Raw genomic sequence first — 57671 nt, 5'->3', positions numbered from 1 at the left:
ATCAATATAATTAAATAACTCTTGGGACAACTGTTTACGTTGTTGCAATCTGCTTAACGATCTCTTTTGAACTTCCTCTGTACAATGCAAACCATTTGCAAATGCAGAATACTTAATGATCCCATGCGCCATTAGATAAGCATTACCTACCGCCCCTTGAGCTTTAAGCCATTCACCAATAGACATAGCATTAGATTCATCGCTCATTTCCATGTTATTCAAATCATCTACAAATAACTCCTCTACGACCTGTGAGGAAACAAAATCAAAATTACGACTGGTATTATCAATAACACTTGATACATAACTCTTTGTGTCACTCAAGAGCTCAGAGAAGGCAATTGCAAACTGTTTGATTGCTTCCAAGTCGTTACACAGTGCTATGCGCTCCTTTTCCGTTGCCAGTACTGACAATGCTTTTTCTGGAGAACAACATAACGGGGTGAATTCGGCTAACCAGTAGTCCATCACATGAAGGATCTCTTTTGGCTTTTGAGTTAATGCATAAACCGTTTGAGTCGCCAGCTTAGACTCACACACTTTTCTATAATGATCATGAAACTCAGACAATCGAGCCATGATTGATGTCAGTGCTTGGTTCTTTCTCTGTTGTGTATTCTGTTTCAATAATGCGCTGACTTCTTTGCGTTTCTCATTACGTAAATAGCGAACGGCTAATAGTTGCTCTGCCTTTTGTCGTCTTTGCTCAGCCATTGAGATAACCCCTGTAGCTGAATCAATGAATGACAGTGACTTGGTTGATAACCCAAACAATCGACACTCATGAAATAATTGAGTACGAGCAAGGGAGAATTGAACATAGCGTTCAAACTTAGACGAAATAACTAACCCTGTACCGAGCAATAATTTATGACACGGCTCTACGCCTGAGTAACAGCGAGCTTGCAGTTTGTTATCACGCGCAGTACGAACAAAACGATCATGCTCGATAACAAGCGAATCAAATCCCTTTTCAAGCCACGTTGAAAAACAGGCCTCATCAAAATAATATGGGGTATATTCTGTTAAGTTGACGTCGTTGTAGTGGTAGTTGGCCAAATCAAATTGAAAAGCCAGTTTTTGAGAGAGATCAGGTAACCAGTATTTAATAGCCGATTGGTGCTGCTCATGAAGAGCTGGTGATACCGTTGGATTGTAATCTTTCAGTGAAGCCCTACCAATCTTCACTCCCTGTTTAGAGAAATCACGTTTACGTCGTGAAAAGCGTAAACCCGTTGATGGACGTTTTCGAGCACTATCCGATACCCCTACAATCGAGCTTTCAAACGATTTACAGAAATTCATTTCCATTGTCGTCGTCAATGACAATGGTTCCATACCCAAACTATGAGATTGAAGTACATCAAGATCATAGATTGCTTCATCCAACCGTAAAGATGCACTTAGTAGCTCACGCCCAGCACGAACGATTTGAGCATAAATCTCAGGGTAGGCCGATAACTCGATAGTACGATTTAACTGCATGCATTGAGTTTTAATGACTTCATCTTTTGTTAATGGGTCAAAGGTGTACTTAAGCTTAATACGTCGTGTATACAGTGGCAGATTCGTTAAACGGGTGATGTGAAACCCATTACTATCAACCATGAACGATTTATTATTTTGAAGCCAATACGACTCCATATTAATCGGTAGCAGATTAATTAAATCAGTCTCAGTGACCTTTCTATTTAAAGACGATTGCAATCCTTTGAGTGTGTCTTGTGGTGGGGTAAATAATTGATAAGCTCGTGCATCAGGAATATCTCGATTAAGAACGTCTTTATGGTCCCACGCTTTTAACCCTTGCTGTGCTCTAAGCTCATTAAGTTCATCGTTTGTCTTTGGAAAAGGAATGCGTTTCCCTTTTCGCACATTGGATAATATTTTCACTGGACGATAAGGAGAGGTATTGACGCCATGAAGGGTCCATAAGAACGATAAAAGGACCGCATGTTTTTCAGAAAAAAGATCATATAGCGGTGATTTTAGCATTCGAGCAATATAAGCATCTCGATACTGTTTTCTAACTTTAAAGCTCATCGAGGTATCATTCATGATGTCTTTCACCCCAATGTCATTATCAATGTCACCTCTTTCGTAACAGGCTTTAAAATCCAAATGAGCGTGTTTATAGTCCTCAGTCATTTGAGCACCAAAATACACCAGTTTTTCTAGCACATTGGCTTTTAATACGTTTGGTTGAAGATACACATTATTGGTAACACTGCACATAGCGCGAGGATGAAAAGCACGATACTGAACATCAACCGAAGTTCGAATGAAATAATCACGTAATCGTGTAAATGAATCACCAAAACGGCCCCATCGTGGCAGCTCTCGCATTGAGAGTCCTGAATGGTCTTTTGATACCATACCGCACACTGCACACCCGTACCTTGCGATTCCTCCGCAATTTTGGCCACCTTTATTCGTTTCATCATCTATTACAATCTCACAGGTATCACTCCCCCCTTCTCCATAGATGGCCAGCAACAATCCAAAATTATCAATATAAGCTGGGATGCGTTGATTCGGTAATGTCGGGGAGCACGATTCAACTCCAGCATGATTTAAATAGTTAATGACATCAGGCGTAGACCAATCAGCAATTGGTGCAAAGTTGTAAACCTTACCAAATGCTTTCGTCCCTTCACTATCAATGATTGATAGTAATTTTTCCGATTTAAGATCGCTTACCCCTTGATTCTGCATATTTAGCTTGCGTCTCACCGATTCAAAACTTCGAGACCCAGTAACAGAAGCCCATGTAGATTGTTGATATTTAAGGGGTAAAGATTCTTTGATTGCTTTTAGGCTACGACGCATCGTGTCAATTTTCCATATCACACTACAATCACCGCTTCTTCCCGACATCGATGATGAAAACAGTTTTTGCACTCCAGCAAACAGGACCATTAGTTGTTGATGGATTGGTGGTGAAACGATTTTGATTATTAAATTAATGCCAAAAGATTCACAGGTTGATTTGATGTGATCATATGACACTGGCACATAGCATTGAATGTTTTCAGGCTCTAGTAATGTATCAACCGTGAGGATAACTAAAGGGCGTTCTGGTTCAATCTCACCACGCTCAATGCAGCGACGCATCGCCTCTACTCCAGCATTAGTTACCGTTGATGAATCCTTTGCATGACTAGATGAAAACTGAAGACATAACCCTGCACGTAATAATGCACTAATCTCTTCTATTAACGCCTCTGATAAGTGGTAAGCATCTAATGCTAAAGAAGACGTCAGAGAGTTAAGATTGAAGATGTTTACTGAACCAATAGCGTTATCCATGTCCATTTCCCTATTTTTCTAAAAAACACATTTCAACAGTGTAATAACAATAAATTTGATTGATTGAATTCTTGTTTGCGGTATTATGATTACTCAAATGTCAGTTGAACGCAAGAAGGAATTCCACTATGGACACAGCACAACAGTTATCTTTTTCACAACACAAAATTGTCGCCAATGACGACTTAGCTTTTTTTGCTATACAAGGAAAGGAAGGCATTGGGACCACTTATCTAACTAAGCTTTCATATCAACAATGTTGTGACTTTCTACAAATTGAAAGCGAAGAGATTGAAGAGCTAGAACGCTTACAACGCAGTGCTGACTCAAGTCGAGTGAATGGCATTCGTGATTATTTAGTAAATAGAGATAACACGGTATTTCCATCGCTGTGCCTCATTGTTGGAGCTCCAGCAGAAGTAAAACAAATTGATGGTATGTCGAGCGCTAATGGGACAAGTCTAGTTAGTATAAACATACCAAAAGATAGTGACCGTCTGCTTATTGATGGCCAAGGTAGACGTAAAGGTATTGAACTTGCTCTGGCAATAAAATCTCATCTTAGTGGTCACCATATTGATGTGAAAATTGTGTTTATGCCAACGATACTTATTAAAGAAAGTGAGAAGTTAGTAAAACAGATCTTTACTGACTATCATTACGCCCTAAAAAAACCAACCCCATCCCAAAGTATCTATTTTGATTCAGAGCAAACCATTAATAACTTTGCCAAAGAGCTCATTAAAATCACTGACGCCCGAGGGGTTCCATTTTCTAAAGCCGTCGCTACCCAGCGCCTTAAGTGTGGACAGATTTACACATTAGCAAATGTGGTGGATTTCATTTGTATCTTTATGGGTGTAACCAAAACCGAAGTAAATAAAATTTTAAGTAACAACGAAAAATACGATTTCTACTTACTCCAGCTCTCTCGTTATATCGAGCTATTGTATCAACACTTACCTTTCGAGCAATTTCAGAACATGCAGCAAAAAGAGTGGAAACGCCACACTTCCGAGCATGTGGCATGCTGCGCCATCGGTTTGAAAGCCCTTGGTTATATTGGGAATTCATTACTTGAAGATGCAGCCTTTACAACAGACTCAGAACTGGCCGAGTTTAATGAAGACGCATTAAAGGGATTGTCGAAATTACCCCTCGATGAGCGTAACAATCCGCTTTGGGTTCGTAGTGAGATTTATCAATCTATCGAAGGGAAAATTAAAATCATAAAAAGCTCAGAGCGACGTCTTGCACGAGTGATCTGTTCAGAGCTTCGTATTCAACCAAGCAAAACAACCATCAGATAATTAAGAGGAAGGATCCATGAGTATTATCTTAGAAACGTTAGGGATAACCGCAACAGACATCAAACGTGTGGAGCAACAGCAACAAGAGCATGAAAAGGATATCTCAGCCCTAACGAAGAAGTGGTCAAGCTGGCTCAAGGAATATGAGCAACAAGCTAAAAACCAACGCATCACGATTATGCTAAGAAAGAACTTGCTAACCACTAGTACAAAAACAATATCAGCAACCCAAAAAGCGTTGAATAAAACAGTCGCATGGTCAAGCAGTCGATACAACGAAAATAAAAAAGCTGACGTTGTGAAATCTATTTTAAAAGATATCGCAGCAATAGACCCAGATACAATAAAGATTGGCCCACAATTCACGACAGGTTGTTTTAGTGAGGGGGCTCACTCGTATGGGGAAAATTCATTTAACGCTAAGTTTTCTAGTGAAAGCAGCTACCGATTATATTGCGTGTATGGCTCACCATACTTACTAATTGAAGGAATGGGTATTGTACTATTTGAGGGCTTTAACTACCCTCCTCATCCCTTTCTGTTCCCATACGATGCAGAAATAGAAACAAAGTATCAAGAGTACGAAAATGAAATGAGCCACCTGACATCATCCATTTTTTAAAGGTATCCCTATGATGCAAACATTATCGCTAAAAGAACACCGTTGCCCATATGCGATGTCAATAACAAGGCGAGCGATTGAACTGGCTATGAGTTCTGGATTTACAGGCCTTATTGAAATCGAAACCATTGAACACGCAATGGAAAACCATATACAACAGTTTATTAATTCATATGAGCTACCGATAAAAATCAATGAATGTTATAACGTACCGCTAACTAAGGATAAAATAGACCAATGGTGTGAAGAAGATGATGCCATTACCGAGGATTTCATTGGTCTTGATAAGATTCATGTCATTCAATTAGACATTAAAACAAATTCCATTTTTCAAAAAAATAAAGCCGAGACCCAAAATGAATATTCCGACTGATTATCAATTTTCATTTAATACCAATAATGCAGAAAAGAAAATTAAGAAAATGTTTGGTCCCTTCCCTTCGACCGCTCAGTACGCGATCAAACACAAAGAAGAAAAGCACACTTCTGAATCATGGGGGGAATGGACCCTAAAAAGCTTTCCAGACAATAAACATACTGGTTATTTTTCAACAAGCAGTGGGCTTGGTGTTGGTGTGGCATTGCTCAAGAATGGGATCCCTGTAATGTCTCAAACACCATTAGAATTAGAATCACATCTTGTAGCCCAGCACTCAGCAAAAGGCAGGGTGGTCGTAGCAGGTCTGGGGCTTGCCATGATCACGTTGAGTCTTTTAAAGAAAAAAGAGATCACAAGTCTAACGGTTCTAGAAATTGATAATGAAATAATCTCCATGTTTCCTTCCATTTTAACGGGGGAAAGCAACAAATTATGGACCGATAACATAAAGACAGGTCGATTAAAAATCATCCAGACCGATTGTAAATCACCTTTTAATGACGACGTACTAAAACAGATTGGTAAAGTGGATTATTTATGGGCGGATATTTGGAATGAATTGTGCTCAACGGAAGCACTCAGTATTACCCAAAACCTTTCTAATCAATTAAAACCTACTCAGTGCGATTTCTGGGGGGCGGAAATAGAGATAGCACTAAAGACACTCAAGCAAGGTAAGTATATGTGCTTAAAGACCTTTAAAGAGGTGGCTCATGGTTTTAAGTTACCATTAAGCATATTAAGTATGGACGGTAAAAAATTGAAGATGTATGCCGAGCTATCACTTGTCGCAGCAAAAAACACCTACCAACAAGAAAAATTAGCAAATACGAAAAAACAGCCATTCAACACTATTTTATAAGTTTTAAAAATAATACCTCCCAACAAATACTAGGAATTTTGTTGGGGGGTATTTTTTTCTATCACAACAAATATCAATTTACCTTTCGACTATCCGATCTCTTGTTCGTGGGCGTCGAAGGAAATGGCGCTTGAGGTAATTTTTTTAAAAAACGAGCAAGCGGAGAATTCACATCACTCGTCACTGGTCTTCGTTGATTTTCTGAACTCATAAATTAAGATCTTCACCCATTAATTCATAACTAATTGTTGATAATGCAGTTAACTGATTAAAATTGCGCTCTAACCAATGATGCTCTAAATACAATTCAATGCCACGGCATAACCCGTACTCTTCATCACTGCCACTATCATTCACAAAGGTTCGCTCAGAAAAGTCAGTGACTAACTCTTGCTCAATAGAGCTTAACGCACTAATTGAACGAGTATAAACCTCTCCCCACTGTTCTTGTTTTAATAATAGGTCGTAGTTCACAATAATTAATAAATTGGTTCTAAGGTAACGGTACATTTTCTGCCAGATATCACCATGAGCCTCAACCACTTCAAATGCTTTAGTGGTGGATTCAATGTAATACACGACGGCATGGGCAACTTCATGAGCAACCAAGCATGCTAGCAATTCGATATATGGGCGCTTAACTAAACATGGAACTTTATCTTCCATTAATTCAGATTCAGAGTAATCAAATCCTTCATTTGTATTCCCATTAGAGAAAAGACCACCAAGAGATAATTGAACATAAGGCTGGCCATTTTTAATCCCACCAGAACTGCACTCTAAACCATCCTTCCAAGTAACGTCTTTTTCGTAGTTCTCTGCAATATCATCAGGAACAAAAAATGGAGAGGCACTATCTATCGATAATCGAAATGCCAAAGCACACAGTGCTGAGCAATCCATTTCTGTTTGCTTACGAAAATGATCTGTTGGTTGATAATTATCCATTAAGACAAATACTCCTTCTCTAAAAGTTTGATTAACTCCTCAATATCCTTTTTGCTTGGTCGGGTGATCTTAGCGCTCAACGCTCCAGACTTTGACACAGTCAAAGAACCAGTTCGCTCCCCACTACCAAACGGAGTGTTAACTTTGAATTTATCTTCTTTTGGTTTTGCATCTTTAATGTCGTTAACTACCGACGTAAACGCATCTAAAAACACACTGTTACGCTGTAACGAATCATCAGAGCTAAAAGTTAATGAACCAACCATCACTTTCAATGCATCAAGCAATACTTTTTCATCTTTGATCTGAGAAAGTAATTTATCTAACTTGGTTAATGTCGTTCTACCAATATCAGGCGGTGATGGGAATAAATCAATAATTTCTCGATTAACCTGACAAGCTTTCAGGCCTGTACTAACTAAAGCAGCATTCACCTTAATTCGTTTTGAAAACTGAGCCTGACTTTCACCTTCTTTAATTTGGTCACGCCACATTAATCCACGTTCGTACAAAGAAGGTTCACGATATTCATTGGCTTCAGAACTTAGTTCAGAAATAAAACTTGAATCAAATCGTTGCTCAGAAACTAAAATTCGAAATGGCTTCTCAGCAAAGATACAACCCTTTCTACGACTAGAACCATCAATAACATAAATGATACCACCATCAAGATAACCGAGAGCTGGAGTGATCATCCCTCTGTTTCGAATAGAATCCGCTAACTTATGTAAAGAATAAGGCGTTAACCATTCTTGAATTCGACCATTCTCTGCCGCTACCTGAGTTCGAACCTCAATATCTTGAGGCTCAATTTCCATGTATCTAAAATGAATCTCTTCACCCTTATAGATAATGGATAAACTGGTCGTGCTATCTGACACGACTTTAGCTAACTCGGTATCAAGCGTTAACGGCTCCAGATCTTCCAAATTATCATGTTTAGACATTTCATCTAAATTTAGTGTCCGAGAATGCGCGACTCCGATTGAAGATGGAACTTGGGCTTTTTGAGAAAAGTTTGATACATCATCTTTATCACCAGTACGTCTAACCATTTTATATACCTTACAATTCGTCTAATATTTCTTGAACTTCTACACCAGCTTCATTACGTTGGTTACGCCAAGCCGCTTTCATGTCACGTTCGATACTTGCTGCAATTTCAATGACATTGCTTTGCGCATTTGATAGCGCTGACTTTGAACCAAACTGACTGCGGTTACTGTCTTTAATTTGCTTACTGTATTCTGACGGTGATAAATCAAATAGCGTTTTAAAATGGTCAGAGCATCGCTTCACGGCTTCTGAGTGCTTAAATTGAGGATATAGGTCATCAGATAAGAAGAACTTAATTTCATCAATAAATTGTTTTTCTGCTTTTGATGAGCTCTCTTTAGTATTCGATAAAACCAACCGAACAAAATCATAACCATGATGGCCATTATTAAACATAGTTCTATAGTAGCTAGGAAGTTGCTTTGTGTACTTAAAAGTACTGTCACGGTCATTCTGAGAGGCCATCAACGGGATAATACTGCTGGTCGCAACATACTGAGCTGCAAAAGCCGCTTCATTAAGTTGTGGTGGCGTATCAATCAAAATAACATCGAAGTCATCTTGAATCGCATTAATGATAGGAAGCAGTGCCTCATGTGATTTATAGCCACTGTCTTGCATCGAGCGAGATTTTGATAGGTAATCAAATTTCGTATCTGTTTCACGAGCTGGACACATCCATAAGTTAGGGATGTTCGTTTCTAAAAATGAATCACGACAAACCGAATCAAAAGTTTCCCCTTCATCCAATTCAAAATCGTTCTCTAGTAAATCACCAATACTTAGTGCCTCTTCATTTTGAGACTTAAAATAAGGCAACAATAAATCAGTTAATGACCCTTGAGGATCCAAGTCTATTACCGCTATGCGATAACTCGTGCGTAAACTGGTCGCTAATGCCGCTGCAATATTAACAACAAACGTTGTCTTACCTGCCCCACCCTTCAAGTTGTTAATCACAAAAATCTGAAGCTTTTCACACTCAAGACGCACTTTAGGATGAAACGTATTTGCGATAGCTTGAGCTATTTGATTACGCTCTAATTGAGATACACGCCAAACCGTTCGATTACCATCTTTGTATACGCCACCAATTTCATGCCGTGCCATCTGCTCAGCTAAATCACGAATATCACGACCATTAAAAAGATCGTCCAATATTTCCGATTTAGAGAATACACGCATGCGCTTGCCATTTGGACACATCAAAGGATCCTGAGCATCAACCTCAGAACTTGTCACAATCTGCTCTATACGTTTTTTCTCAAAAATAATCTTTTGAAACGACAGATTAACACTTTGTAATTTTTTATATGTATCGTTTGGAGACATCATTTTTACTGAAGTCATAAAAGTTCTTAACGGGTTACTCATGCTCGGACATCCTTTTAATGCACCATTCGTATAAAACAAGTGTAACACCACAAAATAACCGTAACAACAAAAATAGACGTAACAAACAAAAATAGAATTAATAAATATAAAACAATCACTTATATGGAAATATGCGATTAACATCAAAAACAGTGTTTAAATTTAAATCAAATTAACCTTGCTTGTTATTCAATTTGCGGCATATTGAATGTGTCAATTAAACAAATCGAGGTTATTATGATTAATCAAACTATTGCTAGCTCCTTACTTGATACCGATATTCCCATGAATGTTCTTATGGCTAATCCATCAGGCTTTATGGCAAAACTTAATGATGTTGATTATTTTGCAATTAATGCACATAGCAAGCATGGCATTGAACCAGCACTCAAAAGCGGTATTGATTACCATTACTACACAGCAGATAAAGATAAGAATGAAAAAGAAGCCAGTGACGCTATGAATGATGGTCGTCTTCTTCATCTGCTTACTCTAGAACGCGCTCAGTTTGAAAAGATGTATACCCTTCAAACTGATTTCGATAAGACTAATGAAGGTAATGCACTGTACTTTGAAAACACAGAAGCACTAAAAGCCTTTGTGGTCGCTCATAACAAAAAACATTCTGAATGGGCAGAAGCCGTTGAAAGCGCGGTTGTCACCTTTAATAAGGCGAGTAACAGCTCAACAAAAGAAGTCACCAATTACGCAAATTTGCCACTTGAGTACCAAACAGCCGAGGTATCAAAAAATCGCATTAAAACATTAATCGCGTCATATGAAGAATCGGTATTCACACTAATTGAAATGGGTCTATCCGATGAAGAATTAGAAGGGGTGGTAAAAAATGCGTATAGCAATATCACAGAAATGACGAATTGGGATACACCTGATTTTTCTAAAAAATGGGAGAAAGCCACAACCTCGCGATTAAAAGCACGAGAAATAAACCAGCTTATCAATATTAAGTTGGTAGCTTTTGAAGCCTTAAGTGATGACGATAAAATTAATACCATTCCTTTGTTCGTTAAAGAAGCCTCATTAAACAAAGGCTCTGTCACAAAGGCGCTTAAACACTATCAATCGCACCAAAAGAATCAAATCACGTTAATTGAAAAAAACTTAACGCCTAATGAAAAAGTAAACGCATTATTAGCTCAAGGTTGTAATGAAGAATTAAACGCCATTGAATATTACTATCGTGAAAAGTTAGTAAACGTGGGTAACAAGCACCCAGAAAAAGGTACTTGGGACGCCAGAGATGTGCTTGAGTTAATTAGCTCATGTTACGACTCCCCTGCTCTATTTAAACCGACTCTTGTTGAATCTGAGCGAGCACAAGCAGAGCGTGATAATAAACAACTAATCACACCTGAAATTCTTGACCATGCAAACAAGATCGTAAATGCCATTTATGAATGCCCTGAAGCAAAAAAATGGCTACAGCTTGAAGGCAACGAATTTGAAGTTGGCATGTTTTGGAATGATGAGAAAACAGGAGACTTATGCAAAGGTAAGGTTGATGTATTAAATCGTCTTTATAACATTATGATGGATTTGAAATTTGTACGTACCGTTGATTACGACCGTTTGGACCGTGATAGTGGTGCATTGAATTATCACTTCCAAGATGCCATGTACCGCACAGGCTTCGACCTCATTGAAGCAAAAGAGCATGAGAACGATAAAGACGAAGAGCACAAGCTTAATAAATTCATTTTTATTGTTGTAGAAAAAGATGCACCAAAATTAGGCGCAGCAACAACAAAACCTATTCGTGTTCGTGTGGTGGAATACACCGACCCTTGCGATATAGAGCGAGCTAAAGAGCTAATCGATTGTGCAATTTGGCGCATTAATAAATGGGCAACGCTTGGTTATTACGAAGGCTTTAACGGTCTTGATTCAATCCAAATTCCTGTCTATCAACGTAAACAAGAAAACAATTTATTAGATTTAATTAATGCTGAAAAACAAGGTTGGGACGAAATTCAACAACAAAAAGCAAACGAACAAACAGCCGAAGCAACTAAAGAACAAAGCACGGGTACTGAACAAGAAGAACCATGCGTATCAGCACCAATTTATGACTTACCTGAAATTGGCGGCCTATGGGGTCTGCAAGGAGCACGATAATGAACAATACATCTTGGAAAGACAAAGATTATTTAGACCAAATTGAACGCTTTGCAAAATTGCTTTCTAAGTCTAAAGCTATTCACATTACATTTAGAAATGATGTAGAAACATGCCTTATGCTTTGCTTGATGGCCGATGGTTGGAGTATTCACCCTCACATTGTTGCTGCTAATAGTTTTTACGATAACTTTGGGCGCTTGAGTCATACAGGTAAATTATTGAAGTTGATCTTAAATGAAAGTCCTCTTGTTGAGAAAGTAGATGTTTCATATGAAGGTGATTGGGCCGCAATTAGCAACAAGTTTAAAATGGTTGATAACGTCGCAGTACCCTCGTGGGAGCCATCTATTGAGGTGACTTTATCATGCACCATTACAGTAAAACTAACGAATGGTGAAACACACATTGAGCGTACCACTCTTGGTGATCTTGATTCGAACTTTAGAAATTTAAATCAAGCATGGGCAATGAGAACGTACAATCAAATTTATAATCATACACTTCGTCAAATTACAAATGGCAAGCTAAGTCATATTATTTTAGACATGGATTCAACTGAAGCTTTCGAAGAACAAACAGCCGCAGAAAAACTTGCTAGTGACAATTCAATTGTAATTAGAGCGAGCAAAGAAGAAAGCAACATGGATGATAGCGTTAGCCCTGAAGTAGAGCAAAATATCGAAGTTGAAACTGATGCTGAGATTTCAACGCCTGTTAACTCTGACGCATTTATTCTCTTACAAAAAGAGCAAGTAGCACTATTAAGCGTTATCAACACTAATGATGTTCAACAAAGTGACGTTCAAGCACAAATAGCTCAATGGGTTAGCAATGTTCAAAAAGAACAAGCCGCATTAAGTGATTCAGAACAAATGGAATTATCAAACCTTTACGATTCATTGGTTAAAAAATTCAAAGCACAAGCAATAGCAGCATAGCGTTTACGGGGTAAACGTGTAAAAAGCTCACCACCGTTTACGGGGTAAATGTGTAAAAACACGATGACCGTTTACGGGGTAAACGTGTAAAAAAATAGGCAGGGATATATCATGTACAGCAATTATAATTTTAAAGGTTTATCGCTAAGTGAGGAGCAATCTAATTGCTTAGAGCTCTTTAGTAACATGGATTATAATGAAACACTTGGCATTCAAGCAGGGGCAGGGGCAAGTAAAACATTTACCTCAACTGCAATTGCTTCGTTAGTTATGCCAAATTGTCGTGGTTTATATCTAGCTTACAACTCGGCCATTGTTGAAGAAGTAAGAAAACAATTCCCTCGCTATGTGGATGTAACAACCACTCATGGGATTGCATATAAGTATGTAGGCAAGCACTATAAAGATAGATTGGTTGGTCGCTTAACAATTAAGGTTTATTTAAAAGTAGCTAAGCCTGTAAACGCTCAAGGCCTTATTACCCCACAAGCTTTTGCAGCCTCGGTAATGAAAACGATTAATACTTATTGTTTATCTCAGGATATGAGTATTTCAGAAAAACACGTAATCTTACCAAAATCAAATGATCGTAAAGAAGACGCTACCGCCTTTCTTTCTGAAAAGGTGTCTATTGCAGCTAACGAGCTTTGGAAAGAACTGATTAACCCAAATGGAACGCTACCTATTACTCATGACGTCTATTTAAAATTATTCGTTTTGAAAATGGCACAGAACAAACTAAGTCTACCTTATGAATATGTCATGCTAGATGAAGCTCAAGATACCGCCCCTATTGCACAGCAGCTTATGCACCTATTATTGAATAGTAAGAAAGTAGCCGTCGGTGATAAGTTTCAATCTATCTATGAATGGCGTGGGGCTGATAATGCGATGGCTCATCTGAACTTTTCTAAAGAAGGGCAATTAACGACGTGTTACCGCTTTGGTCAATCCATTGCTGATTTAGCAAATAATGTACTTAATCATCACTTAAATGCAGGCGTAGCATTTAAAGGTAACCCAAACAAAGAAAGCCACATTATTACAGAAACAATACATAGCAAAGCTACGCCTAATAGACTTGTGCTATGCCGAACCAATGCAATGCTTTTCTCTGAAATGATGAAATCATTAAAACGAGGCGAGAAGCCATACTTACTAAAAGATCCAAATGCCCTATTCACCACCTTGAAAGGGATTGAGCAATTAAAAGCTGGACGCACTCCAACAGAAAGTGCAGAGCTAACTAACTTTAGTTCTTGGGCAGAATTAAAAGAACACGCAAACAGTCAAATTGGAAGTGATTACTTACCACTAATTAAAGCAATTGATGAATATGGTATTTCATCATTAACAAAATCTGTAGAATCAGTAACTAATCAAGTAAAAGGGCAAGCAGATATAGTATTATCAACCGCTCATGCCAGTAAGGGGGCGGAAGCCAATCATGTAGTGCTAGCATCCGATTTTGACTATTACATGAATGGCAGTGACGTAGAAGACAGTGAGGTTAACTTACTCTATGTTGCTCTGACGCGAGCAAAAGAAACACTTGATATAGCACAATGTAGCGCTTTAAAACGTCTAATGACAAATAAGGCACAACCAAAAATAGTTAATAACATTAACGCTGAACAAGTCATGCCACAGACGACAAAACGTAATCCAGCATTAGAACGATTAAATTTATTATTAAGTTAGGGAACACATTTTATGAGCCAAGACAAAAATCAAAAATTATGGCCATTAACGTACACATTAGATAGCCAACAAAAAATCGAACATAACGGTGAACACCTAACGTTAGCGCAACTGTACTTAAAAGTAATCACAGAGCTCAGTAACACGAAAGAACACAATAAATATACGCTTGGTATTGATGATGAAATGATCCACGAATTATGGCGATTACCAGCTCTTCCAAGATTAACGTCCGATAATAAGATCACTTATTTAATGGCTAACTGCATTGATTACTCTTTCCCTGTTTTATTGGAAATACTAAAAAATGTAATTTTATTAGAAAGTGAAAGTGAACAACGTAAAGCAATCGTCGAGGCCATTGACGCAAATCTGTCATGGCCATTAAAGAAAAAATCTAAAATAAAAAAAGATGATGTCGAGCAAAGTACTATTGGTGACATATTATTTAAAGTCTTTAACCAAGGTCTCGAACAACTTGAACGTGAAAATCTAAAAGAGTGGCCATCATTCTCAAAATATAATCTCATTGATAGTTTGAGAAAAAAGAAACTTTTTTATATTGATGAAAACAAAGGTAGCTTAGAACTTACAATTAACGTGGGAGCAGATAGGCAACAACTAACAAGAATGATGTTGCAAGAAAACCCAACCGTTGAAATAAAAGAGAAGAAATCAAAACATATTGCTCTTGGTTCGTTAAAAGACAAGATCCTATTTATTGATGTTGCATGGACCTTAATAGAGCTTATTGAATCAAACGAAGCGTTATGTCTGCATTATTATGAAATGCCACTAGTAGAATTAGTGCAAGTGAATAAAAATGATAATAGCGACGAACACTCAACGCTTATTGAAAAAAGAAATCAGATGCGAGCAAAGTTACAGGCCGCATTTAATTACGACATGTTAGAGAGTTAATTATGTCTACCTTTGGAGAAATAACGGAGCTATACACAAAAACGGCTGTTTTGCAGCTACAACGAGTACCAATTACTAAAGGGGATGTGGTCACCCATAATCTCCAAGTAACAATAGCGCCATTACTCTCATACGATAACAATAATTCCAAAAAAGCAGACTTTGCCCAAAAGGTGGTAATGCAACTTTCTGAAGCTGGAATATCTAATCTTGCGATTGGCTTACTTGGATTTAAAAAAGCTGTCAGCATCGAAGGGTCAAGACATGGTGATAGTGCTAAAGTTCTTTATTTAAATGTGAATGAGAATGCAACTACCAATATTAATATAAGTAGCTCATCAAAAGGGCAGGGTAGCAATTCAAGACAAACGCAAAGTATCACCTTTCAAAATACTGAGCGTTATCCTCTGGTAAGAATTGCCGTTTCGCAACTAGCAAAAAATAACTTAGACCATGAACAATCATATGCAGATACATTGAACCTTTTAAAAGCTTGTATTATGCGCCCATAGAGATAAAGGAGATAAAAGTGATGACTAAATTAATTAAAGCGACATCCCTTACAATTGTGTTTTCATTGCTTTTATCTTATTTCTTTTATGATGAAATAAATTCACTACTAACCTATACATATACTGAAGAAATAACATTAGCCCATTCTGAAACCGTCTCGATTGGTATTCTGGATATCTTAAGTACGTATCTATCTAATGGTGTTTTTTATTCAACATTTGCATTCCTAACATCGCTTAATTCTTGGTTGCCTATGTTGCTTGGTGGGGTGGCAGTTACGACGTTCGCCCTATCTCGAAAACATAAAGAGTCTCTAACAAACACAACAAAATTATGGATTGTAGTTATTGCAACTTACGCGATGACTCAAATTATCACTCATAATTTTGATTTGAATTACTTAGCATACCAATGGGGCTTTACTGTATCGAACGGGGCAAGTGTTCCAACGAGCCCTTACTCTCTAACAACAACAGGGAGCATGATTGAATATCATTATTGGTTATCGATTAAAACCTTCTTTCAGGATTTTAAGTGGGGAGCTCTAGAAATAATTATTGGTGGGTTAGTGATCCTTTGGGCTACCATCAAAGCTTCTAGCCTTGCCTATGACGCAACAAAAAACCAAACCACATTGATAGATTTGTTACTTGTACCACTGGCCGCATTGTTGTCTCTATTTGCGGTTCTATTTTTACCATACCGTTTAAGTGGCTCTAGCGACGATGAAAATAACATTCAAGAGAAGCAGCTCAATGATTTATTTCTACGTATTGGTTTTTCAGAAAAACGTGCGCATAAATTAACTCATAAAATGACGGGTAGTGACTCCATGATATCGACCCTTAAGGATAATCAAGCGTCACTCATTCATACTATTATGAAAATCGTTAAATCAAAGTAAGCTGATTGAAAGTGGTTAGCATTGCGGTATAATGAAAGTATCATTTAACATGGACCTATATCATGAATATACTTGTCTCAGATGCGTCACGCTTTGGTATAAAAGGTGGGAAAAAAGAATCTGAATTATCTCTATTAAATTTGTATCTTATTACAAATGGAGAAAAGCCAAATAGCACATCACAAGCGGTTCTTGTCTCCGAGCTTAATTTAACAAAAGCACAAAACATTGCAGAATCATCCGTTGTTATCAAACATGTGAACTTAAACAAAAAGGCTGGAGCTGCCAAAACGTCAATATGGCGCATTGATCCAGCCTTATCTAGAACAACAAAAACAGTTCAATGGGTTGAGTGTCACGATATCTATGATGATTACTACGTTGCAGATACCTTGCAGTTAAAAGAGGAAATGACAAATACTTTTTGGGGGAACACGCTTCAGAAGGGGCTTACTACCTGTTTAATTCTAGGTGTAAATCCATATAACTATCGCTCTGTTATGCTTCCTATTCAAACTAATGAGAAAAAGCCAGCAGTAGAAACAACGGCTTGTAAGCTCGCGTTTTGGAAACAAATAATTAAAGATGGTGGCCCTCAAAATATTACAATCTCGACGGCTGAAAATCCTAATGAAAATCTAGATAATAAATTTGCTGAAGTGGGAAGCGGTCATATTGATGAATATGGTTATGTATTGGAAGAGCAACCAATAACCTCAACGACAGCCACTCTAATCACAAAGCAAAAAGACAGCTTTATTGTTCGATATAAAGGTGAGAGAAGACATTGTATTCAAGAGAAAGCAAGAGGGAAGATCCCATTTGCTTTCAATCTAAAACACCCTTTGTTACGAGTAAAAGTGCCATCTGGTTATAAATATATTTTATATCGTAATCTAAGTGATAACCGTGGGTTGTTTGAATGCTTAGTTGATAATAATCCTTCACTTTTCCAAGACGAAATAAAAACCATTGATAGCGCTATTGTGGAGGGGGGATTAACGCTACAAAACATCATCGGTAAAAATGGAATTATCTACTCTCATCCAGAATTAGTGAAAGAAATTAAGTCTCTTGAAATTGAAGTTCTAACATTAAATTCTACATGGGAAGCAATCGATCTAAGTATATTTCCAAAAGAAATTGAGAAACTGGTTCCCGAGGATATTTTAGAAAAACCCCTGCATAACTTTAAGTACAATTTTTCTATTCGTACTTTTGGTTTGCATCATTTTTCACGCTACCTACAGCACCCGTTAGATAAAAAGCATCTTCCAGTAAGGGAAGCACCTGAGCATTATTATTGGATGAAATGGTGTTTAAGTAATGACATCACATTTGAAAAATACGAATAGGTTTATAAAGGGCTGATATGTCTAATCACACAGAGTTTAAGTTTCTAGGTTCTACATTAAGTGGAGAGGGACTATATGACTATTTATTAAGTCTGCTGGATACAATTGAAGCTGAAGTATTGGATGTGTCAGCTCTTATTAGACAAGGGGAGATTGTTCACGCTGAAGTGGCCTGTTTGCCTGTTGCAGAAGTAACAGAGGATGGTATAGATACCATTCATCATGAAATAGAAACCATATACCCAACTCGTTTATATGGTAACGATGCGATTGAGGCTTATTTACGTAATATTCAATATCAATATAAGCATTCAGACTTATCTCCTAAAGGGGCTCGACGTTGTGTGGGTATTATCCATGTAAGAGGAAGTGCTGATTATGAAGAGCAATTAAAAGATAAGATCCATTTCATTAATCAGTTAAAGCTTGAAATTAAAACATACTTAAGTGCTTGCTGCCCAACATCAAGACATCGACAAAAGTTTTATCAACACACAAGAGTAGGGGTTCTACCTAAGACAGTAACACGCAAACTGCATTTAGCTAAGCCAGATGTGGCCTACGTTAGCTTTAGCTGGTTAAACAAAGGGTATTTACAAGAGAAGATAAACTATAAACGAGCCTTGGATATTTTACACAAAGCAAATGCAAGTATTGCCGAAAACAGAACAGATCTTGATGTCACTGATTTAAACTCAAGAGATGAAGTGAAGTTATCACCATTTGAGCATAAAGAAATCACTTGGATCCGACCAAGTAAATTAAATCCAAGATTTAAATGTTCGTATTATATTGATGAGGGGACGTATCAAGATGAACCAATCAGAGCAACAAGCCCACTCTTAATTGTTCAACGAACCCCACTTAAAAGATACAAAAAACTTGATGACTTTAGAGGGGTCCATACTTTAGCTAAAGTAGAAGGGCTTAAACGAGTTAAACGAACGCCAATTATAGAATATTTGGGGATGTATTCTCAGGTAATTCTTCCTGAATAAATAACCCTTGAGAAAGCTTACTAATAAAAACATCTGATAGCTGAAATGTTTTACCTTCAATAAGAGTTATCAATTCTGGCTTAAGTGAGCTTCTTCGCGATAACTCTTTAAGGATCATATGAGAAGACAGATCTATTTGAGTATTTCCTGTAGCAGCTAATGATTTATATATAATACTATAATGGTTACGCTGTAACGTTTGACCTTGTACTTTAAATGTAGATAAGCTTTCTAATTCACCCGTAATAAAATCTTCTACCGATGGAATAGGAAGACCTATTGCATGAGCAATATATTTACAAAACTTAGTCTTCTGCTCTGTGGTGGTATAATGGCTAATAAAAATATCTTCGTTATCAACATTTAGCTTAAAGTGATATTTAAAGCGCTCTACGTTTAATTTAGCGCCTACAGCCTTACTCAATGTACGGTTCACTTTAAGTAAAGGCGATACAGCTTGTGCAAGAGGGTTTGCTATCGTTGGTGTTTTTTGGTTTACACTTTTAATACCACAACAAGCCAAAGCCTCATCTAAATTAATGCTGATTTGAATTTCATTACATTCAAAATCAATCACACCATGATAACCCCATAAATTGAATTTAAAAAAGCCATCGTCCTCAAGAGATGCTGATAAATGAGGATCATTTAAAGCATTCACTTTTATTATTTGAGTCTTTAGTGTTTCTTTAAATTGGCTCATTTCGCTGGTTCGCATAAGAGCTGATTTTAAATTAGCTAAAGTCTCAATGTAACTATTTTGATCGCGCAACTTTATTCTAAAACGCAGAAATAGCATAAAGATTAATGGCTGCACTGTTAATAGATTTGGAGGGAATGCAAAACTTGATTCATCCGATATCAATGAATTAAATAATTCATCTGGCCATTCGATAAGATATAACATTGCACTATCACCAAAGCTAACCTGATTATTTTCAGAAATTTCAGGAGCAATAGGAGTGAAAGGGGAGCACTGTTTAAATATTTTCAATTCGCGAGATAAATAACCTGACAACTGAACGCCAGTTAATTCTAATTCTTGTAGTCCAATAACATCAAATGTTGTATCACGGATACTATTAAGTTGATCACGAACAGCTTGTCTTAATTGACCAGAAAAATCACGTAGATGTCTTTTTCGAATAGCTAATACATCATCAACATAAATAGGGGTTAAGTTTTCTGGTATCCTACCTGTTCTTGAATAATACTCTTGTTGTTTTGTATGATAAGCAAGCGTTAATGATAGCAATGAATACACTGTCATTAATTCATCATCGGTACATACATGGGAGTGAGATCTGGCTTGTGCTACTAACTTATGAGAATTGCCTTTTTCATCATTAACATAAAATTCAGTGGCCCATTGAGAAGTATGTATCCCAACGGGTGCAACAAGTTGATCAAAAGGAAATGAAGAACGTTGACGCACGATTGGAATGTGAGCTGCTTCTGGTCGCTCTCGAAAACCTTGGTTATCGTATTCACGTTGAACTAACATTGCATTATGACGACGGTGAGCATAGTTGGTTGTTCGTTCTGTTGAACGTTGAGTTAATTCTAATTGTAATTTAGGATTGAGCATTAATTGAATGCATTTAACTCTACCAATTAATTTGTTTGAGTCATCAAATTTGAATGGTACGTGCTGAAGTATCCCAAAACTCTCAAGGGATCTAATACGTTTGTTTAACGTTGGTTTATTGATTTCTAAAATGCTACAAAGTGAATCTACGTCATAAGTAGATTCAGAATCTTTAACTTCCGAAACTGAAATGATAGCACTTAAGGTTTCTTGCTGGGCTTTTGATAAACAAGAAAAGCAATCGAAGTCAGAAACTTTTAAAGAGAAATCTTCTGGAAAAAAGATAAACGATCCCTTTTTTGCTGTTCGATTATAAAAAGTTAATGATTCCTGATTCATTTCTAGTTTCTCAACGTGTTTTTCGGAAAAATAAGGTTACGTGCTTAAATTACCAAGAAAAGAGAAAACATGCAATTTAATCATGATCTTTTTTGGCCCCAAAGGATCTTGTTTTTAAAGATCAAAAAAATCCTACTGTTCTCTTTTTTTTATCAATTTATCTAATTCTATTTTTATATCATTCTAAGAGTTATCTAGTTATATATTCTAATTAGATCTCTTATATGCAGAGATAGAGCTTATTAAGTTGCTGAATAATATTACTTTTTCTTCTCGGTTACTTTCTTTAAAAACAAAAGTAACATCTTGTTATAAAGACATTCCCATCCTCTATTATTCAATTGTTACATCCTGATTTAGCATAAGTAACATCTTGTAACTTGTGAAAATAACATGCCTCGATCATATAAAACCATCTGTTAAACTCGAAAACGAACTCCAATGATCTCATTAGTTACTTCCATTACTTTAGAAAGTAACATCCATTAATAGCACAGGTTACTAACAGCTTATTAAGGTATTGGTAATTTTAATTGTGGATAACCTAATATCGTGTTTTATGTTTTTCTTTTTAAGAAATATTAAAGAGGTTTGAGTTCTATGAATGACACTAAATAGCCAATCTTCCTTCATTTTTAATGAGGGAATTTAAGTAAATGCACATTATTTGAGTGAAATTTTGAGATATCACGTATAAAACGCTAACAAGGTGAGTTAAGGAAAAAGATTTAAAATTCTAACCTGTCATTTCAATGTTCGGATAATTTAAAGTGACGATAGTTACTTTCGATACTACAGCCTATAAGGGCTCAAAAGATTTTTCGGAAAAATTCGAGATGGAAAAGTTACTTTCAATGAAGGCGATATTTAAACATAAAACATCGCTATTGGTGTTTTTTTTAAAGCTTGAACGGGCTTGAAATATATATTTATTTGTAGTAATGAAATTTGTTGTTTTTTGGCTATAAGTTAACCAATTAACCACTTATTAGAGAGCCGAATTAGTGAAAGTAACATCCAGTAGAAGGGGTTTGGTTTTAGAAAGTAACATCCAGTAGAAGCGGTTTGGTTTTGGAAAGTAACATCCAGTAGAAAGCGGTTTGGTTTTAGAAAGTAACATCCAGTAGAAGGGGTTTGGTTTTAGAAAGTAACATCCAGTAGAAGCGGTTTGGTTTTGGAAAGTAACATCCAGTAGAAGTGGTTTGGTTTTAGAAAGTAACATCCAGTAGAAGCGGTTTGGTTTTGGAAAGTAACATCCAGTAGAAGCGGTTTGGTTTTAGAAAGTAACATCCAGTAGAAGTGGTTTGGTTTTAGAAAGTAACATCCAGTAGAAGCGGTTTGGTTTTGGAAAGTAACATCCAGTAGAAGCGGTTTGGTTTTGGAAAGTAACATCCAGTAGAAGCGGTTTGGTTTTAGAAAGTAACATCCAGTAGAAGCGGTTTGGCCTTAGAAAGTAACATCCAGTAGAAGCGGTTTGGCCTTAGAAAGTAACATCCAGTAAAAATGATTTGGCTTTAAAGAGTAACGTTCAGAGCGATCATTAAAAAAATGAATCCCAATTATCTTTAAGCATTAGGTAAAGGTAGAAGAGGATGGTTGTGAATAAATGAATGATTATGGCCAATTGCTATAAAGCAATTGGGTTTTTCGGAAAAATATTAACCCTTAAGTTACTTCCATTAAATGACTAATTATTAAACATGTGACAGTGTCACTATATACAACACCAACTATCCATATAATCTAGGGTACAACATAGCAAAGGGGTATAAAGCCGTAGTCACTCGCTGAAATCCCGCCTATTTCTTGCTGACCTTGCGCTTGCGCGAAAAAAAAGAAAAAGAAAAAAAGAAGAAAGAAAAAAAAGAAAAGTATCAACAAGGTTAATCCTTTTTAGGTATGCGTGGGTTGAGTCGCAATATTTATAAATACAATGTTATGTTGTACCCTAGATTGATTAGGTATTTATTGTCGTATATAGAGGGGTTTGATAATCTAATGTTAGTATTTTATAAAAAAAACACTACCATATTGATTGCTTTGCGGTATAATGACAGGGTCAGTTAAACAAACGCATAGGAAGGATTACCATGCAACTACGTACTAAAACATTGTTCGCTCTTACTCTTGCTCATTCACTTAGCGTGAATGCTGCGGGTTCAACAAGCACTTTCGAATTGAGCTTGTTCTATCCTCAACCTTATGAATACGATAACAGTATCAACTTATCATCTGAAGTCGTTGGCTTTTATCGCTCGATTGAAGTGGCAAACGATCTGTTTGACCGTAAAGGCGTTAACCTTGAGTTAAAGCCAACTCATGTAGCCAGTGTAAGTTCATGGACAGGTACAGAGAATGTTCAAACTGGTCGCTCAGATATGGATACCGGTGCAACCGCAGTTGAAACCAATGTCGGTGATATGGCAATTGGTTTGTTCCTTCCAAATGGTGGCACTATTGGCTATGGCGATCATAGAAAAAACAGCCACTACACATGGTATCCAAACAATATCGCAAAGATTGGTTTAGCCACAAACATGACATTAGGAAAAGGGGGTGATAATAGTTATCCGTTCGTTCTTAGTCATGAAGTGCTTCACTCAGTTGGTGCAATGCACGATCAAGCTGCTGCTGTTCGTTTTAATGATGATGCCAGTGGCCGAGAAGATGGCTATGCCAGAACGTGTGATAATGGGTACGGTTCATTAATGACTTCTGTTATTTCAACAATTCCATTTGCACAAATGACTATTTCAGGGGCAAGCGATTGTAATACAACACCAAGTGCAAACATGGTCGGATTTACCAATCAATACGCACCGCTTGCGGCTGAATTTGAAGTAGGCTCTCGCAATAACCAAACTATCCGTTTAACGGTTACTGAAAACATCAATGACCAAACGTTTGATTTTGTAGCGCAACGAAACGACACTTCAGCAACCGAAGCCATGACTCTTTATATTGCAGGGGGAGCGGCTTATAATGGTCAAAACGCATTAGCACCGCAAAGTATCGAATTTACATCAGGCCAAGCAAGTTCAGAAATCATTAAAATTGATTTCAATACTGTCTATGGTGTATTTGAACAAGCGCACAGTGAAATCAATAATACTTATGCGGTTGTCGTTGGCCAAAATGAAGTTCAGAATAAATTGATCGATATCACTGCCATTAATACTTTATGGGAGCCAGTAATTACACCAAATCCCGACCCAGAAACAGGCATTCCAAATCCTGATAACGGTGGCGGTGATTCAGGAGGTAGTGTCTCATTCTTTAGCTTATTAATGCTGTCTTGTTTGTATGTTGTAAGAAGAAAAATCAGCAAATAAACGTAAATAACTACATAAATCAAAAGGTGGAGCCAATAGCTCCACTTTTTTTGGATTTTAATTTTAATCATAATGCGATTACATTTGTTTTGTGGTATTTTACAAAAAAACAGAATTGTGCGATTATTAGCCTATATCATTATGTCGCATTGTCTGTTTCTATTTCACTTATTTCTATATAAAGGGATTTCTTATGAAACGTACAACTTTAGCCTATGCGATAGCTACCTCCTTACTCAGTCTCGTCGTAATCGCTGGAACAAGTAGTCAAAACAACTCTATTGATGAGGTCGTTCGTATTCCTGTTAATGCAATTGATCACGATGGCATGGAATCGAAACGTGATGATATTACCGTTGTAATTCGAGAGATCGGTGATAATGATGATTCCGTAGGTACTCGTGATAAAACAGGCGGTATTGATAGTGATTTTGCAGCCGCTCCCGATCCCAATGACGGTCCAAGCAATAACCTTCCTCCAATTGATTGTACCCATCCTTCCTATGTGAGTCTGTGTAACGATCTAAAAGAAGAACTTGGTAACAAAGAACCTGAAAAGCCTGTAGGTCCACCAACAAATGTATGGGTTAGTGTTTATGCTGGTTCTAACTCTACCTCTGCATCTTATAAACTTGCAGGGCAACCAAAACGAATTCGATTTAATGGATCTGGTTCAGGAGAAGCGTGGTTTGGTGCACATATTAATCGAACAGTAAGTGCCTCTGCTGGTGGTGGGAAAACTGATGGCTGTGGCGGTAAACGTTACACTACACAATGCACATGGAGTTTTAATACAACCACCGCGAGGGGTTGCTATAAGACTGTCACGGGTTACGATGGTTATAGATTAATTGGGGGAAATGGTAGTAGTTGCACTCAAAGAACAGTTAAGAACGCTGCAAGCATGAAATTTAGTCGTATTGAAGTCATGTATTAATTTTTAGAACAATGGGACTCAATTAACAATAAATATAAAATATTAAGTGACTTTTGTTTCTATAATAAATCCATTAGACAATGTTAAACACTAAATGGATTTATAATGAAAGAATTTAAGAAAACGTTACTAAATGAACGCTCCTTAATATCATTTGCTACTTCAATGTTAACGATTGAAGAAACAACTCTTATTATTGAGCGTTTATCTTTATTAAATCAGCAACGAAAAACAGATGAAGAACAAAAGCAAAAAGCCCAAGTGATAAAAGAAAAGAAAATAAGTTCATTTATAAAACAAATAGAAGATGAAGGGTTATCATTACTGGATCTTCAATTACACATAGGCCAACGGTCACGATTGCGTTAACGGCATTTCACTCGATGGTAATGACACCTTTTTTATTGCATCTATTAATAGGTTATCGTCTTTTTGGATATAACGCTGCGTTGTTTTTGAATCTGCATGGCCTAAAATATCTTGAATAACCGAAATTCGAACCCCTGCATGATATAATATGGTTGCTGTAGTACGTCGAAGATCATGTGGGCTAATCATGAATTTAGAACCCAATTGCAAGCATCGATTTTGCACAACACGATAGACGCTGGATCTTGCTTGGATTGGTTCATCAATAAAAGTATCCCCTCTGCGCATTTTTACAAATAATGTCTCCGAAGTGATATTTAACTGCTCTCTAACCAATTCCCATTCTTTTACAAATCTTAATGTATCCGCATTCACTGGTACACGACGTTCAACGTGTCCTTTACCATAAAAGCGGATCCAATCTTGATTGTCTTTATACTCAAACGCAGTAATAGATAAGGTCATCAACTCGGTACAACGCAAGCCGCAACCGACAAGTAAAGCAAACATGGCATTGTTTCTCTTATCTCGAAGAGTCGGTCCGTTCGTGATGAAAAGCTCAGACATTTCAAAAGCCTTTAGTGGTCGAGCTTTACTTACTGAGCGGCCTTTTCTTGGCTGAATTTGGGTGATACGAAAAAGGACATCAGTCGGCAAACGGCCCATACCATTTGCAAAGGTTGCAGAGCGCTTAATTGCAGTTAAATACGTATTTAAACGAGTGTCTTTTATTCCGTTTTCTTCCAATTGATTAAGCACCATTGCAATATGGTAATCAGTCAATTTTTCCCACGGAATAAGCTTATGATGTGAAATGTTTAATACCTTAGCAAACCCATTAAGAGTGTATTCCATCGTCTTACGGGAGCTTTCAGCTCGTAACGTGTAGATATAACGCAGGGTAGGGGGAGTATCAACCTCTTGAAGATTGATTAATGATTGGCTTAAAATATTGTTGCTATTTATTTGCATTAAAACCACCACACCCTTTAATGCGTTTTTCTAAAAAACACATTCAACTAAAAACACTGTTAAAATATACAGTGTAAATATAGCAAATAGTCATGCTGGTTGCACGTTTAAATCAGTTAATCATTTGAGATTGCTTGCATAGATAATTAAATTGAATCTTATCGTTCGGATTAAGAGCCAACAGCTCCCCCTTGATTAAACGAGATAATAATGCACAAAATCGGTGAACTTGTTGCCCATTAGATTGCATATAATAAAATACAAACTCATCGTCACTCTGAGAAAGATACTCATAACTGGTATTCAGATGATGTAATAATGATTTTTCAAAAATATAGAAGTATTCATAACAACGATTCCTCTCTAAATCACAATCACGTCCCTCTTGATTCACAAATAGAATCAACGCTTCAATGTCTTGTCGGTAAGGGTGATTTAATGAGTAAGGAGCCAATAAAAAAGACCAGCGTTCCATGATGACCTCACGATAATAAATTCAATTATTATTATAACTAAGTAACCAGAAGTAAGTTAGGTGTGATACCTCAAACTAGCAGTTGAACATCATTTATTCCCGTTGTTTATTCTTTGGAAAGCAAACCACCTTTGGTATTATCCGCGCATAATTACACAATAAAAAAGACTAAGGCTATTTATGAACGGTTCTACATGGAAAAAATGGGATTTGCATATCCATACCCCAATGACTCACTTAAATGGGGCTGGCTTTCAATGCTCTATTTCTGATTATGTATCTAAGCTTGCGGCTGAAGAATTAGATCTAATCGGAGTAACTAACTACTTTTATTTCAAAGATAATGAGCTAGAAATAGTTAAAAATGAAATACGAACTCAGGGCCATCGTATTACCGTCCTTGGTAATGTTGAATTTAGAATTGGTCAACCGAATAACAACGGAGAGTGGATCAATATACATGTGGTTTTTTCTGAAAAATTAACCACAGAACGAATTAATGCCATTTTATCAGCCATGCCGATAACAAACACGTCACCCACTGGTACTGCCGTTTATTGTAGTGAAACCAGCATGCAATTAAATAGTGTGCAACCAGATCAAGCCGTGGTTGATTTTAAAGAATTAAGCAAACATCTAGCATCACATTTACAGCGAGGGACAGACTACCTTATTGGTATTTGTCCGAACGGATATGGTGGATTTAGACCACATAGAACAGAAGGGCGCTCAGTCGCGATGGCTCTTGAGTTAGAGAAAGGGGCTGATTTCGTTTTTGGATCCACTGATCGTGACCGAACCTTTTTCCTAAATACAAGTCGATATGAGCACGCTAAAGAACGCCCCGTTTTTAAATGCTCAGACGCTCATCAATTTAACGATATTGGCTCACAGTATTCATGGATTAAAGCAAGGCCAACATTTGAAGGTCTTCGTCAGTTACTTATTGAACCTGAAGCCCGAATTCAAATTGAGGATAACTTTATTGAGCGTACCTTTGCCAAACCTCGATTTAAATCAATTACAGCCAACGGAAGTATTATCGCTGGCCAACCGTTAAAATTTGATGATACAACCATCGAATTAAATCCAAATATGGCCGCAATCATCGGGGGAAGAGGAACAGGAAAAAGTATCCTGTTAGATTCCATTCGTTCTAAATTTAGACATGGTCCACTAGGCACAAATCCAACTCGTCAAATCAATACTGAGCAGTTTTCACTTGTATTAGATCAAGGTAATGGCTCATTACTTAACTTTAATGATACAAGCAACACCTACGATTACTTACACGTATCACAAGGCGACATACAATCCGTTAGTCAAAACCCTGAACAATTAAGCAAAGAAATTAAAGAAATGCTCGGGCTAACTAGTGATGCCTTCAACCCTGTAACAACAAGCGTTGTTGAAGATGCCTTAACTAAATACCGCGCTTTTATTGGTTATTGGAGTACAACCGATGAACGTAGTAATAGAATCAATACAGATACATATCAAAATACCATTATTACTGATTACCAAGGTCTTATTGCAACATTAACCAGTGTTGAAAACCAAAGTCATATAGAGCAATACCAAGTCAATGTTGCTCAGGTGAATAAGTTAACCGCTTACCTCTCGAAATCAGCTCAAATAAAAGCCTCGTTCACTCAGCAGATAGACCCAATTAACACGACGATAGATGGCCATAATCAAAGTGAGTTTAGTACCACCACCATTCCATCAATTGATTATCATGCTGCAACAGCGGCTATTGAAGCTAACGATTTGTTAGCGAGAGGGCAAATCACAGCGTTAGGTTTAAGTAATCAAGAGATCGTAGTTGCGTTCCAATCACAAGGGATCACACAAGACATTTCATCATTGCTTGGAAAAGTAACCGAGTATCAACGAAACATCGATGCGGCTAATGAGAAATTAACAGAAATCACAGCGAGAACCGCAGAGTACCACCAAAGCATTCTAGATCGCGGTCAGTTAAGTGATTTACATAAAACCTACTTAGAAAGCAATTCAAGCGCCATAACCACCGCATTTAACTCGTTGCTAACCGAGAATTCAACGTGGACAGCCGAACAAAACGAATTAGTTAAAGAAATATTGAGCGACATTTCTATTTTCGGGGCCATTTACTTTAACAAAGAGAAGTTTTTCTCTCTTCTTCTGAGTAAATTAAACGGTGGAAAGTTCAGAGAAACAGCGACACAAACTTCAATCCAGCGTTTACAAGCAACGTTCCCAATCAATACATATGAAGATTTTTATCGCCTAATTTCTAATGAAGAGATGATCGTGTTATCTCCAGATAAAACCGTAACTCTTGAAGGTTTTTGCTGGGAAACAGAATATTTCAACCAAGGTGGACGCTTTGAGTTGTTAGATTTCTTGTACCTACCGCAAAATATTCAAACTTACCTTCATGCGAATGCTGAATTTCTCTATAAAGGTAAAACAGTAACGCAACTGTCTGTAGGACAGCGAGGGACGTTCTATGTATGCCTTAAACTAGCAACGGACCCATTCGGCTCACCATTTATATTTGACCAGCCAGAAGATGATTTAGACAATGATTTTATCATGAATAAACTTGTTCCGATTTTCAGAAAAATAAAGAAATATCGACAAGTGATCATTGTTACTCATAATGCCAATCTTGTTGTGAATAGTGATGCTGAACAAATCATCATCGCTAAAAATGATAATGAAACTCTTACGTATCAATCGGGATCTGTGGAAGATGGTTCAGTCAACGACCCATCAAGTATTCGTGGCCAAATATGTAATATATTGGAAGGGGGTGGGTATGCATTCTGGTTACGTGAACGTAAATATGGATTAAACGATAAGTAATAGCTTTAATTACAAAGGGGAGTCAGTTTGAACTCCCCTTATCTTCATTTTTCTAAAAAACTACAATCCATAATTTATTAACTTTTCCAGTTCAATAGCTCTTGTAAGTTTTTTGTAACCCCATTGCTTAACTCCACCAATCTAACCACCTCATTGATAAAATCAAAAGCTTCTTCTGAAAAGTTATAAGACAATGTGTTGTGTAAAAAATCTAAGCCAATATCATAAGTTAATTTTTGAGGGTGATAGTAATTAGGATCATAATCATCATTTGCAAATGAGCCCCTAAACACTTTGTACTCATCAGGAATAATAACGTCTTTTATATTCGTGACCGCAGTTCGTTTAATTTCAGAAATCAACGTAAGTAAATCGTCATGATCGCATTGGGCCTTAGAAAGCCAATGTTTAAAATAAGCAGGGACACATTTATCTGGGTGAATTAGCGTATTGGTTTTAGCACTAGTTCTGTGCTCATAAAAGATAAGCGCAGCGCAGCTCTTTATTCCCAATCCATTAACCAGTTTTACAGCGACGGTATGATTTATATTTTCGACAGTTTTCAAATCACGCTTATGTTTTAATTCAGCTCTGGCTTCTTTTTCTTTCTTATGCTGATAACGTAATTTTGATTCTCTCAAGATAGCAATAGCGTCATACAACGTTTTTTTCTGTTCGCCTGTTAGTAATGATGCGTCAGCGGTATACGTTAATAATTCGTTCTGAATAGTATTGGCGGCTGTGGTGAGCTTTCTTTGTTTCTTTACCAATTCATCAATTTTAGACATTTTAAATACTCAATATGTTAGAGAAGCTACAAAGCAAAGTTAACGTAACCTTTCAGTGCAATCAGTTGCGCCCAATGCACCAGTGATTAGCTATGCTACGAAAGTTCGCTGGCAGTGTGTCGGAGCTGTGCTGTCTGAGTTTCTATAGTCACCTTCACTCTGTAGCTGTTATCTAGTTACTTATCTTTTTATTAAATAGAAGCATATCATCATTAGACGCTTTTCTAACTGAATAATCATCCACATAAAGAACGTAATTCATACCATCAAGCCCCGTTAATAAATCAACAGGACAATGTAATTGAGGGCAAGTAATGCGTGATTTAGTAACTCGCTTTGCATTAGTTAAAAACTCGCATTGAAAAAGAGCCAAATCGTTAACATCAATCCATCGAATAATTAATTTACCTTCATGAGTAGACGTAAATAACGCTCGGCCTTTAAGTTGTTGATTATTTAGCCATGATCTTCCTTACTCCAATCTGTAATTAATAATTATCTCACTTAACGGTATAATGAAGGCGTCGTGTTAAAACCCCGTTAACTTTGTAGCTATTATACCGCAAAGAAAATAAAGGCGGCAATGTTCGTTATATTTATGAGTTTTTCTGAAAAATGAAAAGTTCATATTACACGTAATTTTGCACAGATAATGACCGTAACTCATTTTCTATATTTAATATTTTTCCAAACAAATCGGTTGCTGAAAAAGTAGATATTGTTCGATCATACAGACGTCTATCATACTTTGATTTAACCAGTGTCGTTTCTATCAAATTATGCAGTTCGATAAGAGCAGTTTTGTCGGCCACACTGAGGCGACATTTAAAAAGCTCATAAGAAATGGATGCTTTACTTACCGTTGCACCGTTGTATGTTAATAAACGGTCTTTGTGCATTAACGTGTTCATGTTATTACAAATAAAGGTGTTTAACCAAACACCAAGTCGGGCTGTTTGGTTATGCCATTTTTCCCATTCTTTATGATTGATATCATGCATCACATTATTAATTAGATTTGCATTCGCTTGTTCGCTACTCTCGCCAATAACGATACTAGATAAATGCTCATAAAAAGAGTTTGTTGCTGCGTCAAATTGAGTAGAGATTTCGTAAAACTTCGACCTTGAACGACGATCCATAATGATCAGTTTCCGTGTTAATTAACAATTATAATAGAGCTAGAATGATGTATTACTCTCTTCAAAATGAATCGTCATAGGTTTAATACATCTTTAATATGTGGCAAGTTATCTTCAATCTTATTCTTGTTGAAGGTTCCCCAGCTCTCTATTGAGTAAGTGCGATTCTTTGTGCCACCACTAACACCACAAATTATATCGATTTCAGAAAGTGCCAAAATTGTATCTTGCAGTGTTCTCTTTGGCATCTGAGTTGCGTCTAAAAGGGAAGGGACCGTATTCACACCTGAATCAATTAAATATGCTACCAATTGCCTACGATAAAAACTGGTCTTGGTTTTACTGCTTTTTGCTTCCATTGCATTATTCATAAATTACTCCTCATCAGCTTCTTGCTCGGTAATATCTACGCCCCAAAAAGACATGATCTCGTCTTCACAGCAATGACGACGGAATATATCCAATACCCCTTCATCATCAAAATCAGGTTGGCCTTTAGGCTCATAACCAACTTGTGAGAAAGCCGTAATCATTGATTCATAATGATTTGTAGCATTTTTCTTAGTGGGATTACGGAGCAATTCTATATACTTTTCATCAGCTACATAACCACCTGTAAAGTCATCAAGACCAGCGCCATGATGGGCTTCAAGGTACTCGTAATCTTTTTTTGCTTGCTCATACTTAGCTGTAATAGTTGCCATAATCAATCCTGTTTATAAAAACTTTTTTATCCATATTAAATAAATATTAACACATAGTTGACGTGGTGAAAGCTATTGCGTGTCTTAATTCCGTTAATTAGCTCACAATAAGAAGTCATTCATTTTTCTAAAAAACAAATCTGCTATTTTAGATTAAATATAAGCTTCATTGATACGGCCAAATAACAAACAATGCCCTTGAAAGCATTCGAGTAACGTTGTAATTTATTTGAAGTTTTAAGTTATCAAGGAGTGATAAGTAATGTCGCGTAATCCCACCAATTCTATTTCTTCAGGAAAGTTAAGAATTATCTTTATGCTCATTAGCATCAAAGAGTGGAAGTACAATCTTCTAACTGTTCTTTTGCTGTTGCCTGTATGGATTCTATTGTATGCAATGAAGGCTGAGTTTCATCAGGTAGTCTTATTCACCGCCATTATATTTTTACTAGCGACTGACTGCTATGGTCGTCATATCTACGATAATGTGAAGAAAAAAGATCGAGTGAAGAGTGTTTTATCGCTAGCGATTAACCAGAGTTCCTTAATTAAGTTTATTGTTTTTGGTCGTCAAAAAAATTAAGTTTTCATTCAAATGACATTTATTTAGTAGGAACCATATGAATATGATTGACACCATCATTGAAAATGAAGAGTATTTCGAAGAACAATTTTTAGAAAAGCCAAGAAAAAAGCTGTGGTCAGATATTATGCAATATCCTCTTGAATCTACGAGTGCAGAGCAATTGACGCATATTTTGAATGAAATTGAATCTGCTCATAATGATCACGGTAAGCCCTTACGGTTAGTTCGAATAAAAAGAACTGTTACAACTGAAATTGAAATAATAAAAGAATTTAAAAAGACAAAAAGAGGATAGGTATATGCAATTTACAACTAAAGATATTAGAGCGATAGAAGCAGCAGCCGATCAATTTAACGACATGGTTGAAGGTGGTTCAGAAGATGAAAGGCATCAAAAGTATCATGATGATTTAATTGATTTGCTTAAAAGGATTAAAGCAAATTCACTTAACAACCAAACAGACAAATAGCCATGATATTTAAAGTAAGTGATATTCAAGCCATTAATGCGGCAATCGATCAATTTAGATTGCCGATGGTAGAAGTTGATTAATACTTTATTGTGGTCTCGACCTTGGAAACGGAATAGTTAAGGCGTGAAGCACTAAAAATACAAAAGCAATGAATCTCACGGTTCCATCAACCTCAAAGCTTCCTTCAAAACTACGCATAAACCAATAACCCATTACACGTTGATCAAAGAAAATTGAGTAGTGCTGTGAACCAAAAATGATGCATGAAACCACCACATATAAGATCAAGTACAAAGAGTTATGATTTTTAATATAAAGTCTAGAAAACATAAAGCTTAAAAGGACACCAACAATACCGATCCCAATGTAAAGTAATAACATCATTTCTCTTTCTCTTTCTCTTTCATATACGGAGTCAAGGCATCATAAGCCGTAATACTATTGCCCATCATTTCAAATGTTAATGCTCCACGAGTCATCGTTCTCCAGCCTTTTTGATAATCCGTTGCATGATATGAATATAATTTAAACTGCTTAGCGTTAGGTATGCTACTTACCGTTGACGTTTTTAATGAACTGGATAGCCCATAAAAACTTGTCGCGATATCAGCCAAACCATAAGCTAAATCACCCTCATCATCAGAATAACCAAGTTGTTTAGCGCCAGCTCTATAGCCATTTCTCAAGAAGCTATTATTACTTCCATAATCGCCAGTATACTTTTTTTTCCAGTTTTGAGTAATGTTTCCCGTAATGTTGTATGAGTTCTCATAGATATTATTGCCGCCATGCAGCATCATTGGTGCGCCAGTAGAAACACACCATGAAGCACCAACAAAGGAAAAAATAGAGGAGGTGACACACAATCCATAACCTGTAGTCACTTGGCCAACACCAGCAACTAATCCAATGGTGTATTTTCCTATCTCAATAGATTGGTCTATCAGGCTTTGTCGCTCTTGCCTGACATAATTAACAACCTTCGTTTTTGATAGAACGCCACCTTCATAATCACTCAGTAGACATTTTCCTAAAAAACGATACTCAGAGCGAAATTGATGTTGTAGTAGGGGATCTTTTAAATGACTCATGCTAAGCGTATTTGCTTGGCGTAATAAACCTCTGACAGCAAGGTTTACTTCATCATCATCCATGTCTGTTTTAGATATACTCATAATGACAAATCTACTTACTATTTATCTGTAATTGGTTTTAACCAAGAAGAGAAAGCAATCGTGTTTGCTGCGACGTGACGCCATCGGATATCACGGTAAGAAATAGAAAGGGTTTCTTGCATATCATCACCATTAAAGTCGATCACATGAGGCATATGAGTAACCAAAGAACGTATAAGCGCTCCAGTTAACTCAATTTCATAGAACAACTCAATGCCACCTTTTTCATTTGGGCGATAGAAATGAAGCTTACACATTAATTCATCGCCATCAGAACAGGCTTGAGAAAGAACAGGAGAGCTTTTATCTATCTTTTTTACAATCTGCACAGGCGCATGCTTTGAGCCATTGTCATATGCCACTGAGTGCGAAAATGATAATACCGTTATTTCATCTTCATGGTTTGATTGATAAGAATTACCCATTGATAAACAGGTGTTGCAGCCAGAAGACAGTTTTCCGTTATTGATGCTTTCAATTGATAGGTAAGCAGATACAGCCATTTTATACAGTCCGATATTAATGATAGACCTGACGTTATCAAATCAATATCAGTAGCACACATGCGTAAAACACTAGCAAATAGCAGAGTTAGCAATGCAATACAACCAAGATGGCACTCAATTAAACTTAATGGATAGTTAAATAAAAAGAACAACCTATCATTTTGCAATTTACTCTGAATTATAAAATGCCAAATATGAGCAATGAATCACAATAGCTCTGAGATAATCAGTATGATTCAATGCACGAAGTGTATTGGATAAATACTGATCATCTATTTTATGGTAAATATGATTATGATTATGGTTAAATTACTTGATATTGAAAGAACTAATTGAGTGATGTGAAGGCTAGCACTGGTGTATATCGAGTACAATCAAACAGAGTACAATTAAACCCTATTTAACATAAGACACGTAATGCGCACTGCGTACCGTATGCAAATCACCAATTATCAACCGCTATTTTAAATGAGTTGTTCGTCTTGTTCCTATAAACAATGAATGCTTATTCTCTATATCCATTTCATTAATGGGTTCGTCTTTTAGCATTAATATTTCTACTGTACCATCAGTGCTTTGGGTTTTCTTAGATAAAAAAGTATTCACTAATAAGAGATCTTTCGAGCGCGAGCGAATTAGATCATTAAAGTCTATATCGGCTGGTTCAGTTTCAAAAATCTCACCAAAGTCACTAGGATTACAGTTAGTGGGAATATAATTCAATACGGGCAAATCATTAGACTGACTTTTTGATTCCAAACCTTCTTTTAAATTTTTAATGATTAATCGACCTAGATTGGCTAATTCTGCTTCTCGTTGAGTCTCTTGTTTTTTAAGAAAATTCATTGCATCGTACCAATCAAGATTTAGACCATTATCTCTAGTGCATAAGTTTTGTGCTTGGCTTAATGTGATACCTTTTGCTTTTTTTAATTTCTTCGCATCTTGCTTAACTTTTTTGACAGAACGACCAGACGGAAATATTAGACCTGTAGTAATAGATTTATGCATGCTGCACTCCAAATAGTGATAGCAATAGCCGACTTACTGCATTCACAAACGAGGTACAGTGAATGATTAGTGAAACAGATGATACGGAGTGATCTTCGCCTTTGGTCGGCTCACAAGCGCTCTGCTACGCTCTTTAAAGATCATAGCATCGTCTAAAAAAGAAACAAGATAATTAATGCATATTCCCTATAAACATTCAAATTCGAATAAATAACCTCAGAATATAGACTAGATAGAAAAGTTGTTAACTATCAATGATTTTTCTGAAAAACAAATAACGAAATCCATTCATAAATAACGATTCTCTTCATTGTTACCGAGCGTCTTTATCGCTATCGTTTAAATATATTGATGCGCTAATTTAAGCAAAGGAAATAATGAAATGAGCAGATTTAATGATCTGAATAATTGCAAAGAAACATTAGTTGAATGTGAGTTTCCAGCAGCTAATCGACGGGTTGGAATTCGCATTGGATTTCCATTTTTTAACAGTTGTTTTGAACAACATTCATGCGAAGTTGATTACGAGCGTCCATCATTAAATACACAAACGGCATGTAGAATTACTCCAGTAGATGAACTCAACACTCAAGTCATATTGAGCGGTGAATCTGTAATTGAAGGGTTAGATTTGAAAATTGCAGAATTAGTAGAACATCGCAAACGTATGGCTTTGTATGTTGAAGATGTAAAAACGGGTAAGCTCGATATAGAAGCGATGGCTCAAGAACAAATTGCTCTACTAAAAAAAGAAGAAGATAAAGCAACATAACTTTACTAAATCCCCTATTCCTCCTATTCCATTGTGGCTTTTACACGTTTCACAGTTGAGCGTCCTTTACCTGTACTCTCTACCGTTTGATTGATAGAGCTCCCATGCTCTAAACAAGCCACAATATCAGAATGCTTTGATAGAAAATCATCACTACTTAATGTTGTTCCCTTTGGACGACCAAACTTACCATTTTCACGTTGAGTTAGAATGATACCGCGCTTTGAAGCAGCTAAGCGTTTTTCCTCGTATTTCCAACGCCCTGTTACTATAAATCTTTCATTTATATTGAAAGGTTCAGGGTTATTCGCGAGCTTAGTAAATTCTGTTTTCAACCTTTTTGATGATCTCTTATCAAGAATTAAATATTCAGTATGATTACCAATATTAGCTAGCTGTTTGCTGTAACGATAAAATACGTATTTTTCGACATGGCCTGAATTCATAACAACTCGTAAAATCTTGCTTTTTACCACACTTTGATTAGTCGCTTTTTCTAAGTCCAGTACTGTTTCTTTCAAACGTTGTGCTGGTTCTCTCTGCGTTCGTCCTACTTTATGAATAATCGATTTATCATCTAATTGATACTCAAATAAATATAATGACGCTTTAAGTAAAGACTGTTGACGATATGCCTCAATGTCTAGCCATGCTCGATGTTTAATCCCTTCCTCTATACCATCGCGTAATGCCTGTATACGATCACGTAAAGCACTGCGCATCCAATGGCTAAAATCATGCAGGGTTAAGCTTCCAAGTATTATTCTGGAGGTGTCAGTAAAAAGTAAGTTATCGGTCCAAGTGTCTTGTTTAAAAAGCTCATCATGAATTAGATGAGAAATCTGACCTTGTTTAGATTTCCAATGCTGGAATACATTTGGGGATTTACTGTCGGCTTGATAGCCTTCTTTTAGAGCTTCAACTACAGCTATTGAATAGTTAAGATGAAAATGATGCCAAGCAGGGATTTGGGGAATTTCGTTAAGTGACTCGTTACACGTTGGTCCATCATGACGAAAGTGAGACGCTTTCTGTTGCCCTTTAACAGCAATCAAAGGACAATCACAGAATGGACAAGTTAGCTCGCCTCTTCCTGATTTTTGTGAATCTACGTGATAAAAATCACCTTGCTTATTTTTTCCAAGGCTTAAATAAACGGACATAAATAACCATACTTTTTTGAACCCACCTAATTATAATTTTAGCTAGGTTCAAATAAGTGTGCAAGTTTTAAGCTTAATTAATAGTCTGGGGTATCAGGAAGATGATCGAAGGTGTTTTGCGGCTCCATTAACTTATGACTTGCTGTTGCATCTGGATAATACTTATTCACTTCTTCTATCGTTTCAAAATAATCAAAGTAAGTCTTACAGTCTTGGCCAGCTAACACACTACTAGTAGGGTAAATACCCCAACCATACACATTAAAGCCACCACGTTCGGAAACCTGATAAGTAAAATGTGAAGGCTCTTGTCCATAAATCAATTTAGGCTTAGCTTGGCTAGTTTTCATAGGGATACTCTCTATCTTTAATTATTAAGTGCATTGTTAGGGATAAGACACTCTAATGCTCTCGCTGCATCTTGAACTTTAAACATACCTGTTGGATGAAGAAGGTACTCTGAAACACGCTCAACAAAATCATTTTTTGTCGCATTCTTACCAAAGACAACAAACACACGTTGTCCACTGATCCCACGTTGAATTCCATCCCATACAAAGCCATCAATGTCCTCGTATTTAGGAATACAAAGCACTGTCTCGGCAAATAGACGTAACTTAGAATAAGAGTGTTGTCCTCTACCTAATAGCCCTGATATTGCATCGACTTTGTTAAGATCTAAAAAAACTAGCTCGCGTTGTGAATCAAGTTGAGCTAATTTTTTAAATTCTATATCTGCTGACACGAATTTATGCAGCCCTTGGTCATTAACTCGCATGATGGTTTCTGAAAACGCATCAATGTAATGAGAGGCAATGTAAAGCACTCCAACAAAATCCTTATCTTGGCTACTTAAACGGATTGGGTCAAAGCGACCACCACCTTTTCCTGAAGCGTTAAATTCATTCGAGTCACGAACCTCACTATGAATACGATAAAAGCGAGAAAACTCAGGTAAAACGTACAATTCATCGCTCATCGTTTACCCTTCCGTTGAAGCTGAAATTACTTTTAACGGAATTTCTTTTTCATCAGTAATCATAGAATCAACAAACTCATCAAATAAGTCTGTTTCTCCACCTTCTAACAAAGATAATGGGGTTGCTGAAACCACACCTGACGAATCCGCATTATCATCAATAAAAGCGGCTATATCGTCCAGAGATGTGATTGTTTTTGCCTTTTGTTCCACCACATCAAAATCGGGTACTGACATATACTGCGTTATAGTGTGCATTTCTGTTAGCCAAAACGAAATATCCCAACCAGACATATATTTAGACAGTTTTGGGATAGATTGAACTAGCTCAGTATAAACGCTCGCTTCTTTATCGAGTTGAAAAGCTGGGTATGAATAATTTTCATTAATCTTAACGGCTAAGACCATGTTGTTTTCACGCATACGGTTCATATAACGGCTTGGATTAGAATCAGTTACACCTAACGCCTTAACAAACTCTTTCGCATTTAATAGGCTATGATGAGCCATAAAATCGCTTCGTTTTTTTAAAAAACGTTGAGTAAGAATCAATGCAGACTCAGATATTTCTTCAATGCCACTTTTTTCTAATTCATCAATGACTTTAACGCTATTATCCGTAGTCAATTTTAAAAATGCATTTACCGCACCAACAAGATTATTCACTGCCGTTGCTTTTTGTTCCTCGTTAGCTTTTGCTTTACCTCGTAGCCCTTTTACTCTGACATATCTTGGAATTGGAGCAATCGCATATCCATGATCAGTACGAACATGTTGAGCAATACCACCAACAATCAAATTAGTGACCATGATTAATGATGTATCAGCTTCAGATTGCTCAAAATTATGATGATGACTCAAATCTTGATCAATTGATGTTTCTGCTAATAACGCATTCATAAAACACTCCTTTTTTGTGCGTATAGATGGTAAGTGTTTAAATTAATATACCAAGTATACACGCAAAATAAAAAGGTGGTAGAAAAACAAGCAAAATAGAATGATTAGTTAACCGAATAAATGTGCATGTATCGAAATCCAACTAGCAGCCCTTACCATTTCCACTTACCGTAACTGAATCAACCTCTATACCTTCTGAATCCCTCTTATTCGTTGTTGGTTTTTCCAAAAAATTGTCGATAAATTTCTTGTAATCAATAAATACAAATAAGCCTTTTCTAATTGCTTTCAGATAAGAGATTGACTGTATAAATTTACGCTCACTGTCCGTTACATTAAGGATCCGCGTAAAGGTACGTAACCAAAAATTGATAAACAAACCACATAGCCCCCATAAACAACAAAGCCATCCTATAAAGAGAGCTACACTTAATAAATCTTCCATTTTAAATTCCTTAAATTAACCAAGTATCTAACCTTTTCTCAATCTAAAAGGATCACTCGTCGTCATCACAAACACTGCACTGACTTCCGAGGGAATCACAACCACAATCTAACTCATCATTATTAACACTATTAAAACCTGCTAGAAAATCATCATAACGCTGAGAGTTTTCATTAAGTTTAATGATCGCACTGTTCTCTATTGCGATTCTTTTTAATGCAGCATTTTTGCCTTCTTGATATGCAATACTATTTTCCATCATTCATTCCTTAAATTAAGCGTTTAACAGGTAAGTATCGAAATCCAACTAGACCATGATGCTTAGCAAAGTTTTTTGCATCTTGTTTCGTCTTGAAAGGATACACCCCATGATCATTTAATGTCTCTATTGCACTATCTACATTCTTAACCATCCAAACATCATCACACACCGCTGTAGTCGCTTTTATCTCACGACACGAGACTTCACCACACTCATTCACTGTTGAGCTACATTTTGTGGTGTCATAGCTAAGCACGACATCAACAAGATTGCCCTGTGGAGTAAAAAAGCTCGGGTACTTATGAGCACTAACTAGGTAAATCATCCGATGAATCCTTTTTAAAATGCTTCTTAAACGCACGGTAAAGCATATTGTGGGCTTCTATCTCATCTTTCGTATTCGACACAAAGAAAGATGGAAAATATTTGTGAGGAGCTATTGAGCGCTTACTCTCCATTGCCTCATTTGGTGCATTAAACAAACCGTCCTTTTTATAATCTGTCGTTGTCGCAATATAAATCCACTTGGAATCAACAAAGGATTCTGTTTTGCTAAAAGCAGCTTTGCTACTCCATTCAAACAACGTTAAAACTCCTTGCTCTTTAGCTACAGCAAATACCTTAGCCATTAAATGTTCTCCAATGCTGTGCAACCAGCGCAATTGATTACATCATCTATTTGAAAAGCAATTTGCTTGGGATCGGTTAATCCCCAACTAATTAAAGAGTAGCTTTGGTTTCTTGCGGTTCCCTGCTTCACTATTTCTATTCCATAATCAGCAAGTGATTCAATACAGGTATACACGGTTCTTTGGCCAAGGCCTGTTACTTCAATAATCTTCGCTTGCGTGTCAGCTCTACCCGACGATATGAGATAGGCAATGTACATGCGCTTAAAATAGGCTTCTTTGGTTCTAGAAGTCATACTAATTATCCAAATCAAATAATGAATGAGTATTTTCTGAGAACCCTGACTCAACAAGCCATTGAGCAACATCAACATCAATCGTTCTATAGTGAACGTCTACCATCATTAGTATTTCAAATTCAGACAAATGTGAGCTAACAAGTCGAGCAACCTTTGGATACGATTTAGATAAAATATTTTCTGAATCTACTTGTCTGCATTGTAGAAGTGAGCTAATAAAATTCAAGATTAGTGACTTATGCTCAAACTGTAGTAAATCAGAAAGAGAATGGTATAGGTTCACAATCATTCTAATTGGATAAATCGCCATTCCTTCCCAATGTGTTTCTGATAGCGATGAAAAATCAGATCTCTTTTGAATTAATCGTGTTGGAAGGAGCAACGTTGGGTGGTGGACATCAGTGTATTTTGAGTATTCTTTTTTATACACAGATATCTCCTTACTCGATAATATAACGTCCATCAAATCTAACATCGATGAGCAGCGAGTATTGTCATCAGTACTTTCAATGCCCTCTTGGTACATTGCAAGAAATGACGATGACAGATTATCACCACGATTCAAGTGTTGTGATAATTTCTGAGCTTGTGCAACATCTTTGGTATAAGAGCGCTTAACGTACTCACTTTTTAGTCTTTCTACATATTGTGAGATGTCTTGCTCTAACAGATCTTGTAGGGACAACTCCACTTTATCGGTATCCCACGGTAAGTGTATTCTGCTGATCCCCTTTTGCTTATGAATGCTCTCAACATCTTCCAGTGAAATACCAGAAAAATGCGCAGAACTAAATACATGAACAATGCGATAACTTAATAATTCATCAGTCAACAATCCAATTTGGGTCCATTGATTATCAATAACAGAGTAAAGTTCGACATAATCAGGGAAGCGATATCCGTAATGCTGATCTTGAACTCTTGATTGATACGGCAAATCATAAACGGTCGTAGCCTCAACGCCCACCACCAAGTCACGCCCATTACTGGCAATAAATAATAATTTCTTATTATGTTCGCTTGCCAAAAATTCAACCGTATCGATGAATGATGCTTCTACATGGTAAGAATCTTGAGCCAACTTAGCGATACTGGTAATCAACTTACTTGATGGTAATGCTAACGTTGAGCGAGCTTTGGTATTTTTAGATAACCACTTTAGGATCAATAGCAGTAAATCATCGTTATTAAGTTCAGGTAAACGATCTTGAAGTTCATTGCGGAGTGATAGCGTTTCTTCGTTAAGGTTTTTCAGAAAAACATAGGCGGTCATCAGTGATTGCATTCGAGATCTAATTGTTGGCCGTGCTACGCGAGAAGAAAGAATGGTTTCCAACTCAGAAAGTCGTATAGACATTAGATTAAGCATGTTTTCTGTACGTTCAGGGTTAATTGAAACTCTAGCAACCTTTTTATCGGCCATTTTATCGCTATTACCTGAATATGTGGTGGGTACATTGACTGAAATAGACTCCTTACTTGCACTCACAGAAAGCACACTAAAATAGTCATCAGCGTCATAGTCCAATCTTGGTTCAAAATCATTATATATACTTGAACTAAAGTAATATAAACCTTTTGCATTCTCAGGAGTTATCAGCCCTGCATTAAATACAATAAAATCATTTATTTTGTGTTCACAGATAAGATGAGAGCTTAGCCACTTTCTCGGAGAGCCAGCAACCGTGTCGCCACCAATTAAAAAATCTTCATCGTTAATCAAATTAATGTTCTTAGCGATCAGTTCAGGCGTGAATAAACTCGCGCCATAAGCTTCCTCAGCTAACGCACCAAAAACAACATGTTCACCCGTACTTTGTCTATCAATGATCCCTTGGAATATGGCAGCGACTTTAGAATACATTTGATTTAATGATTCAATCTTATTTTGTGCATCCGTAAGCTCAGTATCATCAGCGTCAATTACATTATCGAGCTGGCTATTCATCTCATCTAATGTAGGGAATAAACGATCCTGATAATCAATCGGTGAATAAATACAACTCACTCGCTGACCATCACGAATTAGCAACCCAACACTGCGGTTTTTTCGGTTTGCAATCAGATCACCAAGACCACCACCGTAATCTTTCTTATTTCGTCTTGATTGAAAGCAGATGACTGAACGCTCAGTAGGTAAGATGCGCTCTAAAAACTCAGGCTCATCAGCCAATCGTTTGAAGAAATGGTCATCGTTAGTGTAATCAAATTCACCATCGGAAAATAAACTATGAGTTAGCATTTCTTCATCAGCGTAAATCTTATGACAAAAGAAATTAATCTTAGCTTTGCTGGTTGATTCAGGCTTATCAATAAGAGTAAAACAGTCAACCCCTTCACCTAAGTACAGGTTCAACATATCAACTTTGCTCATTACTCCATTAACTGAGTCTTGCATAAAGCGAGCTTGCCCCTGAACAGCTTGAGCTTTCTCAGTTAATATTGAGGCGCTAAAAGAAATCACTTGTGATAACTCATTGGATTTCACCTTTGAGTATGTTCCTACCACTTCACCAAGCGCTTTTTGATTTAGTAGTTGTCGTCGTACAACATCCACAGACTGGCCATTAACTAAAGGAATGATAGTGTGTTCATTACTGCGGTTATGCTCGGGAGAAGGCAATACAGGTATACTAAAATCGATTTCAGAGAGACCACTCTTTATCTCTTCATTGCTTGATGTTCGAATTAATTCATAAATGGATTCAGGGTTAGATAATGCCATTTGCATTTCACCCTGAATTTCTTTGACTTGCGATTCAAAACCATCAAGTAGCTCTCGACGTTCTTTCTCTGCGGTTTCAGGAGCGACATAAGTAAAGTGCAATTCAAAATCTTTAAACGAAATGCATTGTGAGTCCGAGTATAACGTTTCATGCTTAGGGATATGGAGAGTGAGGTTATGAAGATCACCACTGATAGCGTGATAATCCATTCCAGTAATGATGTATATGTTGTTTGGGGTAAAATACTTACTTAAAGTTGTCTCTCCCAAAGGTTCGAATCGTGAATAATCACCGTGCGTAATTTTAGTTCGATGGTCCTCTTTTTCTATACATGATTCATACTTTTTAACATCACTCATGATCTACATTACCTATCCATATACGATAGAGTTAATCTAACATTACTAATGTTACATATCAATCTTAATACGATAATTGACCTGTATTATTTTTCTAAAAAACAGCACCTATTTATTCAAAAGAATCAAAGAGAATTGAGCGGCATCTGACTCACTAAAATTACCTAATTTATATGGTCCACATTTACACATAATGCAATACCAGCCACTATTTAAACGGGGCTTTTCTTGGTTTGGGATAACCGTAAAAAGTTTATGCTCCATCTCCTCTGCACCACAAGAGGGGCATGGTGGTGGAGACCAGTTTTCTATCATTGATAACATATCCATCATTGTTAAATTCACCACTACTTATAATTTATAAACATGATTAATGATCAGAATAAAGAAAAAACACTCAGCATTATCAGTGCTAAGTGTTTTATTATCGCTGCTCTACCTAAAGCCTATTTAAAAAAATCTTTAACAATCTGTATCAATTGCTTTATCGCGTCTATCGACTCTTTAAAATTCAACCAAGATACTGAACCAGAAACAAAAGCCAGCGCCCATACAATCCCTACAGATCCACCGTCTCTTAAAACATACTCAGCGAATAAGAACGAAACAACAAACCCACCAATTACACCTTGAATAACCCATCCAAAGAGCCAACCGAGACGCTTCTTAGTTATTCTATTATCATTAACATCGTCACTTCCCTCACTTGGGTAGTTTTTACTTCCCAGCCAATTAAACAAAGCACATGTTGCAGATGTCAAAACACCAGCGGCAATTGCACCGCCAAAATATAAAATCACATTCAAATTTATCTCCTTAATTAAATTTCATTTTTTTTACTATCAGCCAACAATATTGCACTTTCAATATCAACAATTTTGTATTCATCAGGACATTCAACCCATTTCGCAACAAAAGGTTCTTCATTAATTTGAATATAACAAAGATCTGGTTTTGGCCAGAAGTAATCAACCGCATAAACAAGTGAAAGGATTGTTGCTACAACTAATCCTATTGGTTCTCTACATATCATAATAATTATAATTCCTTTATAAAAATATTATTAACGTTTTATATTTCTTATTTGTTCGAAGCGTTTCCCATTCAACAAAACCATCAATCCAAAAAAAACACTCGTCATTAAAATAAGTAGTTCATAAACTCCTGATTCTATATTTAGATTCTCTCCATTTATTCTTTTGTATTGAATAAAAATAACAAAGAAAAAATTACCCAGAATAGAAGCCACAAACATAAAGTAAAATGTGGTTGCTATTAAACCCCTAAATCTTTTCATTAAAATATACCTATGCAATCTATTTAGAATGAGACGAAATCAACCAATCCACATACGGATCACCTTTAAAGCGTCCATAATCAGTCTTATTGAAAGCACCCGTTAACATCAACCGTTGTAGTTGGTTCTTGTGTTTTAAATCAAGCTGGTAACTCGTAGGTACAGCTATAGATTTAGATTGTTCAAGTACATTTAGTATTTCTTGATAAGTAAATAAAATATCATCTATAAATAGGTTGTACTGGTCTACTTCTAATAGAGCGTTATCATCAGTAATAAGCTTAGAGTCATTCAAATAAGAGAAAAAATCATTATTAGACCCAAGATAGGTAGCGATTAAATCCGTCGTGTTTTCTATTCCAACCTCTGCAAGCGAACTCGCTATCTTAGGGTTAGCATCCCATTTGGATTGAATATCAGAAAACGTGAGTTTATTAAATGGATGGTCTGAGCCGATAATTAAAGCTTCAAATCTTTCTGTATACCACACATTAACGAATTTAAAGTTTTCCATCATTGTGTTTAATATGGCACGAGAGGCCATAGAGCTCTGAGTCGTTAACGGGAACCACTGCGCAACAATTCCATCTCTGTTCATTCTGGCTTTAGCTAATTGATAGAATTCTGAAGAATACAAATTATTAACACCAGCACTTGACGGTGGTGGTGGCTCAAGAGTAATGATGTCATACATCTTATCTGTTTTAGCTAGCTGAAGACGCCCGTCACCAATCGTAACGTTCACTTTATCTTGATTGACGATATCGTAATTACTCTCTTTGAATAATTGAGTTGCTTCAATCATATCGGGTAACAATTCAAATACATCAACCGACTTAATGGAATCAACCTGAGAGAAAGCACCAGCCGTGATACCCGTTCCCAAACCAATGACTAATGCATCTTTTGGCTCTGAATTATGAACAAAGTAAGGTAAGTAAGACTGTAAACGCATATAACGTAAAGAAGGCATCGAGTCAGCAGTATTCGATTCACCACGAACAAACAATCGCTTAAATGAATCACTACCTGAATTTTCCTGAAAAACAGAAATTGAGTACCCTTTACCTTCAGTAAAAAATACTGACTCGGTTTCTGTTCCCTCATATCTTTCAGCTAATAGAAGGTGTGTTTTATTCGTTGGCAATGCGTGTTGAATGACAAAACCACATGACAGTAATATGGCTATAAATGCCCACTTTTTAGTACCTTGATTTTTTAATGATAAGAAAGTAATAAATACAATACCAATCCACATGATCACCTTTAATGAAGGGACCACACCAAGTGAAGGGATCAATATAAACCCAGTAAGTATTGTTGCTAATACGCCTGCTAGCGTGTTAGTTCCTAATAAAACGCCAGTATCTAATGCAGCATCAGAACGTCGCGATATTTTGATAACCAGTGGAAAAATAGCCCCGAACAAAATGCTTGGGATGAAAACTGTAAACAATACAATTGGAAATATATTTAACACTTCTAATATTCTCAATTGCCAATAAGCATTAGGAACCGATGGGTCGCCATTCAAGTATTCAAAGAATGAAACCACAAAGTAAAAAATATCATTGGACGCATGAAACGCTAGGCTTTGCGATAAAAAGAAAATAAAACATAGCGGTGATATGACTGATAGTGAAGATAAAATAAGCACACTTCGGTATGCGGCTTTTCTCGATAATGTCAAAGAAGCAAAGAACGTACTGCCAATACCAAGGCCACCAAGCATCACCGTCACAATGACTGAATAGTTAATGCTTCTTGATGGGATTATTTGATTCAATAATTGTAGCCATGATATTTCATAGGAAAGTGAGCAGAAACCAGTAAGGGCATAAAGAGCGATAAGATCGTAACGGGGGGAAACGGATGATGTCGCCTTACTTGGAAGAGGTTTACTTATTACATTATTTTCAACCCAGAAACCAACCACCACAATAAAAGCATTCAATGAATAAAGGACGTATAAACTTTTTGTCACACCAAGTAAGGGAAGTAATACGCTAGCTGATAAAAATAGCCCTAACATCGCACCGAATAAGTTAACACCATATACAACCCCTTCATGCAAAGGGTGTTCAAGTTTTATGAATAGCCTGATCAATGCTAATAATGTCCCCCCCATAAAAAACGCTGGAATTGCAAAAGTGATACCTGTTACAACAAGTGCGCCAATACCTAACATTTCAGATAAGTTCAAATAAAGCCAAAGAGATTGCGATATGAATGAGCATAAAATAGCTAAAGCAGTAACATAGAATTCAAGCTTATAATAAGCAAGATCACGAAATTTATCTCTGGAAAAAAAGAGTGTGCCTAAGCCTAATCCTAAAAAGAAACCAGCGATAACGACACTGCTAGAATATAAATCAACACCAACGGTAACGGTTAAAGATTTAAACCAAAAATACTGATAGCCTAAAGACGCAAAACCAGAAATAAATGTGAGAAGGTATAAAACACCTCTCTTATTCAATTTAACATTTAAGGATTTAGATTGAATCGAACAATCAGACCCTTTCAATGAATTTTCATTTGCATTCATAACAACTTCCTGTAATTAACATATTTCCTAAACAATATAATAAATGGCTAAACTGCTTCTAAAAAAACTTCCAGATATTCATGCTCATCTCTATTCAATAGATCATCTATATGCAATCCTTCTTCATACGATAATGGTTTACCTCCAACAAGAGCCCAACGATGTTCATGTTTTAAAAAACCTTTCTTCCCCGACATTATTGAATCTCTATTAGTTATATGAGAATCACCATTTAATAAAATATAATTTCTTGACTCATAAAGAGTTAAACCATTGCCCATGATTTACATCCCATAACGTTATGAATACTTTTTCTGGCCTGTATTTTTCCTTCATATTGTTGAACTAGAGTTTCACGTTCACTATTAGTTAATAATGAAAAATGTTTATAGTTCAATGCAGCATGTAAAGAAAAGAGCATTGCATAGCTGGCATTACTATTAATTTTCCTGATCGCCCGAAATGCTTTAACCGCTCCCATCTGTTCTAATTCAGGAATATTATTTACTCCAGCCTTAATTAAAATTCGCTTGAGTGCTGCGGTTATATTTGGGAGCTTTCTCAAATCATTTGCTTTACTGATATTGTTATCTTCTTTAACGCATAACAAGTAAGACCCTTGCAATATTTGCGCTACTTTATTTTTTTCTTTAACCGATATTGGAATGGAGTACCAGAAATTATTTGTAGAAAAATACGTTGGACGTTTACAAGGATTACTTACAGGATTCTCTATGGCCACATGTAATGACGTAATTTCTTCAGCAGCTAAGCTCTGACGTTTGTTTCCACCCTTTGCATTATTAACCTTCGGTATTAATTGGCTACCAAGACTTATCCAATACTGGAGCATTTTTTCAGGTACTCGAAAATAAAAAGATCCTTCATGAACTTTTAAAAACATAACATCCTTGTATGTAAATAAGCCACCACCGAATAATTGACGATATAAAACATCATTCATATCCCACTCCAGCATTTCAGCTAACTCATAAACAAAGGCCTTAATGTCTGAAGGTTTAACATCCATCTTAGAAAGCTCTAGTAAATTTTCCATAATCAACCTAATCCACCTAATTGTTAGAACAATTTTAAACAGTTACAGTGTCACCTATAGGCTCACAATGCACATACATAATCTTATCGCATTGAGACAACACTCCTTTGGGTCATAATTAGCGCAACAAAAGGGTTATTTTGTTGCGCTAACTTCATAACCACCACTTAACGTAACTATTATATGTTTTTTTTATAAAGTGGTCACCTGTGTATACTTGTTAATTTGCATAAAAAACAAACCAAATTACACAGAAAAGATTTTTCAGGAAAATGCTTAAAAAATTCTTAAATTTGATAATAAACCATAAATATACAGCAAATGTCAGATTCGATATCACACATAATCACCATAAACTTTATTTTTTATATAATGCGTTTACAATAATATACTAACATTGTAATTTTGGTGAAAAACATGCTCATACCATTAAAAAAGAAAATAATCGCTACAGCTTGCTTTGCTTCACTGACATTAGCCTCAATATTGCCATTATCAGTACATGCAGAACCTATTTATCAGATTACTTATAAGAATTTTGATATTTGGATTAATTGTGAAACCAAAAGTGCGATTCAATGGAAGTATGTTGCCGTCAAAGATATTGCAAACTACGACCGCTATAATCGATTTTTTCGTGACCCTAATTTACCAAGTAAATGCCAACAAACATCAGTATCAACATACAAAACAAAAAAAGATGAAGTTAAATATGATAGAGGCCATTTAGTCCCTGCAAATTCGCAAGATAGTAGTGACTTAGCCATTAAACAAAGCAATATTATGACAAACGTCCTACCGCAAGCAGCTCAAATGAACAGGGGCTCATGGCTGGTCACTGAGCAATATGTAGAGTGCAGAAGAGATAAATCTGACGTAACAGTGATAGGTGGTGCATTCACTGGAGAAACCCCTGAAAATGGTGACTTCATGATCAGCCACGGCATTAAAGCCCCTGAAGCATTTTGGAAAGTTGCTTATTACGGGAATGAAGTTATTGCATGGTGGATCCCAAACTCTCCTACAGCTACAGCAAATCAAATTGACAACTACATTGTAACCACTGCTGAAATAGAGCAACGAATTGGCCAAAAAATAGATGTCCCCATTTTTTTGAAAAACAAAAAACCATTAAAAACTAACGCTAGAGTTTCTGGCTGCAACCTAAGTTAAAGGAGAAGGAATATGTATGGATACGTATGATACAACAGACATACCGCCTGTTTTTTCAATCAGTTCCACAGCAAAATTGAAATTTTTTCCATTGAAGCTTCATTTACCCCATCAAATACGGCACGAAAAGGACCAATTAAATAATGTTCCATTTTTGCCAATGAATAATATTGAAGGGGTAACACTATCAAGTGAAACAAGCCAAACATTTTTAAATATCTATCATCAACTAACAACGGGAGAAGGAAAGCAATTAAAGAACTATACACTGTCATCAGATAGAACTCGTTTAATCAGCCAAGAATCAGAAAGTCATCCTGTTCTTGCTTTTATACAATTAAGAGATTGGATAAACGCCATCGTTTATGAAACGCGAAGGCTTAAATGTGAGGGAGCCGAAGAGGTAAACAACATATTTAAAGTTATGACTGAATGGCGTTGGGAGCACCAAGCATGCGTCATTATGGTAGTCTTAGTGCAATAAATTAATAAAAATACATGCTCGTTAGTATATCAATATATAAACATATCATAGAGCGTATTTAATGCCTTGCTAAGCTTGAAGCCTGCATTAACAATGAATGGTCTAACCATTTTGAAACCACATTAGAATAATCTTGATAGCTATCCACTCCTAACAACGAATTACTTAATATAAGCCCCGATAAATCCTTCAGATTGTAACTATCAAATGTAAAATCATACTGCTTTAGCAACTCATAAAGACTACGCGCCTGTTGATATTTAAAAGGACATACATTTGATTTCATAGGTAAATTTCCTGAAAAATCCGCACTATACAAACTTGGTGATATTTGTAATAAATGATGAAATGAACTCGCAATGCCAAAGACTTCTTTTTGATATTCTGCTGTGTTTACTATCGGTTCGATAACAACGTCATTAAAGTTTAATTCAAATAAATAATTAAACGAACGACCTGTGACATCTTGAGAGATATTCATTACCAACTCTAAAATGACATGGTATTGCTCAATTCTGACCATATCGACCCAGCTATGAAAAAAAGACTCATCATGCCTTAAACCTAGTAATCCTGAAGAGTATTGAGGTAAGTCATTTCGGTCATAATAAGCAATCGCACATGCCCTCGCGAACCTTGGCCCTAACGTTATATCAACTGATTCGACATGAGATAAGTAAAAACTTCGCTGATTATCTTCATCATTAAGCAATTCTGATAGCTCATTAACTTGACCAGAAAGAAGATCACTTACCATGCTTTTTATTTGAGGTTCACACTCTTTAAACCAACGCAATGCCTCATATTGAACAATACCAATGCTTGCATCTCCAAATAATGTCCCACTCATATAAATATCAGACATCGCACATCTCCCATAAGGCATATGATTCACTTACTACTTTATTTTTCTGAAAATCAGGGGCTTTCAGGCGGCCAGTATAGTCAATAAGTTGTACTTGAACTTCATTATCAAACGTTGCTAAAACACGACCAATATACTTATTCATAAGCAGCCCTGAATTAGAATCTAACTTACAAACAACATGATTATACTTCCCCTCTATCGCAAATTTATTTTGATAGAAGGCTCGTTGTTCTGTACGTAAAACCTCTAACGCTTCCGCTTTCTCTCGTTTTAACTTTCGTTGAGTAAGCTCTTCATCCCAAAATAATTTCATTTCTCGTTGCTTGTGAGTTAAGAACCCAAGCGAACGAACATGATCTAACCATGCTTGATTTTCAGGATTAAATGGGACCGTAACCATTAAGTCATGTTGAGTTAAATCGTCACATACCGCAGATTGGGAAGGTTCAAATGAGTACGCAAAGATAGGGGCTTTAATATCCTCTTTTACACAATATTGGCCATCTCTATAGCCTTCAGAATCATCACATAATGAATCCAATGCATTGACTAGCAAAACCCTATCTACAGCGTCACCACACCAATTAGCGGATAATTGCTCTGTCATAAATTGAGGGTCATTACTTAAGTATATTAATGGCTTACTTGGTGTATCGAGATTAGCCCACTTTTCAATATAATAAATTAGATCTGTATTTATAGAAGATAATGATAATACAGGCTGAGTTTGTTGAACTGCTTCCTCAGTGGTGGAACATGCCACCACATTAAGTAATACAGATAAAATCAATGCAAAACGAAGCATTAAGCGTCCTCCTCTTGCAACCTAAACGCCTCTTCTTCCACCTCTTCTAAAGAAGGTAAACCATCTTCTTTTGCATTCATAGTGAAGAATTGAGGCTCATTTTCTTCTGCTACTTTTTTAATTATTGAAGCTGGAGAAGACAAAATAATAGCGTCTTCCATAGCCACTAATGATAGTTGATTAAACTTAGCAAATGAACGCGAGAAATGTACTGTCTGATAAGGTTCAGCTTTTAATTCACTAAACTCATTTACAAAAGATTGCGTAAAATCATTAGATTGAGGGATGAAAGAAATGACTTTCAATAGTTGCCCTGTCATATCATCAACAAAATGCACTTCAAAGGTAGCAACTTCGCCTACCGTTGGATAGATTGGAAAATCAATTATTTGAGGATTAATCGGAACTAAACTCGTAAAGTTGCTTGAGTTCAATTTAGTGCGCCAATGAGCACCTAAAACCATAGCGCACCCCTCTCGATAGATAGAAAGGGAGACATCAGTAATGTTATTAACTGACTTACTATTTAGTACTTTTAGAATTACGTAATTTTTATTATAGGTAAATAACGACATAAAAATACGTTCTTTACTGACTACTACGCTTTCTTGAGGGTATTGTTGACCAATAAAAGCAAAGTAATTGATATCATCTGGTGAATACATAGAAACCTCTTTTATAACTAAAAATATTATTTAACTGACGTTATGTATTGTAACATAACCATCAATTCAAAAAACTTAAAAAGCCACAGTTAACGGCTCTGATTCTTGTTTTTTGATCTCTTGGGATTTTTCTAAAAAACGCTCCATTGACTGTGAAAACACATCTTTACATCGTGCTTCTAATTCAGTTTTGTAAGCATCAATTTCAGGTTTCATTCCCGATGATTGAACAATAAAGTTAGAGCAACGTTCAGCTTGAAATAATGAGTCTACGAAATCCTGTTTAGGGTCTTTGCACTCATCCAAATAGTGTCCTAAGTAACGAGCATTAAGTTTACTTTCAATGTTTCTGAATAGCTTTTTACCTAACATATAAGATGTAAATTCTGCGACCAGCTCCTCACGAGCATAAGCTTGTTTTTTTGTTTCTCCTTTTTGAGCTTTCACATCACGATTCATACAACTTTCATGGGCTGTAGCGTGGCCAATTTCATGAAAAGAAACACCATAAAATGAAGACTTAGAACGAAATAAATTAGGGTGCGGCATTTGAATAGCATGATCTTTAGGTGAGTAATGAGCTGAATCACAATGACTAAAGATAATATCTACATTCATTTTTTCCGCACTACCGCGAATAAACTCTTCAATTGCTTGGTCTTTTTCAAATGGTTTTTTAGTAATATTGAGCTCTTCCAGTGTTGGCATAGGTGGCGCATTTGTAAAACAGCTCATATGAAAGACAGTCTGATAACTCCTGTAAGGCTTTTCAAGCTTCTCCATCGTCTTAGTGCCGTCTTTATCTTTTACTTCTTTATGCGTTTTATACAATAAGACCTTGCTGCCCTTAGAGCCTTTACGCATCTTAAGACCAATATTTTTCGCTTGATTAAAACCAATAAAGCGATTATCCCAATCCCCTGACTCATGTAAGTTATTAACTAAATGACGCTCCAAGTTAGAGGCATTTATTCCCGAGTAAAACCGTCCAGTAAGAGCGTTAATAGGTAATGCCAATTCAGGTACAGCCGACCACATTGGTCCTTTTTCAATATTTGGCCCATCTAATTCACTTTTAAAAGATTCAAACAGAAGATTAAATTCATCTTCCCAAATATCATTAATACGAGTGGCGACTTGATTCTTCTTAGCCATAATTTAACCCTCTCTAATATTCAAAATTGAATCAATATGCTCAACCTCATTCCAAATATCAGACTCGTCCATGATTTGTTGTAGGTCATGATGAATAGACTCATGAGCTAAATCTAGCTCATCCCTATCAATAACAAATTCATCAAGAAGTGCTGATTCTGCATTGGATGATTTACTCAATGCTTTCTCAAAATCTAACGGGGCATTATGGTTCTGATTTAAACTAGTCATGATTAATATCCTTGTTAATACTTAATGTATCCATATTAGAGAACAAGGTTTCTTCACCGTGAGAAACAGCACGGTAAGTAACCGTATCCTTCAGCAGATATAAAAATCGTAAAGGATCACATTGTTCTACGTTATTTCTAAAAACTCGTGTTGTAGAGTAAGTAAAATTAAGGTGTTCTATCGCTCTTGTTAATGCAACATAAAAAAGTCTTAATTCTTCCTCATATTTATCAGTACCGCTCTTTACTTCTGGCTCTTTCCACCAACTTTCTTCAGAGCAACCGATCACAAATATGGCTTCTTTTTCTAATCCTTTGCTTGCGTGAATAGTCATCAACTCAATGTCTGTCGTATTCTCTTCATCGTCTTTTTTGTTTACTTTATCTAGTAGCGGTCGGGTACAGATGTACTTAATAAGATTGGCATCAGATAACGATTCTTCATAACAAGCATTGAATATTAAATTGAAGTGTTTAACCGCTAAGTCTTTAGATGTATTGAGGCGTCTCTTGCGGTCTTCAGGCGAATAAAACATATATTTATAGCGCTCAGCATAGATAGTACAAAGCTCTTTGACAAAATCGCGTACAGCACCCCAGAATGGTTCCATCAAGCGATTCTCAATCTCTTTGCAATGTTCCTCTGGCATATTGGCATATTGCTCATTCATATCACGACAATAACTATCAAACGTTGAAATGCGAGATGTGCGGCCAGAACAATGCATGATCATTTTTAATACTTGAGATAAGTGATTTTTTGTCGAGGGTTTACATAAGTTTTGTTCAAGAATATAAGACAGTAATTGATGATTATTTACTTCTTTATGGCCACCACTTCGAAATGACTTAAGCGCAGAATTCAAAATCCCTGTTGTGATACCAAATTCAACAAAAGAGGCAAAGAAACAACGCACAGCCTTAATTGAATATGGATTAAAAATTAAGTGCATATAAATAACGATATCTCGTATATCTGGTTCTTCATACAGCCCTTTGTCATTACCTATACGTCGATAAGATACACCACGCGAAATAAGGTAGTTTTCCATATTTTGGCCAAGTTTGTTAAAGCGGTATAAAATGCCTATATCTTGTGGAGCCACCCCACTACTTTTCAAGGCTATAATTTTATTTACTATACTGTTCGCTTCTTGGTCTTCATTGTCATAACGAGAGACTAAGGGCATAACTTCAGACTCTTTATGCCCTATCATATCCTCACTGACTAATTGAATTTTCATGCTTTTAGCAATCGCATTACCTGCGGCCACCACCTTATGAGTAGACCTAAAATTATCAGGCAAGTTAGTAATAACAAGATCTTTAAATTGTTTATTAATGTTGGCCATAAGGTAGCAATTACTTCCACGAAATGAATAAATGGCTTGTTTAATATCACCGAACATAGATAAGTTTTTACCATCACCAACCAATGCCAATAAAAACCGATACTGGCAAACATTCGTATCTTGAAACTCATCAACTTCAAAAATCTTATATCGCTGCTTAAGCTTAATTCTCACGTCCCTTTCTTTTTCAAGTAGAAGCATTGAAAAAACCAGCACTTGGTCAAAATCAATAGACTCACGCTCTCGCAATGTACTGTCGTAATAAATCCATGTTTTTAAGAAATAGATATTCGAATACATACTAGAATCAACATCAGATAAAACTAATTTTTCATTCTCGTTATTAAGCTCTTCAATTGACGTGTACGGGAAGTTAGGTTGTGTCGCTAACTCTTGAAAATAAGTCATAGGGGTAAAACCATAAGATCGAGTTAAGCTTAACCAGCTAGAAAACTCATCATTTGGTTTTTCAAAAAAACACTCTAAATGCTTTCTTTGAGATTGAGATAACCCCGTCATCATGGCGTTTTTACGTATGTGATCGAGTGATAGATTTGAAAACTCAATAGCAAGCGTTTTACCCACGCAACCAAGAGAGCGTAAATATGGATGACCCCAATTAGGTCGTAATATGCGATTCATAGCAAAACTATGAAAAGTCGAAATAATTGCTCTACTGCCCAGCTCTGGTCCTATTAGTTTATTAACTCTTTCTCTCATTTCACTGGCGGCATCACTTGTAAATGTAATAGCAACAACTGATTCAGGATCTCCCGAATTATAAATTGCTTTAACGATGCGTTTAGTTAATACCGACGTTTTACCAGCTCCAGCTCCAGCAGTGATGACCGTTGGACTTCCACTATGTAAAATACCTTGTTGTTGTCGTTCGGTCATTCCATCGAGCAATTGATTAACGTCCAC

At 36.5% G+C, this 57671-nt stretch carries 60 protein-coding genes (1 of these 60 running past the window's edge); 22 read left to right on the top strand and 38 right to left on the bottom strand.

What is annotated here, in order from left to right:
* Positions 1-3309 carry the 5' portion of a phosphoadenosine phosphosulfate reductase family protein gene (locus AC2IP4_RS21020; protein ID WP_486317235.1) on the bottom strand. The gene continues 144 nt to the left of window position 1, outside the view, so the window shows 3309 of its 3453 coding nt (coding positions 1-3309); the start codon lies at positions 3307-3309; the stop codon falls past the left edge of the window.
* Positions 3310-3437: 128 nt separating this feature from the next.
* Between AC2IP4_RS21020 and AC2IP4_RS21015 the strand changes: the two genes are divergently transcribed.
* From AC2IP4_RS21015 to AC2IP4_RS21000, 4 genes are read left to right on the top strand one after another with little or no spacing between them, the layout of a single operon-like run.
* On the top strand, positions 3438-4619 hold the full coding sequence (locus AC2IP4_RS21015) for a DNA sulfur modification protein DndB (RefSeq protein ID WP_486317234.1): 1182 nt from the start codon (positions 3438-3440) through the stop codon (positions 4617-4619).
* A gap of 16 nt (positions 4620-4635) precedes the next feature.
* Positions 4636-5241: a hypothetical protein gene (locus tag AC2IP4_RS21010; protein ID WP_486317233.1), complete on the top strand. Its 606-nt coding sequence runs from the start codon at positions 4636-4638 to the stop codon at positions 5239-5241.
* 10 nt (positions 5242-5251) lie between these two features.
* Positions 5252-5614 (top strand): hypothetical protein, encoded by a 363-nt coding sequence (locus tag AC2IP4_RS21005; protein ID WP_486317232.1) that lies wholly within the window; start codon positions 5252-5254, stop codon positions 5612-5614.
* Positions 5598-6482 (top strand): hypothetical protein, encoded by an 885-nt coding sequence (locus AC2IP4_RS21000; protein WP_486317231.1) that lies wholly within the window; start codon positions 5598-5600, stop codon positions 6480-6482. The genes AC2IP4_RS21005 and AC2IP4_RS21000 overlap by 17 nt, the downstream gene beginning before the upstream one ends.
* Before the next feature lie 207 nt (positions 6483-6689).
* On the opposite strand, the gene AC2IP4_RS20995 is transcribed toward AC2IP4_RS21000, so the two are convergent.
* From AC2IP4_RS20995 to AC2IP4_RS20985, 3 genes are read right to left on the bottom strand one after another with little or no spacing between them, the layout of a single operon-like run.
* Positions 6690-7430 carry a hypothetical protein gene (locus AC2IP4_RS20995; RefSeq protein WP_486317230.1) on the bottom strand — a complete coding sequence of 247 codons (741 nt, stop codon included), beginning with the start codon at positions 7428-7430 and terminating at the stop codon, positions 6690-6692.
* On the bottom strand, positions 7430-8485 hold the full coding sequence (locus tag AC2IP4_RS20990; protein ID WP_486317229.1) for a ParB N-terminal domain-containing protein: 1056 nt from the start codon (positions 8483-8485) through the stop codon (positions 7430-7432). The genes AC2IP4_RS20995 and AC2IP4_RS20990 overlap by 1 nt, the downstream gene beginning before the upstream one ends.
* A 10-nt stretch (positions 8486-8495) precedes the next feature.
* Entirely contained in the window at positions 8496-9836 is a 1341-nt protein-coding gene (locus AC2IP4_RS20985; RefSeq protein WP_486317228.1) for a ParA family protein, read from the bottom strand.
* A gap of 261 nt (positions 9837-10097) precedes the next feature.
* Here AC2IP4_RS20985 and AC2IP4_RS20980 point away from each other — a divergent pair, with 261 nt between their 5' ends.
* From AC2IP4_RS20980 to AC2IP4_RS20945, 8 genes are all read left to right on the top strand, one after another.
* Positions 10098-11996, top strand: a complete 1899-nt coding sequence (locus tag AC2IP4_RS20980; RefSeq protein WP_486317227.1) for a PD-(D/E)XK nuclease-like domain-containing protein — start codon at positions 10098-10100, stop codon at positions 11994-11996.
* Positions 11996-12937, top strand: coding sequence for a hypothetical protein (locus tag AC2IP4_RS20975; protein ID WP_486317226.1), 942 nt, complete (start codon positions 11996-11998; stop codon positions 12935-12937). Before AC2IP4_RS20980 ends, AC2IP4_RS20975 begins: the two co-directional genes overlap by 1 nt.
* A 111-nt stretch (positions 12938-13048) precedes the next feature.
* Positions 13049-14638 carry a UvrD-helicase domain-containing protein gene (locus AC2IP4_RS20970; RefSeq protein ID WP_486317225.1) on the top strand — a complete coding sequence of 530 codons (1590 nt, stop codon included), beginning with the start codon at positions 13049-13051 and terminating at the stop codon, positions 14636-14638.
* A 12-nt stretch (positions 14639-14650) separates the two neighbouring features.
* Positions 14651-15559: a hypothetical protein gene (locus tag AC2IP4_RS20965; protein WP_192957825.1), complete on the top strand. Its 909-nt coding sequence runs from the start codon at positions 14651-14653 to the stop codon at positions 15557-15559.
* Positions 15560-15561: 2 nt separating this feature from the next.
* Positions 15562-16071 carry a hypothetical protein gene (locus AC2IP4_RS20960; RefSeq protein ID WP_192957826.1) on the top strand — a complete coding sequence of 170 codons (510 nt, stop codon included), beginning with the start codon at positions 15562-15564 and terminating at the stop codon, positions 16069-16071.
* A gap of 20 nt (positions 16072-16091) precedes the next feature.
* On the top strand, positions 16092-16976 hold the full coding sequence (locus AC2IP4_RS20955; protein WP_192957827.1) for a hypothetical protein: 885 nt from the start codon (positions 16092-16094) through the stop codon (positions 16974-16976).
* A gap of 62 nt (positions 16977-17038) precedes the next feature.
* Positions 17039-18331, top strand: a complete 1293-nt coding sequence (locus AC2IP4_RS20950; RefSeq protein ID WP_192957828.1) for a hypothetical protein — start codon at positions 17039-17041, stop codon at positions 18329-18331.
* A gap of 17 nt (positions 18332-18348) precedes the next feature.
* Positions 18349-19329 (top strand): DNA replication terminus site-binding protein, encoded by a 981-nt coding sequence (locus AC2IP4_RS20945; protein WP_192957829.1) that lies wholly within the window; start codon positions 18349-18351, stop codon positions 19327-19329.
* Here the strand turns inward: AC2IP4_RS20945 and AC2IP4_RS20940 are convergent.
* Entirely contained in the window at positions 19283-21256 is a 1974-nt protein-coding gene (locus tag AC2IP4_RS20940; protein ID WP_486317224.1) for a replication initiator protein RctB domain-containing protein, read from the bottom strand. The genes AC2IP4_RS20945 and AC2IP4_RS20940 overlap by 47 nt on opposite strands.
* Before the next feature lie 2090 nt (positions 21257-23346).
* Between AC2IP4_RS20940 and AC2IP4_RS20935 the strand changes: the two genes are divergently transcribed.
* The 3 genes from AC2IP4_RS20935 (at position 23347) to AC2IP4_RS20925 (ending at position 25894) form a co-directional block, all read left to right on the top strand.
* The gene (locus tag AC2IP4_RS20935) at positions 23347-24588 is read left to right on the top strand and encodes a GlyGly-CTERM sorting domain-containing protein (RefSeq protein WP_486317223.1); all 1242 of its coding nucleotides are present in this window, start codon (positions 23347-23349) and stop codon (positions 24586-24588) included.
* A gap of 193 nt (positions 24589-24781) precedes the next feature.
* Positions 24782-25525, top strand: coding sequence for a hypothetical protein (locus AC2IP4_RS20930; RefSeq protein WP_486317222.1), 744 nt, complete (start codon positions 24782-24784; stop codon positions 25523-25525).
* 105 nt (positions 25526-25630) lie between these two features.
* Entirely contained in the window at positions 25631-25894 is a 264-nt protein-coding gene (locus AC2IP4_RS20925) for an H-NS family histone-like protein (protein ID WP_486317221.1), read from the top strand.
* On the opposite strand, the gene AC2IP4_RS20920 is transcribed toward AC2IP4_RS20925, so the two are convergent.
* Together AC2IP4_RS20920 and AC2IP4_RS20915 are read right to left on the bottom strand one after the other, a co-directional pair.
* A complete protein-coding gene (locus AC2IP4_RS20920; protein WP_486317220.1) occupies positions 25880-26866 on the bottom strand; it encodes a tyrosine-type recombinase/integrase in 987 nt (328 codons plus the stop codon). The two genes, AC2IP4_RS20925 and AC2IP4_RS20920, sit on opposite strands and share 15 nt — an antisense overlap.
* A gap of 112 nt (positions 26867-26978) precedes the next feature.
* On the bottom strand, positions 26979-27341 hold the full coding sequence (locus tag AC2IP4_RS20915; RefSeq protein WP_192957835.1) for a hypothetical protein: 363 nt from the start codon (positions 27339-27341) through the stop codon (positions 26979-26981).
* Positions 27342-27521: 180 nt separating this feature from the next.
* Between AC2IP4_RS20915 and AC2IP4_RS20910 the strand changes: the two genes are divergently transcribed.
* Positions 27522-30194, top strand: a complete 2673-nt coding sequence (locus tag AC2IP4_RS20910; protein ID WP_486317219.1) for a TrlF family AAA-like ATPase — start codon at positions 27522-27524, stop codon at positions 30192-30194.
* 77 nt (positions 30195-30271) lie between these two features.
* On the opposite strand, the gene AC2IP4_RS20905 is transcribed toward AC2IP4_RS20910, so the two are convergent.
* The 5 genes from AC2IP4_RS20905 to AC2IP4_RS20885 form a co-directional block, all read right to left on the bottom strand.
* Positions 30272-30982, bottom strand: coding sequence for a hypothetical protein (locus AC2IP4_RS20905; RefSeq protein ID WP_486317218.1), 711 nt, complete (start codon positions 30980-30982; stop codon positions 30272-30274).
* Between the two features lie 172 nt (positions 30983-31154).
* Positions 31155-31355, bottom strand: coding sequence for a hypothetical protein (locus AC2IP4_RS20900; protein ID WP_274440597.1), 201 nt, complete (start codon positions 31353-31355; stop codon positions 31155-31157).
* 256 nt (positions 31356-31611) lie between these two features.
* Entirely contained in the window at positions 31612-32124 is a 513-nt protein-coding gene (locus AC2IP4_RS20895; protein WP_486317217.1) for a hypothetical protein, read from the bottom strand.
* Positions 32125-32198: 74 nt separating this feature from the next.
* Entirely contained in the window at positions 32199-32495 is a 297-nt protein-coding gene (locus AC2IP4_RS20890) for a helix-turn-helix domain-containing protein (protein WP_255257975.1), read from the bottom strand.
* 3 nt (positions 32496-32498) lie between these two features.
* The gene (locus AC2IP4_RS20885) at positions 32499-32828 is read right to left on the bottom strand and encodes a hypothetical protein (protein ID WP_486317216.1); all 330 of its coding nucleotides are present in this window, start codon (positions 32826-32828) and stop codon (positions 32499-32501) included.
* Between the two features lie 262 nt (positions 32829-33090).
* Between AC2IP4_RS20885 and AC2IP4_RS20880 the strand changes: the two genes are divergently transcribed.
* Genes AC2IP4_RS20880 through AC2IP4_RS20870 form a run of 3 tightly spaced genes read left to right on the top strand, consistent with a single transcriptional unit; the run spans position 33091 to position 33884 of the window.
* The gene (locus AC2IP4_RS20880; protein WP_486317215.1) at positions 33091-33411 is read left to right on the top strand and encodes a hypothetical protein; all 321 of its coding nucleotides are present in this window, start codon (positions 33091-33093) and stop codon (positions 33409-33411) included.
* A gap of 37 nt (positions 33412-33448) precedes the next feature.
* A complete protein-coding gene (locus AC2IP4_RS20875) occupies positions 33449-33709 on the top strand; it encodes a hypothetical protein (RefSeq protein WP_486317214.1) in 261 nt (86 codons plus the stop codon).
* 4 nt (positions 33710-33713) lie between these two features.
* Positions 33714-33884, top strand: coding sequence for a hypothetical protein (locus tag AC2IP4_RS20870; protein WP_012534552.1), 171 nt, complete (start codon positions 33714-33716; stop codon positions 33882-33884).
* An 87-nt stretch (positions 33885-33971) separates the two neighbouring features.
* On the opposite strand, the gene AC2IP4_RS20865 is transcribed toward AC2IP4_RS20870, so the two are convergent.
* The 4 genes from AC2IP4_RS20865 to AC2IP4_RS20850 all read right to left on the bottom strand — a co-directional run bounded on the left by AC2IP4_RS20865 (position 33972) and on the right by AC2IP4_RS20850 (position 36579).
* Positions 33972-34271, bottom strand: coding sequence for a hypothetical protein (locus AC2IP4_RS20865; protein ID WP_486317213.1), 300 nt, complete (start codon positions 34269-34271; stop codon positions 33972-33974).
* The gene (locus AC2IP4_RS20860) at positions 34268-35062 is read right to left on the bottom strand and encodes a DUF4225 domain-containing protein (RefSeq protein WP_486317212.1); all 795 of its coding nucleotides are present in this window, start codon (positions 35060-35062) and stop codon (positions 34268-34270) included. Before AC2IP4_RS20860 ends, AC2IP4_RS20865 begins: the two co-directional genes overlap by 4 nt.
* 17 nt (positions 35063-35079) lie before the next feature.
* On the bottom strand, positions 35080-35565 hold the full coding sequence (gene tssD, locus AC2IP4_RS20855) for a type VI secretion system tube protein TssD (protein ID WP_486317211.1): 486 nt from the start codon (positions 35563-35565) through the stop codon (positions 35080-35082).
* A 462-nt stretch (positions 35566-36027) separates the two neighbouring features.
* Complete coding sequence (locus AC2IP4_RS20850) at positions 36028-36579, bottom strand: hypothetical protein (protein ID WP_486317210.1); 552 nt, start codon at positions 36577-36579, stop codon at positions 36028-36030.
* 382 nt (positions 36580-36961) lie between these two features.
* Between AC2IP4_RS20850 and AC2IP4_RS20845 the strand changes: the two genes are divergently transcribed.
* A complete protein-coding gene (locus AC2IP4_RS20845; protein ID WP_486317209.1) occupies positions 36962-37351 on the top strand; it encodes a hypothetical protein in 390 nt (129 codons plus the stop codon).
* Between the two features lie 23 nt (positions 37352-37374).
* Here the strand turns inward: AC2IP4_RS20845 and AC2IP4_RS20840 are convergent, their stop codons facing one another.
* The 16 genes from AC2IP4_RS20840 to AC2IP4_RS20765 form a co-directional block, all read right to left on the bottom strand.
* Positions 37375-38514 carry a competence protein CoiA family protein gene (locus tag AC2IP4_RS20840; RefSeq protein WP_192957850.1) on the bottom strand — a complete coding sequence of 380 codons (1140 nt, stop codon included), beginning with the start codon at positions 38512-38514 and terminating at the stop codon, positions 37375-37377.
* 77 nt (positions 38515-38591) lie between these two features.
* A complete protein-coding gene (locus AC2IP4_RS20835; protein WP_274440612.1) occupies positions 38592-38864 on the bottom strand; it encodes a hypothetical protein in 273 nt (90 codons plus the stop codon).
* A gap of 17 nt (positions 38865-38881) precedes the next feature.
* Positions 38882-39493 carry an RES domain-containing protein gene (locus AC2IP4_RS20830; RefSeq protein ID WP_274440613.1) on the bottom strand — a complete coding sequence of 204 codons (612 nt, stop codon included), beginning with the start codon at positions 39491-39493 and terminating at the stop codon, positions 38882-38884.
* 3 nt (positions 39494-39496) lie between these two features.
* A complete protein-coding gene (locus AC2IP4_RS20825; RefSeq protein WP_486317208.1) occupies positions 39497-40393 on the bottom strand; it encodes a hypothetical protein in 897 nt (298 codons plus the stop codon).
* Between the two features lie 142 nt (positions 40394-40535).
* A complete protein-coding gene (locus AC2IP4_RS20820; RefSeq protein WP_274440615.1) occupies positions 40536-40838 on the bottom strand; it encodes a hypothetical protein in 303 nt (100 codons plus the stop codon).
* Positions 40839-40890: 52 nt separating this feature from the next.
* Positions 40891-41100: a hypothetical protein gene (locus AC2IP4_RS20815; RefSeq protein WP_274440616.1), complete on the bottom strand. Its 210-nt coding sequence runs from the start codon at positions 41098-41100 to the stop codon at positions 40891-40893.
* 7 nt (positions 41101-41107) lie between these two features.
* Positions 41108-41425 carry a hypothetical protein gene (locus tag AC2IP4_RS20810; protein ID WP_192957856.1) on the bottom strand — a complete coding sequence of 106 codons (318 nt, stop codon included), beginning with the start codon at positions 41423-41425 and terminating at the stop codon, positions 41108-41110.
* Positions 41409-41729 carry a hypothetical protein gene (locus AC2IP4_RS20805; protein WP_486317207.1) on the bottom strand — a complete coding sequence of 107 codons (321 nt, stop codon included), beginning with the start codon at positions 41727-41729 and terminating at the stop codon, positions 41409-41411. Before AC2IP4_RS20805 ends, AC2IP4_RS20810 begins: the two co-directional genes overlap by 17 nt.
* On the bottom strand, positions 41729-42025 hold the full coding sequence (locus AC2IP4_RS20800; protein ID WP_486317206.1) for a helix-turn-helix domain-containing protein: 297 nt from the start codon (positions 42023-42025) through the stop codon (positions 41729-41731). The genes AC2IP4_RS20805 and AC2IP4_RS20800 overlap by 1 nt, the downstream gene beginning before the upstream one ends.
* Before the next feature lies 1 nt (position 42026).
* Positions 42027-45113: a hypothetical protein gene (locus tag AC2IP4_RS20795; RefSeq protein ID WP_486317205.1), complete on the bottom strand. Its 3087-nt coding sequence runs from the start codon at positions 45111-45113 to the stop codon at positions 42027-42029.
* A gap of 108 nt (positions 45114-45221) precedes the next feature.
* The gene (locus AC2IP4_RS20790; protein ID WP_486317204.1) at positions 45222-45446 is read right to left on the bottom strand and encodes a hypothetical protein; all 225 of its coding nucleotides are present in this window, start codon (positions 45444-45446) and stop codon (positions 45222-45224) included.
* Positions 45447-45559: 113 nt separating this feature from the next.
* Positions 45560-45913, bottom strand: a complete 354-nt coding sequence (locus AC2IP4_RS20785; RefSeq protein WP_486317263.1) for a hypothetical protein — start codon at positions 45911-45913, stop codon at positions 45560-45562.
* Between the two features lie 20 nt (positions 45914-45933).
* Positions 45934-46146: a hypothetical protein gene (locus tag AC2IP4_RS20780; protein WP_274440619.1), complete on the bottom strand. Its 213-nt coding sequence runs from the start codon at positions 46144-46146 to the stop codon at positions 45934-45936.
* Between the two features lie 283 nt (positions 46147-46429).
* Positions 46430-48958 (bottom strand): fused MFS/spermidine synthase, encoded by a 2529-nt coding sequence (locus AC2IP4_RS20775; RefSeq protein ID WP_486317203.1) that lies wholly within the window; start codon positions 48956-48958, stop codon positions 46430-46432.
* 47 nt (positions 48959-49005) lie between these two features.
* Entirely contained in the window at positions 49006-49239 is a 234-nt protein-coding gene (locus AC2IP4_RS20770; protein ID WP_486317202.1) for a hypothetical protein, read from the bottom strand.
* On the bottom strand, positions 49224-50015 hold the full coding sequence (locus AC2IP4_RS20765) for a TfoX/Sxy family DNA transformation protein (RefSeq protein WP_486317201.1): 792 nt from the start codon (positions 50013-50015) through the stop codon (positions 49224-49226). Before AC2IP4_RS20765 ends, AC2IP4_RS20770 begins: the two co-directional genes overlap by 16 nt.
* A 417-nt stretch (positions 50016-50432) precedes the next feature.
* Between AC2IP4_RS20765 and AC2IP4_RS20760 the strand changes: the two genes are divergently transcribed.
* Both AC2IP4_RS20760 and AC2IP4_RS20755 read left to right on the top strand, forming a co-directional pair.
* Entirely contained in the window at positions 50433-51188 is a 756-nt protein-coding gene (locus AC2IP4_RS20760) for a DNA/RNA non-specific endonuclease (RefSeq protein WP_486317200.1), read from the top strand.
* Positions 51189-51204: 16 nt separating this feature from the next.
* The gene (locus AC2IP4_RS20755) at positions 51205-51672 is read left to right on the top strand and encodes a hypothetical protein (protein WP_274440623.1); all 468 of its coding nucleotides are present in this window, start codon (positions 51205-51207) and stop codon (positions 51670-51672) included.
* A gap of 58 nt (positions 51673-51730) precedes the next feature.
* On the opposite strand, the gene AC2IP4_RS20750 is transcribed toward AC2IP4_RS20755, so the two are convergent.
* The 6 genes from AC2IP4_RS20750 to AC2IP4_RS20725 form a co-directional block, all read right to left on the bottom strand.
* Complete coding sequence (locus tag AC2IP4_RS20750) at positions 51731-52537, bottom strand: hypothetical protein (protein WP_486317199.1); 807 nt, start codon at positions 52535-52537, stop codon at positions 51731-51733.
* Positions 52530-53345, bottom strand: coding sequence for a hypothetical protein (locus AC2IP4_RS20745; RefSeq protein ID WP_192957868.1), 816 nt, complete (start codon positions 53343-53345; stop codon positions 52530-52532). The genes AC2IP4_RS20750 and AC2IP4_RS20745 overlap by 8 nt, the downstream gene beginning before the upstream one ends.
* Positions 53345-54010 (bottom strand): hypothetical protein, encoded by a 666-nt coding sequence (locus AC2IP4_RS20740; RefSeq protein ID WP_192957869.1) that lies wholly within the window; start codon positions 54008-54010, stop codon positions 53345-53347. The genes AC2IP4_RS20745 and AC2IP4_RS20740 overlap by 1 nt, the downstream gene beginning before the upstream one ends.
* Before the next feature lie 75 nt (positions 54011-54085).
* The gene (locus AC2IP4_RS20735; protein WP_486317198.1) at positions 54086-55165 is read right to left on the bottom strand and encodes a zincin-like metallopeptidase domain-containing protein; all 1080 of its coding nucleotides are present in this window, start codon (positions 55163-55165) and stop codon (positions 54086-54088) included.
* A gap of 3 nt (positions 55166-55168) precedes the next feature.
* A complete protein-coding gene (locus tag AC2IP4_RS20730; protein WP_486317197.1) occupies positions 55169-55396 on the bottom strand; it encodes a hypothetical protein in 228 nt (75 codons plus the stop codon).
* Positions 55389-57671, bottom strand: a complete 2283-nt coding sequence (locus AC2IP4_RS20725; RefSeq protein ID WP_486317196.1) for an ATP-dependent helicase — start codon at positions 57669-57671, stop codon at positions 55389-55391. The genes AC2IP4_RS20730 and AC2IP4_RS20725 overlap by 8 nt, the downstream gene beginning before the upstream one ends.

It is taken from the genome of Aliivibrio thorii (assembly GCF_057368585.1).
Note: the sequence above shows the minus strand (reverse complement) of the source record. Positions and strands in the feature narration are given on the sequence as shown.

Bases quoted from the DNA above. Each gene is read 5' to 3' on its own strand.
- AC2IP4_RS20740 (WP_192957869.1), bottom strand. From the start codon at position 54,010: ATGTATTCACCAGATGATATCAATTACTTTGCTTTTATTGGTCAACAA.
- AC2IP4_RS20885 (WP_486317216.1), bottom strand. From the start codon at position 32,828: ATGGCAACTATTACAGCTAAGTATGAGCAAGCAAAAAAAGATTACGAG.
- AC2IP4_RS20890 (WP_255257975.1), bottom strand. From the start codon at position 32,495: ATGAATAATGCAATGGAAGCAAAAAGCAGTAAAACCAAGACCAGTTTT.
- AC2IP4_RS20920 (WP_486317220.1), bottom strand. From the start codon at position 26,866: ATGCAAATAAATAGCAACAATATTTTAAGCCAATCATTAATCAATCTT.
- AC2IP4_RS20760 (WP_486317200.1), top strand. From the start codon at position 50,433: ATGCTCATACCATTAAAAAAGAAAATAATCGCTACAGCTTGCTTTGCT.
- AC2IP4_RS21000 (WP_486317231.1), top strand. From the start codon at position 5,598: ATGAATATTCCGACTGATTATCAATTTTCATTTAATACCAATAATGCA.
- AC2IP4_RS20925 (WP_486317221.1), top strand. From the start codon at position 25,631: ATGAAAGAATTTAAGAAAACGTTACTAAATGAACGCTCCTTAATATCA.
- AC2IP4_RS20820 (WP_274440615.1), bottom strand. From the start codon at position 40,838: ATGGAAGATTTATTAAGTGTAGCTCTCTTTATAGGATGGCTTTGTTGT.
- AC2IP4_RS20865 (WP_486317213.1), bottom strand. From the start codon at position 34,271: ATGATGTTATTACTTTACATTGGGATCGGTATTGTTGGTGTCCTTTTA.
- AC2IP4_RS20940 (WP_486317224.1), bottom strand. From the start codon at position 21,256: ATGAATCAGGAATCATTAACTTTTTATAATCGAACAGCAAAAAAGGGA.
- AC2IP4_RS20835 (WP_274440612.1), bottom strand. From the start codon at position 38,864: ATGAAAACTAGCCAAGCTAAGCCTAAATTGATTTATGGACAAGAGCCT.
- AC2IP4_RS20895 (WP_486317217.1), bottom strand. From the start codon at position 32,124: ATGGATCGTCGTTCAAGGTCGAAGTTTTACGAAATCTCTACTCAATTT.
- AC2IP4_RS20875 (WP_486317214.1), top strand. From the start codon at position 33,449: ATGAATATGATTGACACCATCATTGAAAATGAAGAGTATTTCGAAGAA.
- AC2IP4_RS20995 (WP_486317230.1), bottom strand. From the start codon at position 7,430: ATGGATAATTATCAACCAACAGATCATTTTCGTAAGCAAACAGAAATG.
- AC2IP4_RS20840 (WP_192957850.1), bottom strand. From the start codon at position 38,514: ATGTCCGTTTATTTAAGCCTTGGAAAAAATAAGCAAGGTGATTTTTAT.
- AC2IP4_RS21015 (WP_486317234.1), top strand. From the start codon at position 3,438: ATGGACACAGCACAACAGTTATCTTTTTCACAACACAAAATTGTCGCC.
- AC2IP4_RS20825 (WP_486317208.1), bottom strand. From the start codon at position 40,393: ATGAATGCGTTATTAGCAGAAACATCAATTGATCAAGATTTGAGTCAT.
- AC2IP4_RS20980 (WP_486317227.1), top strand. From the start codon at position 10,098: ATGATTAATCAAACTATTGCTAGCTCCTTACTTGATACCGATATTCCC.
- AC2IP4_RS20955 (WP_192957827.1), top strand. From the start codon at position 16,092: ATGACTAAATTAATTAAAGCGACATCCCTTACAATTGTGTTTTCATTG.
- AC2IP4_RS20950 (WP_192957828.1), top strand. From the start codon at position 17,039: ATGAATATACTTGTCTCAGATGCGTCACGCTTTGGTATAAAAGGTGGG.
- AC2IP4_RS20970 (WP_486317225.1), top strand. From the start codon at position 13,049: ATGTACAGCAATTATAATTTTAAAGGTTTATCGCTAAGTGAGGAGCAA.
- AC2IP4_RS20830 (WP_274440613.1), bottom strand. From the start codon at position 39,493: ATGAGCGATGAATTGTACGTTTTACCTGAGTTTTCTCGCTTTTATCGT.
- AC2IP4_RS20845 (WP_486317209.1), top strand. From the start codon at position 36,962: ATGAGCAGATTTAATGATCTGAATAATTGCAAAGAAACATTAGTTGAA.
- AC2IP4_RS20945 (WP_192957829.1), top strand. From the start codon at position 18,349: ATGTCTAATCACACAGAGTTTAAGTTTCTAGGTTCTACATTAAGTGGA.
- AC2IP4_RS20965 (WP_192957825.1), top strand. From the start codon at position 14,651: ATGAGCCAAGACAAAAATCAAAAATTATGGCCATTAACGTACACATTA.
- AC2IP4_RS20780 (WP_274440619.1), bottom strand. From the start codon at position 46,146: ATGATATGTAGAGAACCAATAGGATTAGTTGTAGCAACAATCCTTTCA.
- AC2IP4_RS20880 (WP_486317215.1), top strand. From the start codon at position 33,091: ATGTCGCGTAATCCCACCAATTCTATTTCTTCAGGAAAGTTAAGAATT.
- AC2IP4_RS20815 (WP_274440616.1), bottom strand. From the start codon at position 41,100: ATGATGGAAAATAGTATTGCATATCAAGAAGGCAAAAATGCTGCATTA.
- AC2IP4_RS20850 (WP_486317210.1), bottom strand. From the start codon at position 36,579: ATGCATAAATCTATTACTACAGGTCTAATATTTCCGTCTGGTCGTTCT.
- tssD (WP_486317211.1), bottom strand. From the start codon at position 35,565: ATGGCTGTATCTGCTTACCTATCAATTGAAAGCATCAATAACGGAAAA.
- AC2IP4_RS20765 (WP_486317201.1), bottom strand. From the start codon at position 50,015: ATGGAAAATTTACTAGAGCTTTCTAAGATGGATGTTAAACCTTCAGAC.
- AC2IP4_RS20730 (WP_486317197.1), bottom strand. From the start codon at position 55,396: ATGACTAGTTTAAATCAGAACCATAATGCCCCGTTAGATTTTGAGAAA.
- AC2IP4_RS20735 (WP_486317198.1), bottom strand. From the start codon at position 55,165: ATGGCTAAGAAGAATCAAGTCGCCACTCGTATTAATGATATTTGGGAA.
- AC2IP4_RS20775 (WP_486317203.1), bottom strand. From the start codon at position 48,958: ATGAATGCAAATGAAAATTCATTGAAAGGGTCTGATTGTTCGATTCAA.
- AC2IP4_RS20810 (WP_192957856.1), bottom strand. From the start codon at position 41,425: ATGATTTACCTAGTTAGTGCTCATAAGTACCCGAGCTTTTTTACTCCA.
- AC2IP4_RS20755 (WP_274440623.1), top strand. From the start codon at position 51,205: ATGGATACGTATGATACAACAGACATACCGCCTGTTTTTTCAATCAGT.
- AC2IP4_RS20910 (WP_486317219.1), top strand. From the start codon at position 27,522: ATGAACGGTTCTACATGGAAAAAATGGGATTTGCATATCCATACCCCA.
- AC2IP4_RS20750 (WP_486317199.1), bottom strand. From the start codon at position 52,537: ATGTCTGATATTTATATGAGTGGGACATTATTTGGAGATGCAAGCATT.
- AC2IP4_RS20795 (WP_486317205.1), bottom strand. From the start codon at position 45,113: ATGAGTGATGTTAAAAAGTATGAATCATGTATAGAAAAAGAGGACCAT.
- AC2IP4_RS20800 (WP_486317206.1), bottom strand. From the start codon at position 42,025: ATGACTTCTAGAACCAAAGAAGCCTATTTTAAGCGCATGTACATTGCC.
- AC2IP4_RS20860 (WP_486317212.1), bottom strand. From the start codon at position 35,062: ATGAGTATATCTAAAACAGACATGGATGATGATGAAGTAAACCTTGCT.
- AC2IP4_RS20985 (WP_486317228.1), bottom strand. From the start codon at position 9,836: ATGACTTCAGTAAAAATGATGTCTCCAAACGATACATATAAAAAATTA.
- AC2IP4_RS20930 (WP_486317222.1), top strand. From the start codon at position 24,782: ATGAAACGTACAACTTTAGCCTATGCGATAGCTACCTCCTTACTCAGT.
- AC2IP4_RS20745 (WP_192957868.1), bottom strand. From the start codon at position 53,345: ATGCTTCGTTTTGCATTGATTTTATCTGTATTACTTAATGTGGTGGCA.
- AC2IP4_RS20905 (WP_486317218.1), bottom strand. From the start codon at position 30,982: ATGTCTAAAATTGATGAATTGGTAAAGAAACAAAGAAAGCTCACCACA.
- AC2IP4_RS20870 (WP_012534552.1), top strand. From the start codon at position 33,714: ATGCAATTTACAACTAAAGATATTAGAGCGATAGAAGCAGCAGCCGAT.
- AC2IP4_RS20915 (WP_192957835.1), bottom strand. From the start codon at position 27,341: ATGGAACGCTGGTCTTTTTTATTGGCTCCTTACTCATTAAATCACCCT.
- AC2IP4_RS21010 (WP_486317233.1), top strand. From the start codon at position 4,636: ATGAGTATTATCTTAGAAACGTTAGGGATAACCGCAACAGACATCAAA.
- AC2IP4_RS20975 (WP_486317226.1), top strand. From the start codon at position 11,996: ATGAACAATACATCTTGGAAAGACAAAGATTATTTAGACCAAATTGAA.
- AC2IP4_RS20960 (WP_192957826.1), top strand. From the start codon at position 15,562: ATGTCTACCTTTGGAGAAATAACGGAGCTATACACAAAAACGGCTGTT.
- AC2IP4_RS20805 (WP_486317207.1), bottom strand. From the start codon at position 41,729: ATGGCTAAGGTATTTGCTGTAGCTAAAGAGCAAGGAGTTTTAACGTTG.
- AC2IP4_RS20790 (WP_486317204.1), bottom strand. From the start codon at position 45,446: ATGATGGATATGTTATCAATGATAGAAAACTGGTCTCCACCACCATGC.
- AC2IP4_RS20990 (WP_486317229.1), bottom strand. From the start codon at position 8,485: ATGGTTAGACGTACTGGTGATAAAGATGATGTATCAAACTTTTCTCAA.
- AC2IP4_RS20935 (WP_486317223.1), top strand. From the start codon at position 23,347: ATGCAACTACGTACTAAAACATTGTTCGCTCTTACTCTTGCTCATTCA.
- AC2IP4_RS21005 (WP_486317232.1), top strand. From the start codon at position 5,252: ATGATGCAAACATTATCGCTAAAAGAACACCGTTGCCCATATGCGATG.
- AC2IP4_RS20770 (WP_486317202.1), bottom strand. From the start codon at position 49,239: ATGGGCAATGGTTTAACTCTTTATGAGTCAAGAAATTATATTTTATTA.